The following is a 57,671-nucleotide window of genomic DNA, read 5'->3' on the forward strand; positions in this document are numbered from 1 at the left end:
GCTCTCCCAACTGAGCTAATCGCCCTTTTCAAACTAAATTAGATTATCACAACGGACTTCAAACGTTGAAGTGGTGGGCGATACCGGTCTCGAACCAGTGACCCCCTCCTTGTAAGGGAGGTGCTCTCCCAACTGAGCTAATCGCCCGTTGTTGTGGGGAGGCATTATAGGGAGCAAAAATTTTCAGTCAATCCATTTTTGTGAAATTCAGCCCATTCGTTGTAAAAATCATCAGATTCGTTCATTTTCCACTATGATTCCCTCTCAAGAAGAGTAAAATATTAAGATCTTTTTGTTGATAAAATTCTAAAAAACATAGGCGATAATATGAAGATTGAAACCCTTTTTCCTTTAGATCCGAATGTGAAAGTGCGTACCCGTTTTGCGCCAAGTCCGACAGGCTATTTACACGTCGGCGGTGCGAGAACCGCTCTTTATTCTTGGTTGTATGCAAAACATAACAACGGCGAATTTGTATTACGCATTGAAGATACTGACCTTGAGCGTTCTACCCCGGAAGCAACCGCAGCGATTATTGAAGGCATGGAATGGCTCAATTTAGCGTGGGAACACGGTCCTTATTTCCAAACAAAACGTTTTGATCGTTATAACCAAGTGATCGATCAGATGATTGAAGAAGGCACGGCATACCGTTGCTATTGCTCAAAAGAGCGTTTAGATGAATTACGTGCAAACCAAGAAGCAAACAAAGAAAAACCACGTTATGACCGCCACTGCTTAGGCGATCATTCGCACGATCCGAGCGAACCGCACGTGGTTCGTTTTAAAAACCCAACGGAAGGCTCAGTGGTCTTTGATGATGCGGTGCGCGGGCGCATTGAAATCAGCAATAGCGAACTGGATGACTTAATTATCCGCCGTACCGATGGTGCACCGACCTACAACTTCTGTGTGGTTGTTGATGACTGGGATATGGGCATTACCCACGTTGTTCGTGGTGAAGATCACATCAACAACACGCCGCGCCAAATCAACATCTTAAAAGCGTTAGAGGCAGAAATCCCGACTTACGCTCACGTGTCGATGATCAACGGCGATGACGGTCAGAAACTCTCTAAACGTCACGGAGCAGTCAGCGTAATGCAATATCGTGATGACGGCTATTTACCGGAAGCCTTAATTAACTATCTCGTACGCTTAGGCTGGGGACACGGCGACCAAGAGATCTTTACTCGTGAAGAGATGATCGAATTATTCGACATTCATTCGGTAAGCAAATCGGCAAGTGCCTTTAACACTGAAAAATTACAGTGGCTAAACCAACACTATATGCGTAGTTTGCCTGCGGACTATGTCGCAAAATACCTTGAATGGCATATGAATGATCAAGGAATTGATTTCTCTCAAGGACCTGCATTAGCAGAGATCATTCCAGTCTTAAGTGAACGTGCAAAAACCTTAAAAGAGTTAGCGAGCCAAAGCCGTTATTTCTATCAAGAATTTGATAGCTACGATGAAAAAGCGGTCGCAAAAAACTTCAAAGCGGAAGCAATTGCACCACTTGCAAAATTATCGGAAAAACTGACCGCTTGTGATGATTGGACGGTTGAAAATATCCACGATGCGATGAACCAAACAGCGGCAGAACTTGAAATCGGTATGGGAAAAGTCGGTATGCCGTTCCGTTTAGCGGTCACCGGTTCTGGACAATCACCATCCATGGATATTACGGCGAAGTTAGTCGGCAAAACGAGAACCCTTGCGCGTATTCAAAAAGCGATTGCCTTTATCCAAGCACAAAACTAGTTAGTTTTTAAGCAGTTAATCTGTTTGCCGTATTTTCAGATTGACAGAGAAAAAGCGAGAGCATATTATCTCTTGCGCTTTTGGGGATATAGCTCAGTTGGGAGAGCGCTTGAATGGCATTCAAGAGGTCGTCGGTTCGATCCCGATTATCTCCACCAAATTCATAAAAAGCCTTGGAATAATAGTTCCAAGGCTTTTTTCGTTTAGTCAGACACATGTCCGTAGGTGTAATGGACAAATTTGCTGCTAAAAAACAGCAGGAAGTCTTACAGTACAAGACGTTCCGCTTTCTTTTTTTGAAGTAAGTCGTCTAAGTCAGCATAAACAAAATAAACTCATAGGGCTATTTGTGGCAGGCATCACTGCTCAAACAGCGGCTGAATTGGTAAATGTAAACAAAACGGCAGCAACCTATTACTTCCATCGTCTACGATTGCTTATCTATCAAAACAGTCCGCATCCGGAGATGCTTGAAGGTGAAATTGAAGCCGATGAAAGCTATTTTGGCAGTACCCTTATAAAATGCGTGAAATAGAATTTATGCCAATACCATACTTGTTTTTATCAAGGTCTTACTTTGTTTTCTATTGGTTTTCCGTTGCTATCCACACTGCAACAATCTTTTAAATAAAATCCGTCAATGTATTCGTAATATCCGGAAGAATTCTTTTTAAACAAATCATCATAATGGTTTCTAAACCGCTCAAATGATTCCCCCGAACTCCATTCGCTTCTCTTTATCCATTCGCCATATTTGGTTTTTGCAAAAAATATGTGCAAATTATCATTGTCTTCCCAAATTTCACTGACTACAAACTGTTTCGGATTTTTCCCTTCTTTTATCATTCTTTGTTCTGCCATTTTGACAGCGGCATCGCTATTGATGACATTCGGTACATAATAAAGCGCATACGCCCCTGTTTGATTGTTTGTAACGAATAATTTAAAGTTTTTGTTTCCATATCCGCTTAATTTTTGATAGCCGTCAAGCGGGTATCTGCAATCAAGATTTTGCGTTTGGCAATAGGCTATAAAATTTTCTCTCCCTTTTGACTTTGTTGTTTGGTAGGCAAACCATTTCCCGCTTTGGTCTTTCAGCAGCCCGACAAATGACAACTCATTGGAAAGCCAAACAAATCCACTGGTGGCATCTTTACCGTATTGTCTTTTAAATTCACTTTTGGTCGCACGGTAAACAGCGTCCCCCGTTGTTTTTAACACGCGTTCTTGACGAAGCCATTCTCCCGTATTCTCATGATAAACAAACACATCATAATGCGAACGCGTATCCGTGCGAACAGGCGGGCTTTGATAACCGCCCTGTTGCTGCCGCTCCCGTTTTTGTTTATCTATTTCGGCTTGCATCATTCCGTTCCAGTTATGCCAAGATTGCGAACCGGGCTGGTACGGATTGGCAAAAGCATTTTTGGTCGGAAATAGTAAACATAGCAATGATGCGGTTATAAAAAATTTTTTCATATAACTCTCCTATCATGGTTATCTGTTTTTCAGGCAACCTGAAAAACATTAGGTTTCAAACGGCAAATGCCTCAAGCCTCTTTTTACCAACACTTTTGTCTACCATGCCTTATTTTCGTTTAGTCAGATACATGTCCGTATATGCTCAGATAAAAAGGCATGCCGTTTATTTCTCTTCGTCATATTTCAATCGAAAAAGTCTGATGAGCAAATTTTTCCAATAAATAATCAATAAAGACCCGAATTTTCGGGCTGTTATGACGCGAAGGGAAATACAAGGCATATAAGTGGTGCGTATGAAACACCAGTTGTTCGGTTAATTTCAATGGCTCAATTCGGTGATTTTTAATGTTGTCTTCCAGTAAATAAAGCGGTAAGTAAGCGACGCCTTTATGATTTAAGACCGCTTGCAGTGAAAATAAACTGCAGTTTGATTTGATTGATTTCAACGTTTCGGCATCATCCATTTTTTTTAAGGTCGGGTTCATTTCCGGATACATTAATAATTGATGATGGCGTAGATCCTCAATCGTTTCCGGTCTGCCGCGTCGTGCTAAATATTCAGTTGAAGCACAATAAACCCAGTCTATCGGACATAAATAACGGAGGGAAAAATTATCCGGCGGCATGGAAACAATACGTAAGGCAATATCATAATCTTCTTCGTTTAAATTCACTAAGCTGTCACTTAACTTGATATTCACATTGATATGCTGATAACGTTCGCTAAACTCATAAATAAGCGGCGCAAGTTGTGAGCAACCGAACGCAACCGGGCAAGTAATGGTTAATTCGCCTTTAGCTTCTTTGTTATAAGTGCCCGCATTGCTATATAAATGATCCAAATCAGCTAAAATATTTTGGACATTTTGATAGAAATATCAACCGGCATCCGTCAATAATAAACTTCTTGTCGTCCGTTTGATTAACGTCACCCCTAATTCTTCTTCCAGCAATTTCAAGTTTTGACTCACGGCGGAAGGTGTCAGATTGAGCTCTTTCGCCGCATCATTAAAGTTACCCAAATTAGCAATAGCCACAAAGCAATGAATACGTTTGAGCGACATATGACGGAGGTTTTTCATTGTGAAGATTTTTTGATAACTGATTTAAATTTATATAATTAAAACACCCTTTATTTTACGGGTCAATAGTGTGAACATTAGCCCATCCACCTTTAACACTACTCGATGGGAGTTATCTATGAGAACAAAATCAAAGTCCATTGCGACTCTAGCCGTTCACGCCGGTTACCAAAAAGATGAAGCTTATGATGCGATTGTCACCCCGATTACCACGGCGAGTTCGTTTATCCAACGTGATTTGAACGAGCAACGTAAATTCTGTTATTCCCGCGTATCCAATCCGACTCGTTATGCTTATGAAACCGCATTGGCCGACATCGAAAACGGCATTTATGCTACGGCAACCGCCAGCGGTGTCGCCGCAACCTCGCTCGCCTTAGAATTACTACCGAAAGACAGCCATATTATTGTGATTACCGGAGTATACGGCGGTACATTCCGTTTATTTGAAAGCATTCGTAAAAGCACTTTCGGATTTTCATTCTCCTACATTAACTTAAATGATCAGGCGGAATTAGAGGCAACATTACAAAGCAATACCCGCATGATTTGGATCGAAAGCCCGACGAATCCGCTGTTACGTATTGTGGATATTGAAAAAGTCTGCCGATTTGCTAAAGCGCACAACATCATTACCTGTGTCGATAATACCTTTGCTACAGCGTGGAACCAACAACCACTCAGCCTCGGAGCGGATTTAGTCATGCTTTCCACCAGTAAATATATTAATGGTCATTCCGATATTATCGGCGGAGCGCTCATTACCAACCGTGAAGATTTTGCCGCCGAACTCAATGCGAAAAAAACCGCCTTAGGGGCGATTGCTTCTCCGTTTGATGCGTACCTTGCGCTACGCGGCATGAAAACGCTCGATCTGCGCATGCAACGTCAATGTGACAATGCCTTAAAAGTTGCCGAATATTTAGAAAGTCATCCCGAAATTTTAGAAGTCCATTATCCCGGTTTACCTTCTCATCCCGACTATGAACTGTGTAAAAAGCAAATGCGTAGCGGCGGTGCGGTCGTTACTATTCGTTTAAAAGGCGATTTGGAACGGGTAAACCGCTTTATCAAAGGATTGCAATATTTTGTCTTGGCGGAATCACTAGGAGGAGTCGAAAGTATGGTCAACCATAGCGCGACCATGTCTCACGCCAGTATGGGAGCGGAAGCCAGAGCGGCTATCGGTATCTTTGATACTACATTACGTTTATCGGTCGGGATTGAATCCATAGATGATCTGATTGAAGATTTGACCTATGCATTAGCACAATAGAGTAAGATAAGCTGAAGGGGCATATTATGCAAGATTACGGTATTTGGGCGGTGCTGACACCGCTGTTAACCATCTTATTGGCAGTTTTAACCCGCCAAGTGATTCTCTCCTTACTGACCGGTTCCGTATTCGGATTTATCGTGTTGCATGATTTTCATATTCTCGTCGGGATTAAAGCCACTTTAGACGGTATTATTCACATTTTTGCCGACGGCGGTAATGCCAAAACCATTATTTTTATGGTCTTGATCGGCGGTATCATGCGGTTAGTTGTCGTGACCGGCGGTATGCGGAGTTTGGTTCAAGCGTTGAGTGAAAAATCGCAGCTGATTAAAGGGCGTCGTTCCGTCCAACTGCTGGCGATGATCATTACTTCCCTGATTTTCGTCGAAAGTTCGATTAACCAGTTGGTTGCCGGTGTGTCGACTAAAAAACTGGCTGAAAAATACGCCGTCCCGCCTGAAAAAATGTCTTACATTATCCAAACTTCCTGTGTATCCGTTTGTTCTTCGGCAATGATTAATGGTTGGGGGGCCGCGATGATGGGAGTCATCGGCGTACAAATCAGTAAAGGTTTTCTTTCCGGTGAACCGTTTGAAATTCTTGCCGGTTCCATGGTCTATCACTTTATGGCGTTCTTCTCGTTAGCGACAGTGCTTTTCTACATTTTTACCGGAGCGTCTTGGGGACCTATGCGTAAAGCGGAATTATTAACCAAATATCCCCGTCTCAAACGCAAAAAAATACAAGACCAAAGCCAAGCTGACCAAAACGACTACGTCATCGATCACCCAAACAGTAACAGTATCCTAAACTTCCTTATCCCGATTTTATCTACCGTATTGACCGTACCGGTTATGCTATATATTACGGGGCACGGAGACTTTTCCAAAGGCAGCGGTTCAACCTCGGTATATTATGCGGTAATTTTCGGGCTTTCGGTGTCATTCGTTTGGTTTATGGCGCGCCGTCTTTTTACCATCGACAGTTTCTTCAAAGAAATTTATATCGGCTTTGCAAGTATGGTAAAAATCAGCTCGGTGATGATCTTTGCCTTTTTAATGGGCAGCATTTGCGGGGACTTACACACCGGTGCTTATATTGCCAAAATCTCATCCAGCGTGATTCCACCCAGCTTGACCATCGGTTTTATCTTCTTAATTAGCGCTATCATGTCGCTGGCAACCGGCACATCTTGGGGAACCTTTGCGATTATGATCCCAATCGGCGTGCAACTCGGCGTATCCGTCGGTGTTCCACCGGAATATATGATTGGTGCGGCCATCTCAGGCTCCATCTTCGGTGATATGACCTCGCCGATTTCCTCCGACGCGATCGTCGCGTCAATGGCAACGGATTGCGAACATATCGAACACATCCGAACCCAATTCCCTTATGCGTTAGTTACCGGAATCATTGCCTTATTGGCTTACATTGTGCTTGGTTTAACCCTTTAAACGTTGATATCAGGAGCTTCGACTCCTGATATTGCTTAACTCATCCTTTAGGAAATCGCAATGAAAATAAACACCAAAGTATTACACGGTTATGAAATGACGGATAAAACGACCGGCAGTTCGTCCGTACCGATTTATCAAGCATCGACTTTCCATCAAAGCGATTTGGACAGCCACTCGGGACCGATCTATTCCCGTTTTTCCAACCCTTCCCGCAGCGGGCTGTGCGATGCGATTTGTGCGATAGAAGAAGCCGAACATGCCGAAATTTTTGCCTCCGGCATGGCGGCAATCAGCGCCTCGCTATTACAATTTAAACAAGGCGATCATATTGTTGCCTGTAAAAATATTTACGGCGGGACATTCCAACTGATGACGGAAATGCTGCCCGCTTACGGTATTGAAGTCAGTTTCGTCGATGCCACCGATCCGAATAACTACCTCACGGCAATCAAAGACAATACCCGTGCATTTTATTTAGAAACACCGTCAAATCCGACACTGCAAATTACCGATTTACAAGCGGTCATTTCCATTGCCAAAAAATACAATTTACAAACGATTTGCGACAACACCTTTATGACGCCGTTACTGTCAAACGTTATCGGTTTAGGCGTTGACATTTCGATCAACAGTGCAACCAAATTTATTAACGGACACAGCGATGTCGTTCTCGGCACGCTGGCAACCAATAACGCATCATTAGCGGAGAAAATTCATAAAATTGCCGTCGTCCTCGGCGGTATCGCCGCCCCATTCGATTGTTGGCTGACCATGCGGGGGTTAAAATCGATGGCAATGCGTATCAAACAAGCCAGCGGCAATGCCCAACAAATCGCCGAGTTTTTAGCCGCTCACCCGAAAGTCAAACAGGTTTTCTACCCGGGGCTTGCCGGCCACGCAGGGCATAAAATCCATATGCAACAATCCAAACATGGCGGTATGATCATCTCCTTCGATTTAGGCTCTTACCAAAATGTCACGAAATTCTTACAAGCGGTCAACATTCCGCTTGTCGCGGTCAGCTTGGGCGGAATCGAATCCATCATCTCTTATCCGGCAAAAATGTCACACGCTTGCGTCAGCCCGGAAGAGCGCTTAAAACAAGGCGTAACCGACGGATTATTGCGTTATTCCGTGGGGTGTGAAGATGCGGAAGATTTAATTGAAGATTTGAAACAAGCCTTGGAAACCTTAAGCTAATACCCTAACGTCCTCTAATACTTCTTTATTTAGCCCCTTTCCCGCAAACGCGGCGAGGGGAAAGATATTGATTTCAACAGTATAGTGATCAAACAACCCGCTAAAAAATCATGAGTTACGTTCCGCTTGAATGAGTTGCAATGTTCTGACATCAAACACATCCATTCCGCCGGCTAATGCGGCCTGTACGCCTAAATCGGCGTCTTCAAACACCAAACAGTGTTCCGGCTTCATTCCCAACTTTTCCGCACAACGCAAAAATGTTTCAGGATCGGGCTTATGTTTTGTCACCTCTTCAGAATCAACTACCGCTTGAAAGTAAGGCGTTAATTGAAAATGATCGAATAAGAGTTCTACCAATTTACGATGAGAGCCTGTACCTAATGCCATAGGCTTTTTCCCAAATTGCGTTTTCACGATGTCAAAAGCCGGCAATAACGTCGCATTGTCCAAAATTATTTGTGTCGCAATTTCCCGTTTTATTTGCACAAATTGCTCCAAATAGTGCGCCGGTACCTGATATTGCGCCATAATCGCTTTTGCAATGGTAAACGATGTCGCACCGCTTAATTGATACATCACATCGCCTTTCACCTCATAGCCGATTTTTTTTCCCGCTTTTTCCCAAGCAAGAGCATGGCTTGACATCGTATCAATCAGCGTACTGTCCATATCAAAAATCAGTGCGTGATACTGATCTAAAATATCCTCTTTTAACATTTTTTTCGCCTCATCAAAAAGCCCGCATAGCCAATGTTGCAACAAAGTCATTCGTATAAAATGACGCAAACATTTGCAAAATATCTCAAAAAACAAACCGCTTGCAAACGGCAACCATTAACCGACTACGTGTGGTAATAAGCCTTGTTCAATTAAGAACGGTACAATCACAATAAATACCCCAATGACAAGGGCGATAAGCAATGACGCATTCCCCCCTTTCACACGATAAGCTAAATTCGGCGACTGGCGACGAAGTTTCCAAACCATCGCAATCGGTAACACAATCGCATAGAACGCAAACATTTGCCCTGCATAACCTAATGCGGCAATAAATCCTTTCGGATAGAAGAAGGCAAATAACATTGGCGGAATAAAGGTTAATAAGCCTAATGCTTTACGTCCGGCATGGATTTTCACTCGTTTGAGCAAATCTTCAAGAGCTTCGAATAAGCCTAACGCCACACCTAAGAAAGAGGTAATTAACGCTAATGCCGAGAAAATTTTCACCACGACGCTAATCAGCGTACTGCCGGTAATTTGACGTACCGCTTCCGCCAACCCGTTTAAAGTCGGATCTTTTTCTAAAATTTGGAGAAATTCCGTTTGGCTTAACACTCCGTGCGTTGCCAATTGCCATAAAATATAAGCGATCAACGGAATGGATGTCCCGATTAAAATTGAAATACGTAGAGCGTTTACATTGCCTTCCAAATATTTATTTAAACTTGGAATCGAGCCGTGGAAGCCAAACGCCGTGAAAAATACAGGGCTTGCCGAAATCAATAACGCATTGTTAATCGGCATTTCCAATAAGTTATCAATCGATACTTTCGGCAATAATAAAAAGAGCACCAAGATAAATGCCAAGATTTTCGTGGTAAACAAGATACGATTAATGACATCCACGCTTGTGGTTCCGATGACAATAAACGCACCGAAAAATACCGTAAAAATCACACCGGCAATTTTTGTGGTGGTTTCGGCATCGACAATCGTAGGTAACATACCGGCTAAAATCGAACTACCGCCCGAAACATAAGCGGACAAAATGGCGTATAAGAAAATAATCAATACCGTAGTCGAAATAATACGACCGAACGCTCCATAATATTTTTCGGCTAACGTCCCAATCCCGGCATCACTTTCTACGGTTTGATACACTTCCACAAACAATAACGCACTGAAACACAACAATAACCATAAAGCGACTAACAACACCACCGTAAAACCAAAACCGATACCCGCTGAAGTCAGAGGCATGGCAAGCATCCCTGCACCAATCGTTGTACCCGCAACGATTAAGGTGCTTCCTAATGTTTTATTTTTCATATAAACACCCGTCAATCAAAAATGAACAAGTTGATTTTAATAGAAAAAAGCGTTTTCTCCACAAAAATATGATGACGATGTCAAATATTTTTTCATTTCGTAAACATTTATTTACACCTATTAAGCAACGAGTTCCACTGCTTTTCCTAAAACACCTTTATGTTGTTAATGAAAAGTAAATGCTTTAACTCTCTTTTTACTTTTAAAAAAAACTGAATTCTCATATTAAAAATACTACATAAAACTACCTTGTATCGGTTGGGTCAATATGAGACCTTTGCCTCACTTTTTATCACTAACACATTTTTACTTTTTGATTGAAGTGAGTAATCAATATGGGGGATATTTATGGATAACTCGATATTAAACCCGACATTAAATCGAAGAACCTTTTTAAAAGGCACTTCGGTGGGGGTTGCGGCAATTGCAGCGGATATATCTTTGCCGTTTAACGCGATGGCAAACGAGCAAACTCCGCCAAAAAACACCACGGAAGACAAATGGGTATGGAGTGCCTGTACGGTAAACTGCGGTAGTCGCTGTGCATTACGTTTACATGTTAAAGACGATGAAGTGTATTGGGTCGAAACCGATAATACCGGTAATGATGAATACGGAAACCATCAAGTTCGAGCTTGTCTGCGCGGTCGTTCCATTCGCCGTCGGATGAATCATCCCGACCGTCTAAAATACCCGATGAAACGCATTGGAAAACGCGGTGAAGGGAAATTTAAACGCATTAGTTGGGACGAAGCGTTAGATACGATCGCCGATAATTTAAAACGCATTTTAAAAGATTACGGCAATGAGGCGGTACACGTGCTATACGGCACGGGCGTAGACGGCGGTAATATCACCAACTCTAACGTGCCTTACCGTTTAATGAATGCTTGCGGTGGTTTTTTAAGTCGTTACGGCAGTTACAGTACGGCACAAATCCGTATGGCGATGCAATATCTGTACGGCGAGCGTAGCGGAAACAGCCCTGACGATATCGCCAATTCCAAACTGGTTGTCATGTTCGGGAACAACCCTGCCGAAACCCGTATGAGCGGCGGTGGCGTAACCTATTATGTGGAGCAAGCGCGCGAACGTTCTAATGCGCGAATGATTTTAATCGATCCGCGTTATAACGACACCGGTGTGGGTCGTGAAGACGAATGGATTCCGATTCGCCCGGGAACGGACGGTGCCTTGGCCGCGGCTCTCGCTTATGTATTGATTACCGAAGAAATGGTAGACCATGCCTTTTTAGATAAATATTGTATAGGCTACGATGAGAAAACCTTGCCAGCCAGTGCACCTAAAAACAGCCATTACAAAGCCTATATTTTAGGACAAAGTGAAGACGGCATTGCCAAAACCCCGGAATGGGCGGCAAAAATTACCGGTATTCCAAGCACCCGAATTATCAAGCTTGCACGAGAAATCGGGCAAGCAAAACCGGCGTTTATTTGTCAAGGCTGGGGACCGCAACGCCACTCAAACGGCGAACAAACCGCCCGAGCCATTGCCATGTTGGCGATCTTAACGGGAAATGTGGGAATCAACGGCGGTAATACCGGCGATCGTGAAGGCACGTACGACATGAAGCCGGAGTGGTTTTCCATGTTAAACAACCCGGTGAAAACCAAAATTTCGGTGTTCACTTGGCCGGATGCGATTGATCACGGCACGGAAATGACCGCCCTTCACGACGGCGTACAAGGCAAAGCGAAACTCGATGTCCCGATTAAATTTATGTGGTGCTACGCCAGTAATACGCTGATTAACCAAAACAGTAATATCGGACGCACGCACGATATTTTGCAGGACGACAGCAAATGCGAAATGATCGTCGGTATCGATCACTTTATGACGGCATCGATGAAATACTGCGATATTGTTCTACCGGATTTAATGCCAACCGAGCAGGAAGATTTAATTCCGCACGAGGCGGCGGGCAATATGGCGTATGTGATTTTAGGGCAGCCTGCCACCAGCCGTAAATTCGAACGCCGCCCGATTTATGAGATTCTAGCCGACGTGGCAAAACGTTTGGGCGATGAGGTGTATCAAAAATTCACTGAAGGGCGCACCCAACATGAATGGGTTCGTTACCTTTGCGAACAAACCAAAACCCGCAATCCGGATATGCCAAGCTACGAAGAGATGAAAACGATCGGCGTGTATAAACGTAAATGCCCTGACGAACACGTCGTCGCTTTCAAAGCGTTCCGTCAAGATCCGGAAGCCAATCCGCTTAAAACGCCTTCCGGTAAAATTGAAATTTACTCGGAACAACTGGCGAACATTGCCAATACGTGGGAACTGGCGGAAGACGATGTCATCCATCCGCTGCCGGTTTTTTCCGCCGGATTTAACGGCGTGGAGGATCCGAAAAAGGAAAAATATCCGTTCCAGTTAGTCGGTTTCCATTACAAAGCAAGAACCCACTCGTCTTACGGCAATATTGATGTATTACAAGCGGCAAACCCGCAAGAAGTGTGGATTAACCCGATTGATGCACAACAGAAACAAATTAAAGACGGTGAATGGGTACGTATCTTTAATGAAATCGGCGAAACCCGCCTGCCGGCAAAGATTACCCCGCGAATCATGCCGGGCGTCCTCGCCATGGGGCAAGGCGCATGGCTGCAAGCCAATATGTTCGGTAACCGCGTCGATCACGGCGGTTGTGTCAATGCCGTTACCACTCATCGACCGTCACCGTTGGCAAAAGGTAATCCGCAACATTCCAACTTAGTTCAAATCGAGAAAGCGTAAGGGGTAAATGATGAAACAACATGGATTTTATTTTGACGCCGAGCGTTGTACCGGTTGTAAAACCTGTGAATTAGCCTGCAAAGACTATAAAGATTTAGGCACCGAGGTAAATTTCCGCCGTATTTATGAGTACGCCGGTGGCAATTGGATTCAGCAGGCGGACGGCTGTTGGAACCAAGATGTCTTTGCCTATTATTTGTCGATTTCGTGTAACCACTGCGCCGATCCCGCGTGTACCAAAGTCTGTCCGACCGGAGCAATGCACAAAAACGAAGACAGCTTTGTCATTGTGAACGAAGAAATCTGTATCGGCTGCCGTTACTGCCATATGGCTTGCCCTTATGATGCACCGCAATACGATGCGAAAAAAGGGCACATGACCAAATGCGACGGTTGTTACTCCCGCATCAAAGAAGGGCATAAACCGATTTGTGTTGAAGCTTGTCCGCTGCGTGCGTTAGATTTTGCACCGATTGATGAGTTACGCGAAAAATACGGCAATCAGGCATCTATCGCACCGTTACCGCCGGCGGAAGTGACACAGCCGAATTTAGTCATCAAGCCGAACAAACATTGCCGTCCGAGCGGTGATACCAACGGCTTCTTAGCCAACCCGAGGGAGGTGTAACATGAACGGATTACACGAATTACCACTGATTATTTTTACCGTATTGGCGCAATCGGTTGTGGGCGTGTGGTTGCTGTTTAGCTGGGCGTTATATCAACCGAATACCCTGCAAAGTAAGCAGTACTTACATAAAGCGATGTTTGTGTTACTCGTTTTATTGGGTATTGGCTTTTTCTGCTCGATTTTGCATTTAGGCTCACCGTTTAGGGCTTTCAACTCGCTTAATCGGGTCGGTTCATCGATGTTGAGTAATGAAATTGCCGGCGGTTCCGTTTTCTTTGGTTTTGCCGGATTGTACTGGTTGCTGAGCATACTGGGGAAAATGCCTGAAAAATTAGCAAAAGTATGTCTCATGTTTACTGCGCTGTTAGGCTTGGTCTTCATGTCTATGATGAACAATGTTTATCATATTGACACCGTCCCGACATGGAATACGACGTTAACTACATGGCAATTCTACTTAACCGTGCTCATCGGTGGTTCGGCGTTAGGCTATGCGTTGTTAAATGCCAATCCGCACAAAACATATCACTTAAGCTATGTGCCTTATCTGTATTTGATCGGGCTGTTTTGCGCGGTGATTGTGGTAATTTATCAAGCTTTCGGGCTAGCCCATATCCATAGCTCGATACAACAAGCGGTCAGTTTGGTGCCGGATTTTGCAAATCTGCAAGCCGCCCGTTTTACGCTGCTGGCGTTGGCTGCCGTCGCCTTATGTAAATCATCCAAAATAGGAATATTAAGCGTTGTGGCTCTGATGGTAATATTTGCCGAAATGATAGGACGTACCCTATTTTATGGGCTGCATATGACCGTCGGTACTGCCGTTGCAGGATAACTCCCATCCTCACCGCCCGTTTGCGGGCGGTGATTTTCGTCCTCTTTTCTTTCTCTGTTTGCAAATTATTGAGCGTAACCGACCGCTTGTTTCGTTGAGTCCCTCTGTCGCACAGATTGTCATGCGAACATCGCCACGGCGATGACGACAAATTTTCCTGAAATTCGTTTCTTTTTTCTATATAATGCACGTCCGGGTTACAACAAAGTAACCGGCGACTATCACACCTTAAGAGAGTTGAAAAATGACAACAGAAAATATCAGCACACCGAAGCAAGCCTTCGTCGGGTTACAAATGCTTTTTGTCGCCTTCGGCGCTTTGGTTCTCATGCCGTTAATTACAGGACTTGATCCGAACACGGCACTTCTCACCGCCGGTATCGGCACATTAATCTTCCAAATCTGTACGAAAGGGCAAGTCCCGATTTTCCTCGCCTCATCATTTGCGTTTATTGCACCGATTCAATACGGCGTACAAACGTGGGGGATTCCGGTCACGATGGGGGGAATCGTTTGCAGCGGATTTATCTATTTTGCGTTATCCGCCTTGGTGAAATTCAAAGGCATAGCTGTCTTGGACAAACTGTTTCCGCCGGTGGTTGTCGGACCGGTAATTATCATCATCGGCTTAGGCTTGGCACCGGTCGGCGTGGATATGGCGATCGGTAAAGGTACCGATATTCCTTATTCTACCGCCGTCACCGTTTCCATGATTACCCTTATCACAACGTTGATCGTAGCAGTGTTTGCCAAAGGCTTAATGAAGTTGGTACCGATCATGTTTGCTATTGTAGTCGGCTATATCGTTTCACTGTTTTTCGGTTTGGTTAATTTCCAACCGGTTTATGATGCCGCATGGTTCAGCCTACCGAATATCACTGCGCCGGAATTTAAACTGGAAGCGATTCTCTATTTATTACCGATTGCGTTAGCCCCTGCGGTCGAACACGTTGGCGGTATTATGGCAATCAGCTCCGTCACCGGTAAAAACTTCCTCAACAAACCGGGTTTACACCGTACACTATTAGGTGACGGTTTAGCGACATCCGCAGCGGCGATGGTCGGCGGACCACCGAATACGACTTATGCCGAAGTCACCGGCGCGGTAATGCTCACCAAAAACTTTAACCCGAAAGTCATGACCTGGGCGGCCTGTTGGGCTATCGCCATCTCTTTCTGCGGTAAAGTCGGCGCATTCTTACAAACCATCCCGGGTGTTGTCATGGGCGGAATCATGATGTTGGTGTTCGGTTCTATCGCTGCGGTCGGTATGAGTACGCTGATTCGGGCGAAAGTAGATATGGGCGAAGCGCGCAATCTGTGTATCGTATCCGTCGTCATGACGTTCGGTATCGGCGGCATGCTGATTAACGTGGGCGAATTTTCTCTCAAAGGCATTAGTTTATGTGCCATTGTTGCAATTATCTTAAACTTGGTACTGCCGAAAGAGTCCGCTAAAAAAGACACCCACTAATCCGTTAACGCATTAAAGAAAAAGCACAAAATTCGACACTTTGTGCTTTTTATATGACTAGGGAAAATTGAGTTTGCGCTTTGTTATATAACTTAAAATCTAAGGAGTTATTGTGTTTAAAAATTATATATCTATATTAAAATATTTTTTTAGTTTAAATATTATGCTGTTTTTATCAGCTTGTTCAACGATCATTAAACCAACCGATACGATTTATTGGCATGGTAAAGATGTATATGAATTTTTTGAGCGTAAACGTTTCCCGGATATACACTTAACATGTATTAAAAATGATGAAATAAGCCATATTTTTGGTTATCAATTATCTTTATATGACTTACAAACTTATGAAGTAGGACGTAATGCGACAACTATTTTTATGACTACAGATAAAGTCTATACCGGCGAAACAACTTGGACTTATGTATTTACTGATGCGAATGAAAAAATCACCTCAATTCGTGAAGCGACCGGATTTGGTGATATCGAAAAAGAATATAAATGTGGTGAGTATCGTGAAGAAATATTAGCTTCTGATGATGCTTTATCAAAACGTAAAGTTAAACCTCGAATTTGGTCAGCAATTTATTTTTCAGCGAGCAGCAATCTGATATGGGGAAATGATGATCCTTATAAGAACGTTGAAGATGCAAAAAAAGACGCTCTTGCTCAATGTCAAAAAGAGGGAAAGACTGATTGTCAATTCCTGCTGGCATTTAGTAATTCATGCTTCGGTATAGCTCGCGGTGAAAAAAACGGCACACCTTTTGATACAATGGGATTTCACATTACGTCAAACGATGCAAGTGAAGCCGCAATTAAAGAATGTCAGGATAAAAAGCAAGGCACAAATTGCCAGTCAGTCAATACCGTTTGTACAGTACCTTGTGACATTTTATCCGATAATAGTTGCATGTATGATCCGCCACAAGCCATTTATCCAGCCGTTAAAGGTGGGGAGCCTTTTATTATACCAATAGAAGGTCTTACTATTGAGGCAGAGAAAAAGTAATAACATCTAGCCATAATCACCCCAAACGTTAAATTGAACAACTAACTGATTAAGGTGCTGGTTTTAGCATCGTAGACAAGGTTGGTAAGTCGCCGCTTGTCTACGTCGGTAAACGCTGGCATCTCGGGCAATAGAAACTGTTTCGTTGCCCGATGACTTTAGCTTCAATCGGCGTACCGCAATCATTACACGCTTCGCCTTTTCGTCCGTACACTTGCAAAACCTGCGCAAAATAACCCGGTTTGCCGTCGGGCTGAATAAAGTCCTTTAACGTCGTTCCGCCTTGAATAATGGCATTGGTCAACACTGTTTTAATCACGGCGACCAAACGTTCACACTGTTTCGGCTTCAAATTCTGGGCAGCTAATTCAGGGTGGATGCCCGCCATAAATAAAGACTCGCAGGCATAAATATTACCAACACCGACAACTACCGCATTATTCATAATGAAATTTTTTACCGCGACGGTTTTATGGCGACTTTGTCGGTAAAGGTATTCCGCCGTAAATTCAGCCGAAAGCGGCTCCGGACCTAATTTGGCCAGCAACTCCGATTCATCCGCCCGATGAACCCATAACCACGCGCCGAATTTACGCGGATCGTTATAACGCAAAATCACACCGTTGTCGGTAATCAGATCGACATGATCATGTTTACCGATCGCTTTATCATCGTTGACCGATAAAATTCCCAACGACCCCGACATGCCGAGGTGAATCAAAATATCGCCGTTGTCCGTGCGAATAATCAAATACTTCGCCCGACGATAAATCTCAATGATATTCGCACCTTGCATTGCGGATAATTCATCACTGACCTTCCAGCGCAATTTAGGCTGGCGGATAATGATCTTTTTTATCCGCTGTCCGACAAGATAAGGTGATATTCCTCGGACACTCGTTTCAACTTCCGGTAATTCCGGCATATATCCTCCGTCACAAGCGGTCGGTTTTGACATGCTTTTTGCAAATCAAACGAACAACATCACCGCTTGTATTATTCACTTTGTTTTATCTTCGCCCAAACGTAACCGACGATCCCTCCGATAACGGCAAACGGTACCCACTCCATTGAATAGGATTTCAACGGTAGCTGCACCGTCCATTCCGCTCCACCGATCGAAAAGGCAGCAATCAGACCGACCGATACGATTGCCGCGCCTTGTGCGGCTTTCGGTAACGGCAACAGCAGATTTACCGACAAGGCAAGCAGTGCCGTCATCGCCACCGGATACAACACCAACAATACCGGTATGGCTTTACCAATCACGGCATTCAATCCTTGATTTGCCAAACCAAAGCCGATTAACGTGAAAACCACCGCATAGGTCTTATAGGCAATCCGTGGCAATATGCTATGAAAATACGCCGATGTGGCGACAATCAACCCGATTGCCGTCGTTAAACAAGCCAACGTCACGATCAGCCCCAATACGCTTCGCCCCAATTCACCGAACGCCTGCATTGCCGTTTCGTTCAAAATGTAAGTACCGAGGTTTTGCCCTTTCGCCACAACCGCATTAGCCGTTTCAACCGTCAACGGTATTTTGTAACCAATCCAACCGATGGCGATATAAATGACGGCTAAGGCAAATGCGGCAACCAACGCGGCATAAGCCGTCTGCTTGACTAAATCGTTTCCGTCGTGCCGGCTTTTGGCTTTAATCCCGTTAATCACCAATACGGAAAAAGCGAACGCCGCCAAGGCATCCATCGTTTGATATCCGTCTAAAAAACCGGTAAAGAAAGGTGTATGAAATGCATTGGTTTCACGGATTTCCGTTTCGGAGAACAGCATCACGGCTCTGATGACCAAGACAATAATGGCAATTAACAATGCCGGCGTTAAAATTGCGCCGATCCGATCGATCATTTTGTTCGGATTTAAACTGAGCCACAGCGCCAAACCAAAATAACAAGCGGTAAAAATCAAAAGAGACGTCGCGTCAGGCTTCTCTAAAAACGGCACAATGACCATATCGTAAGCCGTCGCCCCCGTCCGCGGAATAGCAAAAAACGGACCAATGGTTAAATAAATCGCAGAAAGCAATATGAGTGAAATGAGCGGGCTAATATTCTCCAAGGCTTTTTTATACCCACCGTCATAGCAAGCCGCAACGATTGTTGCGACCAACGGTAAGCCGACACCGGTTAAGATAAAGCCGGATATGGCAAACCAAAAATGTTCACCGCTTTCAAATCCCAGCTTAGGCGGAAAGATCAAGTTCCCCGCACCAAAAAAGACGGCAAACAACATGAAGCCGACAATCAGCGTATTTTTGTTCATACAATACCTACAACAATCACTTTAAATAAAGTGCACTATCCAAATAAAAAAGAAAACGGGAAACCCCAAAAAGAAAACCGAATTCTACCTTTGCAAAATTCGGTTTAAAACAGACCGCTTGTTGCGGTTAATTCATGTATAAACCACCGTTGACATGGATGGTTTCACCGTTGATGTAAGCGGCATCATCGGATGCTAAAAACGCAACGGCTTTGGCAATATCCTGTGCAGAACCAAGTTTGCCCGCCGGAATTTGGCTTAAGATCGCATTTTTTTGCTCTTCAGTAAGTTCATCGGTCATATCCGTAGCAATAAAGCCAGGAGCCACCACGTTTACGGTTACACCGCGTGAAGCGACTTCTTTCGCCAACGATTTAGAAAAACCGACAAGACCGGCTTTTGACGCACAGTAGTTGGTTTGTCCCGGATTACCTGATGAACCAACCACAGAGCCGATAGAGATAATACGGCCGCCTTTTTTCATCATCGGACGTAATACAGCTTTAGATAAACGGTAAATTGAGGTTAAGTTGGTTTGAATAATATCGAACCAGTCATCTTCTTTCATACGCATTAATAAACCGTCACGGGTAATCCCTGCGTTATTGACGAGAATATCAATGTCGCCGAATTGTTCTTTGATTTGAGCAAGCACTTGCTCGATAGATTCAGCATCCGCTACGTTTAAGACTAAACCTTTGCCTTTGTCACCTAAGTAAGCTGAGATTGACTCCGCCCCTTTTTCTGACGTTGCCGTGCCGATAACGAATGCACCTTTAGAAACTAATTCTTCAGCGATTGCACGCCCAATTCCACGGGTTGCCCCCGTGACTAATGCGATTTTATTTTGCATATATTAATCCTATTTTATGTGTAATCCCTCCCTGTTTACGCGGGAGGGTTAGGGAGGGGGATTGCAACGAAGTTGCAAGATATTCAATAAATCTTACCACTTGTGTTTGCTCTAGCGAGCAAATCCCCCCTTCTGCCTTCGGCACCTTCCCCCGCAAGCGGGGGAAGGGAATATTTCATATTAAAACACCACCGCTTCAAACGATGCCACATCATTTACCGCTTTTGCCGATAATTCTTTAACAATACGGCCTGCCAAGCCGGTCAGTACTTTATTTGGACCGATTTCATATAAATTTATTACACCGTCTTGAGCCATTTTTTCGACCGTTTCCGTCCAACGCACCGGGCTATAAAGCTGGCGAACCAACGCATCACGGATTTTGTCCGCATCGGTTTCAACGGCAACGTCCACATTGTTAATTACTGGAACAAGCGGTACGTTTAACGAGATATTTTGCAATGCTGCCGCTAATTTTTCTGCCGCAGGTTTCATTAATGCACAGTGTGAAGGCACGCTCACCGCTAATGGTAACGCACGTTTTGCCCCTGCTTCTTTACATAATTCGCCTGCACGCTCTGCCGCTGCTTTCGTGCCGGCAATCACCACTTGACCCGGTGAGTTGAAGTTGACTGCGGAAACTACTTCGCCGATTTCACTTGCCGCTTGTTCGCACGCTTTGATGATCGCTTCGTTATCTAAACCGATAATCGCAAACATCGCCCCTGTACCTGCCGGCACAGCACTTTGCATCGCTTGACCACGCAGCTCGACCAACTTGATCGCATCTTGGAAATCCAATACACCGGCACAAACCAATGCAGAATATTCGCCCAAACTGTGTCCTGCCATTACCGCAGGTTTTTGCTCAGGGAATTTCTCTTGCCAAATACGGTATAACGCAACAGAAGCCGCCAATAACGCAGGTTGAGTACGTTCAGTTTTACCCAAATCTTCCGCAGTGCCGTTTTGGACTAAATCCCATAAATCATAACCAAGCACATCACTGGCTTGTTTGAACGTTTGTTCTACCACAGGGTAAACAGGTGCAAGATCGGCAAGCATACCAACCGCTTGAGAACCTTGTCCCGGGAATACCATTGCAAATTTAGACATTGTTTGTTCCTCTTTTTAAACTATTTGAACTATAAAAAATCTCTACTATATTAATATTATTATTTTTTAATGCTTTAAGATATAAAATTATCGTTGGAATCATATCAACAATCATCCCGCCACCAAAAACATAAGCAATATTATCCAAATTCATTGTAATAACATTTGACTTATAAAGAATAAATACAACCCCATAATATCCAATATTAACAATAATGGATTGCCATAATAGATATTTAGTTAAACCTAAACCAGTCAATGTTGCATCAAACACTCCGTTATTAAGCATAAAAACAAAATAAAATATAGTTTGAATGGTCATTAAATGAATAATGGTATCATTTTCAATCTTTAGTATGCTAGATAGAAACATTTCCCATAAGGGCATGGAAAGTAGCCACAAAATGACAAATAATATTGTCATTAACAAATAGGAAAATGATTTAAGCCTTATGTTATCTATATTACTAGCAACATCTCTTTTTACTACTTCGGCTAAAGCCATTGAGGGAGCAAGTAAAATTCCCCAAATTATACTATTTGCTATCCAAAAAGATCCCTGCTCACCAATTTGATTCATCATGCTCAGAATCATGACAAAAAATACTGTATTTCTTACTAAGGATTCCAAACCTGAAAAAGCCCCAGTTTTAAACCAATGTTTGATCCATTCAACATCAAAGATAATATGATTGGATTTAAAATAGCAAATCAAATTTGTTCTAAATAGTATGTAAATAGTTAAAATCACATTAATAATAATATTAGAAATTGCAATACCATTAACACCTAAATTTAAAGAAAGACTATTTGATGATATAATAAAGGTATCACTTAGCATTAATAGTAATGATTTCATAAGAGAAAACACCACCATTCCTTTAATCTTATTCAGAGTTGCCAAATATACAATCAAATACTCTACTGAAATTGAAAATAAAATAGCAATAGATTCCAACTTGATATAAGTTTCAGCTTGAGGAATCAATTCAGATTTTAAACCAACCCATTCAAGCAAAGTATATGAACTTAAAAAAATGAAAATAGAAAATATGACATGTACTAAAAAAACAACAATAAGACCATTTATAACACTATTAGATAAATCTTTGTCACTTTTTCTATAAGAAATAAATAACATATAAAATAATGGTACTAATAATGCCTCTTTAATAATTTCATAAAGGATATTCAACCACTGAATCTGGCTCGCAATATTGAATCCCCATTCATTTGGCATCTCTCCGATAAAATGTAATCGGATAATATTTTGAACAGATGGAATTATCATTAATAAAAGAAATGCAAACCAAAGTCTTATATCAAAAATTCTGTTCATTATTATTTCCTTAGTTTTTAACCATTCTTGAATACTGCCCAATCACATGCCAACCAAGCGTTTCGTAAAGCGGTTTGCCTTGATCGCTGGCACACAGAAGCCCGACCGTCACACCGTTTTCTACCGCATAGTTGGTCAGTAATTTCATGACTTGGGTAGCGAGCCCTTGGCGGCGATAATTTTCATGGGTTTCAATTAAATCAACCACCGCATAGTCATTTTGATAGGCAACCTGCCCTCTGCTTGCTAATGTTTGTTGATGATAAATTTTTACCACGAAACGGTTTTCAGATTTTTCCGCTTGAATTGCAAATTTTTCCGCCAAACTGACCGCTTGTATCTGAAGGTGTTCGTTTATCATCATAAAGTTAAATAAACGATGAACCCAACCTTTAGGTACAGTAAACCCTTCTTTTAAACCACTGACACAGAAATAATCTTTATCTGATAAATAAGCTTGTGCTTCCACCATACTTTCGGGGCTATACAACAGCAGCTCTTGCTCACGCTTACCGTCATTAACCTCTTCAAACAAATAGCCGTTTTTAATCACTTTTGCAGGCGGAATTTGACGAGAGATTGCCCAAATCGGAACCCAGGTATCCCAAAATGTTTTTGAATCCACATTTTCCCCTTTTGCAAAATATTGATGAAATCTGACCGCTTGTTTATTTAGCTCGCAATCACTTTGATGCCCAATCCCGCCATTACCGCACCTAATACACGATCAATCCAATGCCCGGCTTTTTGAAACTGGCGGTTGACGGACGGAATAGAAAGTAAAAATGCGACCGTGGCAAACCAGGCAAACAATAAAAACATCATCCAAACGCCGTAAATGCTTAATTGCCACAACGGCATATCAGGCGAAAGTACCACGGTGAACACCGACACCAAGTAAACCGGTGCTTTCGGATTTAACACGTTACATAAAAAGCCTTTCCATAGGGTTTTCCAAAGACTTTCAGGGGCAACGGTTTCCTGCTTAATTTCGATAACTTCGTGCTTTGCTTTCGCTTTTAAGCCTTGGTAGCCGAGATAAATCAAGTAAGCCCCTCCGATAATTTTAATCGCAGTGAGTAGCCAAGCTGCATCCGCAATCACCGCAGCCAATCCCAACACGGAATAAAGCAAATGCACCCCGAAACCCAACCCGACGCCCAAGGCACAAGTTAAACCGGCAATACGCCCACGGCTTAATGTTTGTTGGGATACAAAAATAAAATCCGGACCGGGAGAAATTGCGGCTAACAGATGAATTCCTGTGATGACAAAAAAGCCTTGCCAAAAATCCAATGTTTCAATTCCTTGTTAAATTTGCAAAATATTGTCGGAAACAGACCGCTTGTATCACTTTCCTTTTGAATCAAAAGAAAGTGACTTAATCCGGTGAATAATACAGTTTACCGATTTCAATACGTTGTCGCCCTGTTTCTAAACGCCATTTATTTGAATCACGCAACGAATAGACACAGCCACAATATTCTTGTTGGTAGAAACGTTCACGTTTGCTGATTTCGATCATCCGTTGTGAACCGCCGTTTTTACGCCAATTGTAATCCCAATAAACCACATCATCATAAGCAGCTGCCGCACGGTGTCCGCAACCGTTGATTTGGTTCATATCTTTCCAACGGGAAATACCTAAACAGCTGGTAAAAACAGGGTAGCCATTTTCGTGAGCATATTTTGCAGTTTTCTCAAAACGCATATCAAAGCACATTGTGCAACGAATACCACGCTCCGGCTCCCACTCCATTCCTTCCGCTTTCTTAAACCACTCTTTACGGTCGTTTTCATAATCGTCATCGACATCAATAAACGGAATACCGTGTTTTTCAGCAAAACGGATATTTTCCTCTTTGCGTAGCAGGTACTCTTTTAATGGGTGAATGTTTGGGTTGTAGAAGTAGATCGCAAATTCGATCCCTGAAGCGTGAATAGCTTCCATCACTTCACCTGAACAAGGGGCACAGCAAGAGTGTAGTAAAAGTTTGTTGTGTCCGTTCGGCAGTTCAAGTTTCTCACGCACAAAAGGGGCGTTCGGATCTTTGCCTTTGCGGGTTAATTTGCGTTTTTGTTGTAACGCTTCTTTGTGGGCTTGGGGTTGATTGGTTTGTTCTGTCATCTATAAAAATCATCTAATTGGTAAGTTATTACTGGTGTAACATAAACTTGATATTTTGCGACTAATTCGACTAATTTATTACCATCAATTAACGTAATTGCTCGAGTTCCTTCTCTTGAAGCTAGCAATGCACCTTTAGAAAAGGATGTGGTAGTAATGAAAATTCCAAATTCAGCTCGGAATTTATCCATTGCTCCACGGAATTTATCTATTTCAGGAGAACTGATTTTCTGTTCCTGACTCCAACGCTTAGCCTGAATAGCAACTCTCGTTGTTCTAAAATCATCTGCAGTTACATAGCCGAAGCCATCCAATCCACCATCATTTGAAACTGAAATACCGATATTTTCATCAATATCTACTCCCATTTTTCTTACTAAGGCACGACAAAACATCTCAAATTTTTTAGGTTCCATTTTGCAAAGGGCTATTTTTAATTTTTCTTTCCACGTATCAATGGAATCATCTTCAATTTCCATCTCTTCATCATTATCAACATCTAAAACGGAGTTTTTATGATGACTTTGTCTTTTTTCTTGGTTTCTTTTACTTCTGCGTTCCCACTCTAACTCTGCGATAGAACGAATATCTTTTTCAATGTGTAATTTTTTAATATCACACTCTTGCCCTTTATCCGTTAAGGATAGTTCTCCTCTTTTAGGACAAGTTAAAAATCCAGAAAACTCTAAATTAGCAATACTAAAGTTAAAAACAAAATCAAAAGGTTTCCATGGTTTCCCATTTTTCTTAGAAATTCTAACTTCATCTATGGCATCTTCTATATCAAAATTAGAATTCCGTAATTCATCTTTTAATTCTTCCCTTGTTGCCTTACCACCTAGATTCTGTAGTAATTGAATAAGAATAGGCATTAAAAAGTCTTCTTGACCTTTCTTGTTAAGTGACTCATAACGCATAAAAATACCTTAAATAATAAAGAAAAAATATCGACACAATTAGTTTCCCTTCTGAACCGCCTGAGCGTGTTTAAATTTGTAGGAACATTTTTCTCTGAGCCAACGAAGTTGGCGAATTTAAAATGTTCCGTTAAGCAAATTTAAACTAAGCGAAGATAAGCGGTGAAGTAGGGTTGCCTTTCTTTTGGTTACTTTTCTTTGGCGAAGCAAAGAAAAGTAACATTTACTTAATAACTCCGATCCACCGACAAATACGCCAATGAGATCAACGCTTGTTTATATTCGCTTTCCGGCAAAATAGCAATCGCATCAACGGCTTTCTGGGCTTCCTGTTTTGCACGTTCCATGGTGTAATCTAAGGATTTATGTTCTGCCATAATCGCCAAAATCTCGTCTAAGGCTTCACGTTTTCCGCCTTGTTCAATCGCTTCACGGATCAATGCAGCTTGTTGCGGATTACCGCTTCGCATTGCGTGTAACAATGGCAAGGTTGGTTTACCTTCGGCTAAATCATCACCGATATTTTTACCTAATTGTTCAGCATTCGCACTGTAATCTAAAATATCATCAACCAGTTGGAATGCCGTACCAAGATAACGACCATAATCACGCATTGCAATCACAGTCGCTTGATCTGCCCCCGATACAATCGCCGAGCATTGACTTGCCGCTTCAAACAGACGAGCGGTTTTACTGTAAATTACCTGCATATAATTGGCTTCGGTCGTTTCAGGATCATTGACATTCATTAACTGCTGAACTTCGCCTTCGGCAATCACATTAGTGGCATCAGACATCACTTGTAACACATCAAGAGAACGAAGGCTTGCCATCATTTGAAACGCACGGGTATAGATAAAATCGCCCACCAATACACTTGCAGCGTTACCAAAACGGGCATTTGCCGTTTCACGTCCGCGACGCATATCCGATTCATCGACCACATCATCGTGCAACAGCGTTGCAGTGTGGATAAACTCAATAAAGGCTGCACAAGTAATATGCTCACGTCCCTGATAACCGACGGCATTTGCCGCCAACACCGCAATTAACGGGCGAATGCGTTTACCACCGCCGCTAATGATGTAATGTCCGAGCTGATTAATCAGCACGACATCCGAATTGAGTTGAGCAAGGATAGCCTGATCGACCGCTTGCATATCTTTCTTGGCAAGAGCTGAAATTTGTTCAAGTGACAACTGCATTTTCATTAATATTATCTTTCGTTTGCAAAATAAGGCTGGATTTTACCTTAATGTGTAGAGGTCATCAAAATAAGAATGTCAAAAGTCAGCCATTTTAGTGAAAATAAGGGGATATTTTACAATATCCCCCGTAATAAACCTTATGAAGCGGAAACGGCTATCGGCTCGACTTTTGCTAATTTCACCATATTATCGCTGACTTCAAGAATCGTCACGTTCAGATTAAATAACGTGAACTGAGTATCCTCATCGGGAATTTTTTCCAAATGTTCCAAAATTAACCCGTTAAAGGTTCTAGCTTCGTCTAGCGGTAAATTCCAATCGAACAGTTTGTTAATATCCCGTAAATTCGCGGAGCCTTCAATCAATACCGAACCGTCCGATTGCGGTTTAATTTCCTCTTCTAAAGAAGGTGCCGCCGATGTCGTGAATTCACCGACGATTTCTTCAAGAATATCTTCCAATGTCACTAAGCCTTTAATATCGCCGTATTCATCGACAACCAATCCTATGCGTTCTTTATTGGTTTTAAAATTCATCAGTTGGGTGGTAAGCGGCGTGCCTTCCGGAATGAAATACGCCTCATCCACCGCCCGAATCAATTGCTCTTTAGTAAATTCATTTCGTTCTAACATTAAACGGAACGCTTCCCGTACACGTAGCATTCCCAATATGTTTTTATCCATATTGCCTTTATAAATCACCACGCGGGCATGAGCGGCACCGGTTAATTGGCGCATGATGGCTTTCCAATCGTCATCAATATCGATTCCACCGATATCATTACGCGGAACCATAATATCGTCAACAGTGACTTTCTCCATATCCAAAATCGACACCAACATGTCTTGGTGCGAAGTCGGAATAAACCGCCCGGCTTCAAGCACGACACTACGCAATTCTTCGGCACTCAATCCTGACTTTTCGGACTTCCGAATTCGGAATAATTTCATTAATCCGCCGATAATCAGGTTCATGAAGAACACCACCGGCATCAGTATTTTTTGTAACGGCATCAGCAGATAACTTGCCAAAAAACCAATTTTTTCGGGATAAAGCGCCGCGACAGTTTTCGGCAGAATCTCGGAAAAAACCAACATCACGAAAGTGAGAAGCCCCGTTGCAACGGCAACACCGGCTTCGCCCGAAATTTGTAAGCCGATCATGGTCGCAATCGCCGATGCGGCAATATTGACGACGTTATTACAAATTAAAATCAGGCTGAGCAATGTGTCCGTTTTGGATAACAATTTTTCCGCTAATTTTGCTCCCTTGTGTCCTTTTTCGGCAAGGTGGCGCATGCGGTAACGGTTGAGAGACATGAGCCCTGTTTCAGAGCCTGAGAAAAAAGCAGAAAGTAAAAGAAGAATAGCAAGAGTAATAAATAAACTACTCAGGGGGATACTGTCCAAAATGAAAATCCTATGTGAGTGAATCAACAAGCGGTCAGATTTGAATATTTTTTTGCAAATTGTTAAGAAAATCTGACCGCTTCCCAAAGCCGATTATACGGCTCTGCTACCGAAATAGGCGATAGTGAGCAACATCATACCCGAAATCGAGTAAATTAGCACCCGATTTCCTCGCCAATGCAGTTTCCATTGCCCTAATAGCAGGATGTTATACACAATCCAAGCAATAAACGAAAAAATCGCTTTATGGATATGTTCCGGGGCAAAGAAATTGTGTAAGTAGATCATGCCGGTCACAAGCGCTATCGTGAGTAACGCTTGTGCAGCAAGGGTTAACGTAAAAAAATGGCGTTCGACGGTCATCAATGGCGGTAATACAGGCGAAAAAGTAAACTTTTTGCTTTTCAGGTTTCTGTCCAACCATTTCAATTGTGCGGCATAAAGCAATGCAATCAAAAATAAACCGTAGGATGTAATGGCAATACCAAGATGGAACATTAAACCAAGATTTTCCGAAAGTTGCTTGATGAAATTGCCTTCCACAAAAGAAGAGAGAATAATAGTAACAATACCGATAACGTAAATCACCGACAAGGGAAACCAAACCGTTTTCCAACGCATCAGGGCAAACGTGGCTAAGCCGCTCACAATCACGCTGATCAATGATGCGACATTGGCAATGGTATAATTCTGCCCGCCACTGACCACTAAATGCTGAGAAATATTGACGATATGGCAAATCACCGCCACGCTGCCGAGCACAAATACCGCTTTCGTATTCGGTTTTTTCTCCGCATCAACGTGAGCAAGGGTCGGCATAATCCATAACAACGCACCAAGATAAGCCGCAATGCTGAGTAGCGCAAATAACATTTCAATTTCTCTCTAGTTAAGAATAATTTTCAATAGGCGTAAAGTAGCAGTTTTAACGCGGTTTTTCTATGGGAAAAATCAATTTTTTACCCTTTTGCTATAGTCTCAATCTCCACCGGAATCTGCTTAGGTGCCGGCACAAAAATTTGTTTATGTCGTTGTAGCTCGCCTTTTTCCAATACAATGCTGCTTTTCGGTACTTTGAACAGTTTACTTACAAACTTCAGCAAGTGAGCATTCGCTTGTCCGTCCACGGGCGGGGCGGTAATCGCAATTTTAAGCTCATTATCATGTAAGCCAACAATTTGATCTCTGCTTGCTTTCGGTTGTAAAAAAATCCGCAGGCGAATACCCTGCGGATTTTGACAAAATTCGACTGCTTGCATTACGCTATAGCCCATAATTGTCCGAACACTTGGTAAAACAAGCCGTTCAGGAAAATTAAAGCAAAGCCGAGCACCATCACGGAAAAATCCAACATGCCTGTTTTCGGTAATATTTTACGGATAATACCTAACACCGGTTCGGTAATTTGAGCAATCGTATAATCCAACGGATGATTACCTTGCGTTACCCAGCTCATCAATGCACGAATTAAGGTCGTGAAAAAGAGAATCTGCCCGAAGGTTTTCACTACGCTGAGCAATCCGATCAACACTGCTCTCGGTAAATCCAAACCGAGCAACACAAACAGCAATGTTACGATCCCGACTGCAAGCAATAGCGCAGCAAAGTTAATCCCTTTTACTGTCGGAATCAGTTTAGTTAACGGGTTTAAAACCGAGTTGGTTAAACGCATTAAGGTTTGTGAAATCGGCAGATAAGGATCAACGCGGCAAAATTGCAGCCACGTGCGTAGCACTAGCAAAAAGCTAAAGATGCTGACAATAATTTGAATGAAAGGAACTAAGAATTCCATTTTATTCTCCAAAATTACGCTCTCCCACAAGCGGAAAAGACAGATTTGAGCAAAGCATTGTCTTTGCGTAAAGCCGAAAGAGGGTTACAAGCGGTGATTTTTTATAAAAATTTTGCAATACCTTCTCCCGTAAACGGGAGAGGAAAAATGTTTATTCGGAGATCGGTAAATCCCACCAAATATCAAATAAGCCGCTGACCTCGATTTCCACCAAGCCGTTTGCTTCCAGCCATTTTTGCACTAATTGACGGTGAGATTCATCGCATTTGCCTAATTTTTCTAAGCAAATTAAACCTTCCCAATGTAAATAGCCGCTGCCTTCATAAGCTAAGCCATTTGGGCGAATGACTTCATCAATAAAACGATCCACAGTTGCATCAATTTGGTCAATACCTGTACCTTCTGCAAATTGAAATTTCACTAAAAAGCCTAACTCTTGGAACTCTGCTAAGTGCATTTTTTTACGCTGTCTACGATTACGAATCGGTTGAGCCATTTTCTTTCTCCTGGTTGAGTAACATTATTTCTTAATAAAATATAAATCCCACACGCCGTGTCCTAATTTATGTCCGCGTTCTTCAAACTTCGTTAAAGGGCGAAAATCAGGGCGTGGAATAAAATCGTTGGTTTCTGACGTATTTTGCAATAAAGCGTCAAATTGACGTAACACGTCTAACATATGTTCTGCGTAATTTTCCCAATCCGTCGCAAAATGGATAAAACCGTTCGGCGACAGTTTGGTTAATACACGGGTAATAAATTCAGGCTGAACAATACGGCGTTTATGGTGTTTTGCTTTTTGCCACGGATCGGGGAAATAAAGCTGTAATCCGCCTAATGTACCGTTGGCAATGCTGTCACGTAATATTTCGGTGGCATCGTGGCAAATCACCCGCAAATTTTTCACACCTTTTTCTAACGCATAAGCAATACAAGCGCCAACACCGGGTGTGTGAACTTCAATCCCGATATAATTACGATCCGGATTTTGGTCCGCCATGTCGACTAATGAACGCCCCATACCGAAACCGATTTCAAGCACCACAGGATTGCGGTTGCCAAAAATCGCTTCAAAATCAAAAGGTGTACTTTGATAATCCAAACCGAGATTTTCCCAGTTGTTATTCATCATATCCCGCTGATAATCGCTTAAACGCCCGGTACGTAGCACAAAGCTACGCACTTTACGTAAATAACGACCATCGGGCGTAAATTCCGCCCGTTCAACGGTTTTACGTTTTTTATCGGCAAATGTGATCTTTTCTGACATTATCATTGACTATACGCACAACAAATGACGTGCGATTCATTGGTAAAACAATCAAGCGATCCGACCGCTTGTATGATCGAGCGGGAGCGAATCCAACACTCCCGAAAAGGATTAGAACCTGACTAATGCCGAACCCCATGTCCAACCGCCGCCAAAAGCTTCCAACAGCAATAATTGACCGCGTTGAATTCGACCGTCACGGACAGCTTCATCCAGCGCTACCGGAATCGTCGCCGCACTGGTATTGCCGTAGCGATCGACCGTCACCACGACTTGATCCATCGACATTTCAAGTTTCTCCGCCGTCGCACTGATAATGCGTAAATTCGCTTGATGCGGTACCAACCAGTCCAACTCGCTCTTATCCAATTGATTTTCCGCAAGCGTTTCTTCCACTACGTTTGCCAACTCGCGGACAGCAAGTTTAAAGGTTGCGTTGCCTTGCATCGAAATAAATCCCGAGCGGGCATCGCCGCGCTCCGCATGAGGTAACGTGAGTGCATCTTTGGTGTCCGCTGAAGCGTGTAAATGGGTAGAAATAATCCCCTGTTCGTCACTGGTTTCCAAAATTACCGCTCCTGCACCGTCACCAAATAAAACAACCGTACTGCGATCGGTTTCATCTAATTTGCGTGAATTAAGATCCGCACCCACTACCAATGCTTTTTTCACTTTACCAGTACGCACGAATTGATCCGCCACGCTTAATGCATACACAAATCCTGTACATGCCGCCGCCACATCAAACGCAATCGCATCGTCAATACCCAACATTCCTTGAATTTGGCAAGCCGCACTCGGATAAGCGTGAGAGTTACTGGTTGTTCCCACCACAATCAAATCAATTTCTTGAGGATCTAATGCCGCTTGTTCCAAACATTTTTTCGCTGCCTCAAAACCCATGGTGGCAACGGTTTCATCCGATGCGGCAATGCGACGTTCTTTCATTCCCGAACGGGTTACAATCCATTCGTCCGTTGTATCCACCATTTTTTCTAAATCCGCATTAGTGCGGATTTGCGCAGGCATGTAACTGCCCGTGGCTAAGATTTTGCTGTACATATCTTATTCTCTTGTAATCTGTTTAATCCTTCGGAAATTTTAACAGGAATTTCGCCTTCGATCTGCTGAATTGCATATTGAATGGCATAAAAAAATGCATTTATTCCTGCTCCGCCATGACTTTTCACCACAACGGAAGATAACCCGAGTAATGTCGCACCGTTATGCCGATCAGGATTAATTTGTTGTAACTTTCGGTAATAACGGTAAAACACCACCCGTAACAAATAACGCTTTACATTGCGGCAAAGGTGAGAATCTTCCGTCGACTTCTTGAAAAAAGACAAAATATTTTTTGCCGCCCCTTCCAAGGTTTTCAACGCAATATTTCCACTGAAACCATCGCACACAATCACATCGGCAATATGATTCATCAATTTGTCGCCTTCTATAAACCCGATGTAATTTAAGTGATGCGTGTTTTTGAGGCGTTGATGAGCGTCTCGAATTTGCAAGTTGCCTTTATTCTCTTCGGTGCCGATATTGAGTAGTGCCAAGCGGGGATAAACCAGATCCAACATAGCCTCGGCAAAAATATTGCCCATTTCCGCAAATTGCAGCAATAATTGGCTGTCAGCTTCTACGTTTGCACCAAGATCAAGCATCACGCTCGATTTACCGTTCATCGTCGGAATAAGTGAAGTCAATGCCGGACGCTCAATATTCGGCAGCGGTTGAATCAACTGTTTTGCCAATCCCATTAAAATACCGGTATTCCCGCCACTGACACAACCTTGTGCATTCCCTTTCGCCACCGCTTCGATCGCTAAACGCATCGAACTGCCCTTGCTCTGCCGCAAAGCTTGTACAAAAGGCAAATCGGCTCCAATCACTTTGGATGTATGAATTAGCTGAATGCGTTGTTGATACGCTGTCGGAACAGCCTGTAATAGCGGGGAGATTTGAGCTTGATCGCCGAATAGAATAAAAGATAGCCTTGGATGACGCTCCAATGCCAATAATAAAGCCGGGATAGTAATACGGGGACCAAAGTCCCCGCCCATCACATCTAACGCAAGGGTTAGACGACTCAATTTAAACCTCTAAGAGCTCAATTGATTATTTAATTTTACGACCACGGTAGTAACCGTCAGCAGATACATGGTGACGTAAATGTGTTTCACCACGTGCATCTACAGATACTGCAGCGGTTGTTAAAGCATCGTGCGAACGACGCATATCACGGCGTGAACGAGATTTTTTATTTTGTTGAACAGCCATTGGCCATACTCCTAAATTACTTTTTCTTTAAATTAGCTAATACAGCGAACGGGTTCGGTTTTTTCGCCAATTCTTCAGGCAATTCGCCAAAAACCTGTTCCTGCGCGGACACTTCACAGTGTTCAGTTTCATGCATCGGGACTAGAGGTAATGATAGAATAAATTCATCTTCTACCATATCCAGCAAATTTATTTCACCAAACGAATTCACGTCAATCGGTTCATAAATTTCGGGCAATTCGTCCGCCTGATCCATATTAGACACCGGACTGAAACAAAACGTGCAGTCAAGTATTTGCGTAAACGGCTTACCGCAACGTTGACATTCGAGTTCCACCTCAACCTTTGCCGCACCTTTAATGACGGTGAGTTTTTGCGGATCGACATATAACGATAAAGTAACTTGCGCATCGCTCAGCACTTGACCGACGGATTCACCCAAACGACCAAGCAGACTCGCAGAAATGTAGCCTTCATAGTCCATTCGACGCTGAGCGTCTTTATACGGGTCAATCGTTAGGGGTAGTTTTACCTTTTGCATAGGGTGCGCATATTACAGATTGTTGGTGCTCTAGTCAAAGGGAAAGATGAGAATTTGCAAAAAATCAGCCGAAACCGACCGCTTGTTTTTTGCTATAACACTCTTTGATTAAATTTAGTGGAAATCTCGCGTGGTCTATGCTAAAAAGTCCGCCGTTTTTAATTTTATTCACAAGAAGGAAATGCAAATGTCATTACAAGCCATTATCGAAGCGGCGTTCGAACGTCGTGCTGAAATTACCCCAAAAACCGTTGACGCACAAACCCGAGCGGCGGTTGAAGACGTGATTAAAGGGCTAGACAACGGTTCACTGCGCGTAGCGGAAAAAGTTAACGGTGAATGGGTCGTAAACCAATGGGTGAAAAAAGCGGTGTTGCTTTCATTCCGTATCAACGACAACGAAATCATTGATGGTGCAGAAACCAAATACTACGACAAAGTGCCGACCAAATACGGTAAATATAGCGAAGAACAATTCAAAGCGGACGGTATCCGTGCCGTACCGGGTGCTGTTGTGCGTCAAGGTTCACATATTGAGAAAAACGTGGTGTTAATGCCGTCATTCGTCAATATCGGTGCTTATGTCGGCGAAGGTACGATGGTGGATACTTGGGTAACGGTCGGTTCTTGTGCGCAAATCGGTAAAAACGTGCATTTATCGGGCGGTGTAGGTATCGGCGGTGTATTAGAGCCGTTACAAGCGAACCCGACCATTATCGGTGATAACTGCTTTATCGGTGCACGTTCTGAAATTGTAGAAGGTGTGATTGTTGAAGACGGTTGTGTGATTTCAATGGGCGTATTTATCGGTCAATCCACCAAAATTTATGATCGTGAAACAGGCGAAATCCATTACGGTCGTGTACCGGCGGGTTCTGTGGTGGTGTCGGGCAGCCTTCCGTCAAAAGACGGTAAATATAACCTTTACTGTGCGGTCATCGTGAAAAAAGTTGATGAGAAAACCCGTGGTAAAGTCGGCATCAACGATTTATTACGTTCAATCGAAGAATAATGTGCCGGTTAAGGGAGACGCTCGTCTCCCTTTTTGATGACGAAAAGTGAATGAAAAACGTTTTTTTTGATCTCGACGGCACCTTACATCAAGAAGATCTGTTGGCGGCATTAGTCAAATATCTGTTCACCAAAAGAAAATGGAATTTGCTTTTTTTCTTGCCGATCTTACCGCTTGTATTCCTGATTTATCGATGCTTTCCCACCCGAAAATTCAGTCTAAACGGCTTACTCTTTTTCCTTAGCTTCGGTTGTTCAACATCCGAGATGGAACGCTATATCACGGATTTTAAACGGCAGTTCACCCTTACGCCATTGCCACAGGTTCAACAGGCGTTGCAACACCATCTCGCTTCTCAAGATCAAATTTGGATTATTTCAGGTAGCCCCGTTGAGCTGATTTCACATTTCTATGCAGACTTACTACAACAGCCGAATGTACATTTGATTGGCTCAAGTTTGGAACATCGTTATGGGGCAATTTTGTTGAAAGAGCGTTGCCTTACAGAGAATAAAGTGAAAATGCTTGATGAACGTGTTCAACCTCCGATTCAATTTGACATCGGTTATTCGGACAGTATGACGGATTTACCGATGTTTAAGCGGTGTAAACAGGCGATGTGGATTACGACAGAGGGAGAAATCAAGCCTCTGGCTCTTTAACAAGCGGTCAGTTTGACTCCATATTTTGCAAATTTTCATGCAAAACAGACCGCTTGCACGTTTTTGCCCGATCCGTTCGGTTTTGCTATACTTCGCGTCATTTTCAATGCAATACACTCAAATTATGGGATTATTTGAATCTATTTTCATCATTATTTTATTGGTCATTGCCAGCGCCATTATTTCGGCGGGCGAAATTTCACTGGCGTCGGTACGAAAACTGAAATTGCAAAATCTCATCAATGAAGGCAATGAAAAAGCCCAAAAAGTGCTGAAATTGCAAGAAGAACCGGGGCAATTTATCACCGTCGTGCAAATCGCCCAAAACGTCATTGCCGTACTGGGCGGGATGTTCGGTGAAGGCGCGCTCACGCCTTACATTCACCGCTTTTTAGCCCAATACAGCCAAGCGGCTTGGCTGGAAACGGCTGCATCGTGGATCTCGTTCACCCTAGTCACCGTGTCTTTTATCATTTTCTCCGATTTAATTCCGAAACGCTTGGCAATTGCCAATCCCGAAAAAGTCGCGATGAAAATGGTAAACCTGATGTCTTTCAGCATTATTCTGTTTAAGCCGTTCGTGCTACTGCTGGATCCGCTCGCCAACGCCCTGTTCCGCCTGTTCCGTATTCCGACGGTACGTGAAGATACAATGACCTCCGATGATATTGTGGCGATTGTCGATGCCGGTGCGGAAGCGGGGGTATTGAAGGCGCAGGAACATTATTTGATCGAAAATATTTTCGATATGCAGCAACGGACGGTGACGTCCACCATGACGATCCGTGAACATATCGTCTTTTTGGATAAGTCCTTCAATCGTCAGCAAACCATTGAAACACTAAAAGAAAATTCCCATTCCAAGCTGATTATCACCGACGGCAGTTTGGATAAAATTCTCGGTTATGTGGAATCGCACACGTTGTTAACGCTTTATTTGCAGGAAGAAAACGTGAAATTGACCGATAACCGAGTGTTACGCAAGGCATTGTTTATTCCTGATACCCTTTCGTTGTTTGAAGTGTTGGAGTTGTTTAAATCGTCAGGTGAAGATTTTGCGGTGATTATTAATGAATATGCGTTAGTTGTGGGCATTGTGACCTTAAACGACGTGATGAGTATTGTGATGGGCGAGTTGGTCTCTAATGAAGAAGAACAGATTGTTCGCCGTGATGAAGACTCTTGGCTGGTTGATGGTTCAACACCGTTAGAAGATGTAATGCGGGCATTGGATATCGAATCTTTCCCGAATCAAGAAAACTACGAAACCATCAGCGGTTTTATGATGTATATGTTGCGAAAAGTGCCGAAAAAGACCGATTTTGTGCTGTACGATAAATATAAGTTTGAAATTATTGATACGGAAAATTTCAAAATCGATCAACTGATGGTTTCGCTGCGGAAAGACGCAAAATCAGCCCAAGCATAGCGTTGACGGCGGATATCGTCTACCGAATACAACATCTTGCATAAAAAGCGGTCTGTTTCACTGAAAAATTTGCAAATTTCAAGTGAAAACAGACCGCTTGTATTTGTGTTTATAACAACACGCTACCGATAAAGGCGACGATAAAACCGACGACACCGATAGACGTTTCAAGCGCCGTCCACGTTTTCAAGGTGGTTTTTTCGTCCATTTCTAAAAAGCGGCTGACAAGCCAGAAACCCGAATCGTTCACATGAGAAAGGACGGTCGCACCGGAAGCAATCGAAATCACGATAAAGCAGATGTCGAATTGGCTGAGATCCGGCGTTGCCGCCACCATCGGTGCGATTAACGCCGCCGTGGTAGTTAACGCCACCGTCGCGGAACCTTGAGCGACACGGAAGGTCGTTGCGATAATAAAGGCGGCAACAATAATCGGCAAACCGGTATCCGACATCAGTGCGGAAAGCTCGTCACCGATACCGCTTGCCCGTAACACGCCGCCGAACATCCCGCCCGCACCGGTAACTAAAATAATCGAACAAATCGGACCTAGCGCGTTATTACAAATTTTTTCGATTTGATCATACGTCCGATTACCTTTTAACAGCAGAATCGCCACAATTAAGGTAATCAATAATGCAATGGGCGTTTTGCCGATTAAGCGCAGGCTTTGTACCCAAAGATCCGAGCCGTCAACAATCTTGGCAACCGTTAAAGTATTCAAGCCGGTATCAAATAAAATCAGCAAAATAGGAAGTAAGAGAATGATCAAGACGCGTTGGAAACTCGGCGGATTTTGTACAGCCGTTTCATTAACCGCCAACGCGTTTAAAAAGGCTTTCGGTAAATCGACATGAATACGTTTACTGATAAACATACTGAACAGATAAGTGCCGATATACCACGTCGGAATCGCACAAACCAAACCGACAATCACCAACAAGCCCATATTTACGCCGAGTAAATCACCGGACGCAACAGGACCGGGATGCGGCGGAAGAAACGCATGCATGACCGCAAAAGCCCCGGCGGACGGGAAAGCATAACGTAATACGGAGCCGCCGAATTGTTTTGCCACACTGAAAATAATCGGCAGCATAACGACTAAACCGGCGTCAAAGAAAATCGGGAAACCGAACAGCAGCGAGGCAATCCCTAATGCGAGCGGCGCACGTTTTTCACCGAATTTATTAATCAGCGTATCCGCCAGCACTTTGGCACCACCGGTAATTTCCAGTAAGCGTCCGATCATCGCCCCCAACCCGACCAGCAATGCGACGGACGCTAAAGTACCGCCGAATCCGTTCAGCAATGTCGGTAAAATTTTATCCACCGGAATCCCCGTGACCAACGCGGTTAACAAGCTTACGATAATTAACGCCACGAAAGCATGTACTTTAAACTTCATAATCATCACGAGTAGCAAAATAATTGCCATCACCATTGTAAAAATCAGCATATTTCCCCCTGAAGGCATGAATTGTTACTGGTAACATATGCCTTCATACTAAAAATGTAAACATCTCACCTGATTTTATTTTAAATTTGTGATCAAGTTCAAACTTTGAACATATTTTGGATGAACAAATATCTAAATATGCTAAATTCCCAATATATTTTTTGTTATCGGTAACAATTTGTTATGGAGGATGATTATGTCAGAGGGTAAGGCATTTATTTTAATGGGCGTTTCCAGCACGGGCAAAACCTCAATCGGTACCGAAGTTGCCCGCCGTTTGGGAATGAAATTGATTGACGGCGATGATCTTCACCCACGCGCCAACATTATCAAAATGGGAAAAGGTGTTCCGCTGGATGATAACGATCGCGCACCATGGTTGGAAAGAATTAATGACGCGGCGTTTAGCCTAGAACAAAAAAGTGAAAAAGGGATTATCGTTTGCTCCGCGTTAAAGAAAATCTATCGGGATCGTATCCGCCTAGACAATCAAAACGTAACATTTATTTTTTTGAAAGGATCTTTCGAACTCGTTTTAGAACGCATGAAGCAACGCAAAGGGCATTACATGAAAGCGGATATGCTGAAAAGCCAGTTCGCCACGTTGGAAGAGCCTCAAGCTGATGAAAGCGATGTGATCTTTATCGACATTGACGCCCCGTTTGAAACCGTCGTAGCACGTTGTATTGACGCGGTCAAACCGTTGCTTTAAATACTTTCCCCGATATGAATTTGATAGCCTAAATTGATAATACTGCTTTGTTGCGGTATACCGTTTAGGCGATCCAACAGCTCTTGCGCCGCTACCCGACCGATTTCTATACGCGGTGTAATCACCGTAGCTAATTGTGGTGTCAACGATTGCCCGACGTCATGCCCGTGAAAACCGGCAATCGCCATGGCTTTCGGTACCTGAATGCCCAAACGCTGACATTCGAATAACGCCCCGATCGCCAAATCGTCATTGGTACAAAAAATGCCGTCAATATTCGGGTATTGCACCAAGGCTTGCCGTAATTGCTGTGCGCCAAGCGTAAATGAAGAGGGCTCATCGGTAATCAAACTGTGCGGTTCAAGCCGGTGTTTACACATGGCTTGTTCGTAGCCTTGCATTTTTAATTTGGTTCGCTTATCCATCCGAGCGGTGAAATACACAATATGTTGATGTCCGCGGCTGATCATCGTCTCCACCATCGATTGTGCCGCCGAAATATTGTCAAATCCGACCGCTTGTTGAATGCCGATTTCACTGCTGTCCATAATTTCAATCACGGGAATATTCGCCACCTCCAACATTTTTAACGTACGCTCGGAATGATGATTTTCCGACAAAATAATCCCGTCGACATGGTAAGAAAGCAATGATTCAATCCGCTGTTCTTCTTTCTCCTGACTGTAGCCGTAATGCGCCAACATGGTTTGGTAGCCGGCATTATCCGTCACCGACTCAATCCCTTTAATCACATCGGCAAATACTTGATTGGTTAAAGACGGCACCAACACGCCGATCGCACGGCTTTTGGCATTCGATAAAATATCCGGCGCACGGTTAGGAATATAGCCGAATTGCGTGATTGCCTCGGCAATGCGCAAACCGGTTTCGTAAGCCACCGATTGAGGATGACGCAAATAGCGGCTAATCGTCATTTTGGTGATTCCCAAATGATCCGCAATATCTTGAAGTGTCGGACGTTTATGTTTTAAGCTCATTCAGCCGCTCAAATAAGAAAAAGATGGCGTATTTTACTTGAATTTGCGCGATTTTTTCAATTTTACCGACAAATAACGCTCGACAAGAGGTCTGATTAATCGAAAAATTTACCGATTTCTCTCACGCGATTTCTACAATGGCTATTCGCAATTGCAGAAAAAATCATTATGATTGTACCATTGTGTTACTGAAATGAAGCAGGTGTCATGATGTCGTTAACCATCTACCATAACCCCAAATGCAGTAAATCCCGCGAAACCTTAGCCATTATTCGTGAAGCCGGGATCGAACCGACGATTGTCGAATACTTGAAGCAGCCGTTAAGCGTTGAGTTGATTACAAAACTGATTCACGAAAGCGGTTTAGCGGTGAGAGAAGCCGTCCGCACCGATGCCGAAGCCTATCAGCAGATTACCGCTGAAATGCCTGACGCTGAAATTATCGCATTGATCGCGCAGCATCCGAATCTGCTGAACCGCCCGTTTGTCAGCAGTGAAAAAGGCACCAAACTTTGCCGCCCGCCCGAATTAGTGAAAAGCTTACTTTAAGGAGATATGATGAAAAAAATCCTACTGTTAAACGGTCCGAACTTAAATATGCTCGGCAAACGCGAACCGCATATTTATGGTTCACAAACCTTGTCGGATATCGAACAACATTTAAAACGGCAAGCCGAAGCGCAGGGCTTTGCCTTTGATTATTTCCAAGCAAACGGCGAAGAGCCTCTGATTAACCGTATTCATCAAGGTTTTCAACAGGTTGATTTTATTATTATCAACCCCGGAGCGTTCACTCACACCAGTGTGGCGTTGCGCGATGCGTTGTTGTCGGTTGCAATTCCCTTCGTGGAAGTCCATTTATCGAACGTTCACGCCCGCGAACCCTTCCGCCACCATTCTTATTTAAGCGATGTCGCAAAAGGTGTGATTTGCGGATTAGGGGCAAAAGGTTATGACTACGCATTGGACTATGCTGTCACCTATTTAAATGCCGCAAAATAATTCCCGACGGCATTATCTAATGTCAGGGCTGGTAGGATAACTGCTACGATCAGTTATAAAAAAGTAACAATTTCGCCAATTTTGTAAGATTTTCTTCGCAAATTAGCTGAAATTCAGGTAATCTACGCACAGTTTTGCTCTGCGCCTTTCGGGTGCAGAGTTTCACATTTCTTACTAATACATAACGGATCTCACTATGGATATTCGCAAAATTAAAAAACTTATCGAACTCGTTGAAGAATCAGGCATCACCGAATTAGAGGTGTCTGAAGAAGAAGGTACGGTACGTATCAGCCGTGCCGCACCGGCGGCGGCACAACCTGCCTTACAATATGTTGCGGCACCGCAAGCGGCTCCGGCTCCGGTTGCAGCCCCTGCCCCGGTTGCTCAAGCGGCTCCGGCACCAACGGCAGCAGCGACCGGCGGCGCAGATATTTCAGGTCACGCGGTACTTTCACCGATGGTCGGTACGTTCTACCGTAGCCCAAGCCCTGAAGCCAAACCATTCGTTGAAGTAGGACAAACCGTTAAAGTCGGTGATTCCCTCTGTATCGTTGAAGCCATGAAAATGATGAACCGCATCGAATCGGACAAAGCCGGTGTGGTCAAAGCGATTTTGGTCAACGACGGCGAAGCGGTAGAATTCGACCAAAAACTGTTCATCATCGAATAATTCTTTTCTTGCAAGCGGTCGATTATTTGCAAATTTTTGCAAAAAACGTACCGCTTGATCACTTAAGGGCAAACACTCATGTTAGAAAAAGTTGTTATTGCAAACCGTGGTGAAATTGCTTTACGTATTTTACGCGCGTGTAAAGAGCTCGGCATTAAAACCGTGGCCGTCCATTCTACTGCCGACCGTGAATTAAAACACGTTCTCCTTGCCGATGAAACCATTTGTATCGGACCGGCACCGTCAACCAAAAGTTATTTAAACATCCCGGCAATTATTGCCGCCGCCGAAGTAACCGGCGCAGAAGCCATCCATCCGGGATACGGTTTCTTATCCGAAAATGCCAATTTTGCCGAACAAGTGGAAATGTCAGGGTTCACGTTTATCGGACCGACCGCCGATGTTATCCGTTTAATGGGCGATAAAGTGTCTGCCATCAACGCCATGAAAAAAGCCGGCGTACCTTGCGTACCGGGTTCCGACGGTCCTGTCGGCAACGATGCGGCAAAAAATAAAGAAATTGCCAAACGTATCGGCTATCCGGTGATCATCAAAGCATCCGGCGGCGGTGGCGGTCGCGGTATGCGTGTCGTACACCGTGAAGAAGATTTGGAAGAATCCATCGCCATGACAAAAGCGGAAGCGAAAGCTGCGTTTAATAATGATATGGTATATATGGAAAAATACCTTGAAAATCCGCGCCATATCGAAATTCAAGTGCTTGCCGACACACACGGCAATGCGGTTTACCTTGCGGAACGTGACTGCTCCATGCAACGTCGCCACCAAAAAGTGGTGGAAGAAGCGCCGGCACCGGGTATTACCGATGAGCTTCGTAAATTTATCGGTGAACGCTGTGCGAATGCTTGTATCGAAATCGGTTATCGTGGTGCGGGTACGTTCGAATTCTTATATGAAAACGGCGAATTCTATTTCATTGAAATGAACACGCGTTTACAAGTAGAACACCCCGTCACCGAAATGATTACCGGCGTAGACTTGGTGAAAGAGCAACTCCGTGTTGCCGCCGGTTTACCGATTTCGATTAAACAAGAAGACATCAAGGTGCGCGGTCATGCGATTGAATGCCGTATTAATGCGGAAGATCCGAACACCTTCCTACCGTCACCGGGCAAAATTACCCGTTTGCACGTACCGGGCGGCTTGGGGGTACGTTGGGATTCGCATATTTATGCGGGTTATTCCGTACCGCCGCATTACGATTCCATGATTGGGAAATTAATCACCTATGCGGAAAGCCGTGAAATTGCAATTCGCCGTATGGAAAATGCATTGTCGGAAACCATCATCGAAGGGATCAAAACGAATATTCCGTTGCATAAACAGATTTTGGCTGATGCCAACTTCCGTAAAGGCGGAACCAATATTCACTACCTTGAGAAGAAATTGGGTCTTAAATAATGAAAAATGCCTGTGAATCATCACAGGCATTTTCACTTGTACACACTCCTAATAAGCGCCTTCTCTTTTTACAACCACGTTGACGGTTTTAAAGAGAATGGCAATATCATTCCAAAGCGACCAATTTTTCACATACCACGCATCAAAATAAACCCGAGTATCGTAGTCGACATCGTTACGTCCGCTCACCTGCCACAAGCCGGTCATGCCCGGTTTCGCCATCAAATAATAATCCACATCATCTTTATAATAAGACAATTCGTCGGCAATAATCGGTCTTGGCCCGACCAAGCTCATTTGTCCGACCAAAACATTAAACAATTGAGGTAATTCATCAATACTCGTTCGACGTAAAAACTGACCAAGCGGTGTGATCCTCGGATCATTTTTCAATTTAAAATCTTTTTCCCACTCCGTCTTTGCTTTCGCATCGCGCTCTAACAATTCATCCAATACTTCTTGAGAGTTCAGTACCATTGAACGGAATTTTAAACAACTAAACGGCTTACCGTTTTGCCCGATTCGCTTATGCCCGAATACGGCGCTTCCGCCATCCCGCTTAATCAGAAAGTAGCATGTCAATAATAACGGAGACAATAAAATAATCAGCAGACTGGCACCGACAATATCCATTGTTCGTTTGATGATGCGGGAAGAACGTTTTGCCAAGTTATTATTCACACGAAGCAACATCACTTCATAACTGAAGATAAACGACATATCTGTACTGTACAACGGCAATCCCCGTAGCGTCGGAATAACGGATACGGAACGATAGTGTTTTTTAGAAAAATAACGAAGCCATTGGTCGCGTTGTTCAATTTCATCTTCTTCAAGGGCAATAATAAATTGATCGGATGATTTCGTGACTAACCGCCAAATACCCTGACGGGTTTCATTAATGATTGGAATGCCTAAACCGTCTAATTCATCGATCTTATCTACAGCAATAAAATATTTTACTTTAAGCCCGAGATAGGGTTCGCTGATCAACGCTTTATAGGCATCTACCGCATTTTTACCACCGCCGATAATCACTGTATTCTTTAAATATAGACCGCTTTTGATCAATAATTTTTTAATCAGAACTCTACTGAGCGGCACGATAACAAGGGTTAAACTCCAACTTAATAACCACAAATAGCGGGAAAAATAGAGTTTGGAAAAGGCGATACTGGCTAATTCAATAATCGCCAATATGATTAAGGTACGAACAACTTCTTTTAATTCAAACCAAAACGGTTTTCGGTAAGTATAATGACGAAGGTTAATCCAAAACCAAATAACACAACCACAGGCTAGTCCTAAATGAATCAGTATCGCTTCTCGAAACTGCTCGGAAGGTAAAAAACGCTCTAAATCATTTGTAAAAAGGTTCAGTAAATAGATGCTTAAAAAATAGGAAAGCAGTAACGAAACAAAATCCGTTACCGCCAACACACCTTTACAAATTACCGATTTATCCATCATGCTCATTTTTTCTTTAAATATTTCCGTTTCAACAAACCAATTGCTTTTTTCAATATATGTTCGCCTTCTAATGAAACTACTCTACGCTCTTTCAGTTTTAATTGATTTTTTACCAACCAAACATTAAAAAGACGTTCTGCGATAAAACCAAAAACCCGCTTTTGATAATTATCGTAATCCGTAATATCAATCTGCTTTTCCAGCTTAAACAAAATATCAAACAACCATTGGCAATATTTCTCGACATCTTGTCTTTTTAAAACAAACATATTAAAAAGATGCAGTGTTTTACCCGACATGACTTGCTCAAATGGCTGAATGTAATCAACATAATCGTTACGAATAATCTCTTTTACCAAGTCTAAATCTTTAGCGTAATGTGCATTTTTATAATGCTGGTAAACACTTTCAATATAATAATTTCGTTTCTTTGCAACGATACCGTCATAATTAACAAAATCGGACAATAATTCTGTTTTCGATGCAATTCGCTTATTCAGCAAGCTCAGCTGCTTTCCTGAAAAATAACGACGATAATGTACTAATCCGACATAATCCGCCTCATCAAAAAAATGATTCTTCCACGCCCAATATAATGCTGTCAGCTCACAGAATGAATTATTTCTAATTGAAATATTTTCACCGGAATTATCCGACAAAATATTCAGTTCTAAAGAACTATTCGATTTTCCGACATGAATCGGAATATAGTAATCCGCAGCTGGAAAAATATATTTTTTATGCGTTGCGATGAGAATTTTCATGAGCAAAATCGATTATAAATACTCTTGATGGTGAGAAAAATCACCTTTAAAACCATGCCACATTGCCCGCCAAGTAAAGAGCAAACGCGAAAGACTTGGCTGAGTAAACATAAAAAACCAAGTCGTTTTTCCCCAAAATGCCAGCACATGAGCCAAACCGTTGTGACGTTTAAACGTTGCAATGGAATTACGACAAAAACAGTATAATTTTAGTTCTGAATTAGCATTATTAAATCGTAACTTATTAAAAAACATGGGGGTAGAAGCCGAACTGTCAGACGGGTGATAAAAAATCGCATCAATAACAGTGAGAATTTTTGCCTTAAACTTACTTGCGCGAAGCGTATACTCTTTTTCATCTCCCCAAATAAAATAGTCTTTAAGCAATAATCCCATTTTTTTTACCAAGTCATTGGCAATTAACGTTCCATTAAAAGGTAATACGACACCATTGATGATATTACTCTGCCTTAACTCTTTCGGAATCTCCGTATAAAAATCAAAGACGTTAATTGTATTCGGCACACGTAATGCAAAGCTCAATTTATTCGTGACCTTAGGATCAAGCACCATTGGTCCGATGTAGCAATTGTTTGAACAATAAGGGATCAATTTTTCTAAGCAGCTCTCTGAAGGATAGCCGTCATCATCCATCAACCAAATGTAGTCAAAGTTCTGTTGATTGGCAAACTCAATCCCCGCATAAAATCCACCTGCTCCGCCTTGATTATTTGGTAGAGTAATTAAGGTAAATTGATCGTTATCTTGCCATCCGTTTTCACGCAGATACTCTACCGTTCCATCTTGGCTTGCATTGTTAATGACAACAATGTGATCCAACGGATAGGTTTGCTTTTGTAACGCATTTAAGCAATTTAAGAGTAATTCTTTGCGGTTATAAGTAACCACAACAGCACAAATGGATTTATTCATATTCAATTAAATTATTCTCAAAACGCATTTTGGCTTCTATTAAAGCATTATGTAATTTTTGTTCTAGTTCTGCTTTTGGTGGTAATTCTGTCCAATATTCAGCTACCATAATTCCATCTTTATGCATTTTTAGTAATTCTACTTGTTCTTTACTATTTTCTGCACAAAGAATTAAACCGATTGGAGCTTCCTCAAATTCTTGACGTTCATATTTATTAAGCCAATTTAAATAAAGTTCCATTTGCCCCTTATCTTGAGCTTTAAATTTGCCTAGTTTTAATTCAACAGCAACTAAACGGCGAAGTTTTCGATGAAAGAAAAGTAGATCTAAATAGAAATCCTCACCGTCAATGATCATTCGTTTCTGACGCTCAACAAAAGAAAATCCCTTACCCATTTCAAGGATAAACATCTCTAATTCTCTTAAAACAGCAAATTCAAGATCTTTTTCTAAATAGTCATTTTTTAATCCTAAGAAATCAAAAATATAGGGATCTTTAAATGTATTTATTGGCAATAATTCCGATTTGTTAACTTGTATATTTGCTATTTTTACACGTTCAAAAGTTTTTGTTTCAATCTGCTTACGAAGTTCTCTTACACTTAAATGCTCACTTTCAATAAGTTGAGCATAAAATAAACGAGCATCATCACTTTTAAGGGGAAGTAGCACAAGAATATGAGACCAAGTCAATTGTCGTGACAGTGAAACGACAATTTCAGAAGAAGGATATACTTGAGCAAATTGTATCATTCTCCTTAGATTTTTTTCTTCAAAATTACGTCCAAAGCGTGCTACCAATTGTATCGATACCGTCGATATAATCTGTTTTCCATACTCAGCCCGATCATTGTTTAGAATTTCGTCATTAATTCGCTTACCTACTTGCCAAAAAAGGAAAGTCAGAGAACTATTTGCATATGAAACCACTTTATTTTGAGCTTGCTCAATCAGAATAGAAAGCTCTTTAATCAAAGATATATCGACCTTCAGTAAATCTTTCATAAATTATTCACAAAATCTCGTTTATATTTCATATGGCTTTGAATATTTTTTTCTGCATCTTTTTTATCCCAAATCTGTAATTCCCAAGGATAATAAAAATTGCTGGCATTTTTAAAATAAACGTGAATACCGATATATTCATCTTTATCCCTCAAATACCAATTTTTCAACCCATATTTCTTTTGCCAAGTATCCAAAGATTCCATCACTCTTGCGATATCTTCACTGGAAACAATAATTCTCGCACCAAAAATATCATTTAAAATACTATTAACAGGATAGCCTTCGCTACGTTGTTTAAACCGTTCAATTTTAGCAAGAATAGATTCTGATGTTTTCACCCGATAAAAATAAGGCACATCATAAAGATCTGCACGATACAAATAATCATTAATTGATTCGTGTAAATTCAAACGATATGCCAAAATATGCTCAGTAGGCACTTTTGCCAAAGTATGCTTTAAATTAACCTTTTCAAGTTTACCTGTTTCAAAATAATCCTGTGAAAAAGCAAGATGAAGTTTATTGATTTCAGTAATTAAACGTTCAATTTTTTCTAACATATTCTTACCATAGTCAAACCGCTTGTAATCGAAATTAACAAGCGGTGAAATTTTCAGAATTTTTTACACATCCATATTAACGTAAAACGGCTTTAACATCTTACCGCTTGCAAGAGCTTCCTTAATATCGTCCGCAGCCTCCAACGCTTCTTTAATCGTTACGTCCATATCCAAATAACGATAAGTGCCTAAACGTCCAACGAAAGTGACTTGTGTTTCCTTATTCGCTTTTTCGACATATTGCTGCAACAACGCTTTGTCTTTTACTAAGCGAATCGGATAATACGGAATATCTTTTTCTTCGCATAAACGGCTAAATTCACGGTAGCAAATCGTCTTTTCATGATTTTCCCACGGTGCAAAATGTTTATGTTCGGAAATACGGGTGAATGGCACATTTTCATCGCCATAGTTGATTACCGCATTACCTTGATAATCCCCTTCCCCGCGGAAAGCTTCAAAGTCTAACGTGCGGTAACCAAGACGACCTAATTCAAAACCAAAGTAAGCATCTAACGGACCAGACCAGAAAATATGGTCAAATTCCGCTTTCATTGATTCTGCAAATGGCGTATTTAAACGCACTTCAATATTATCGTGTTTTAAAATATTTTCTACGATAACCGTATAACCGTCTTTCGGCATACCTTGGAATTTATGGGCAAAGTAGTTATCGTCATAATTAAAACGTACTGGCAAACGTTTTAAAATACTTGCAGGCAGCTCTTTAGGCTCAACCCCCCATTGCTTTTTGGTATAACCATAGAAAAACGCTTTATATAAATCCTTACCGACAAAACGCATCGCTTGTTCTTCAAAGGTCTGCGGATCGGTAATTGACATATCCGCTTGACTTTCAATCAATGCTTTAGCTTCTGTTGGTGAACAAGTTTTACCAAAGAATTGATTGATGGTGTGCAAGTTAATCGGCAAAGAGTACACCGCGCCTTGGCTAATGGTTTTCACACGATTCACAAACGGCATCCATTCGCCAAACTGGTTAATATAATTCCACACACGTTCGTTATCGGTATGGAAAATATGCGGTCCATAAATATGTACCATAACATTTGTTTCTGCATCACGCTCAGAGTGACAGTTACCTGCCACATGATTACGTTGATCGATAACAATGACTTTGTAACCTTGCTCTGCCAATTCACGGGCAATTACAGCGTTTGAAAAGCCCGCACCGACTAAAAGAAATTTTTTCATTATACAAATCCCTATATTCATTCTGATTTAAAATATTTTACTCTTAATTCCATAAATGGTTTTTCTATTGAATGGTATGAAAGCATTGAAAATAAAATAATAAAAGGAATTTTTATTAATGTATATATAATGCTTTGTGTTAAGGTCACAGGCTCCCCAATATCCCATAGATTATTTACCACATAACCAATAGGCAAATGAAACAAATATATTGAAAAACTTAAGCCACCCAAATATGAAAATAACTTATCCAAACTATTAGAAAATGGAAATATAATATTCATCTTTAGATAAGATATAATTACCCCCCCCCAACAAACTGCCTCTATCGGGAATGATAGAACGGATGTTACAATAGGGCTATGCAATTTATTTTCTAATATAAAAAATAAAGTTAAAATACTCAAACTAGAGAAAAATATCAATAAAGAAATTGAGTTGGATAATTTATCAAAACTACCGTTAATATAAAAGAAAGCCAAAACAATCCCTATTAAAAATTGATCTAATCTACCTATAATAGAATGATATAAGTTATAGTAAACATTATAGTCATTTAATAATGCAATACCTAACCTTATAGTTAAAACAAACAGAATTAACGATCCAAAATATTTATAACCATATTTAGATAAAAATATCATCAATATAGGAAACAGCAGATAAAATTGGAATTCAACTGCAATCGTCCAAATAGGACCTGAAGGAAATATACTATGCCCCCATCCTGTCATTGGATTACCAGTATTTAGTTGCAATGTAAATATTCTAAATATATCTAGTGGTGTTGAATTTGCTCTATCTAAAGTAATAATAATAAATACTAAGATAACCATCAAAGGAAATATTCTCAATATTCTGTTATAGATAAATTTATGATAAATAATCTTTTTTGTACCTCCATTAGCAATAAGAGTAAATAAAAAAGCACTTAATACTAAGAAGAGGCTTACACCACTAGCCCCCTCAATGAGCCATAATTGCAGACTTTTCTTTACCAAAGATAAACCATCAAACGTATCTATGTGTAAGGTATTTATAGCCTGCCCTCTAAAATGATGAAAACAAACCAATAAACAAGCAAAAAAACGTAGATGATCTAATCGACTAAGATAATTAAAATTTAGTGATCTCATTTATTCCTCAGAAAAACTTTTTAAAAATCAATTTAGCTATCTTATGTATAGGCTTAGCAAATTTCTTACTAAGAGTGAAAGATTTCGTCACATCTTTAAAGGAAATAAAAATTTCAACTTTGTCACCCTTAAGATCATAAGTAATAAAATCAGAAACAGCTATATTTCTAATCTGCTCTTTCCATCCGTCATCTAATAATCCCTGATAATACATATACAAAGATTTTAACAAATGTCGACTAACTGGTTGCCAAGGTTTTTCTCTATCTGAATAGTGGATTATTCCTGGATTTAATGCAGCTTCATTTAATTCACTATCTGAATATGCATACTCTAATTCATTTTGTTTATAGAATCTAGATTGAACATTCCAGCGACAGTGCAATCTTTTGATTTTATTAACAAATGCAATATTCAATATATCTTGATCTTGCAAAGTAATAAGATCATAATATCTGTATAATGTTTCTGCATATAAATGCTCCAAATTAATTCCTCTCATTTTTTCTATATTCATCACACATATACCAGCATTAATATAATTATGTGACAAAGGAAGTCCTAATCTTCTAATTTGTAAAATTCCACCTTCATCTGGTGAACCAGCCAAATAATTATCTTCAAAATCTATATTCCATAACTTAACAATATTATCAACTACAACTAAATCAGAATCTAGGTAAATAACTTTTGATACATTTTCCGGTAAGATCTTGTGTAATGCTAATCTGTAATAAGTAGCTATGGATATATGCTCCCTATTTAAAGGATAAAATGAGAAGTCTTTAGCTTTTACGGACAAGAACTCCACATTTATATATATATTTTCATAATTTTTCAGCAAAGCTTTATTTATTTCTGAGAAATCTTTATCACATACAATAAAAAACTTAAATTTTTGTTCTTTATTTGCATTATATAAAATTGACTTTATTGCTCCAGCACAATGAATGGCATAATTATTATCAATTGCAAACACAATATTAATTGTGTCAATTGATATAAGATTTTGGGATGTTTCTCTATTTGCTAAAATATTTTTTTCAATATCTTCTTTAGAGAATTTTTTATCATTAAAAATCCCGAAAACCATTCCCAAAGATGTGTATCTTAAATTTTCATCTTTAGAACGCACATACTCTAAGTAACAATTTGACAATCGCTCAGCAATAAATCCCCAAATTCTTTTTTGATATGGATCATAGCTACTAATATCAATTAACTTTTCTGCTTCAAATAAAATATCAAATATCCAATTACAATAGTTATGAAAATACTCTTTCTTCATAATTAGCATATTTGCAAAAAAGCACTCCTTACTATATAAGGATTTCAGTGCATAAGGATAAATATCTGGAGTCTTTTCTTTGATCAAATTTATTACTATATCAAGATCTTCAGAAAAATGCTCTTTAGCATAAAAATCATAATTTGTCATTACATAATTTGGTAGACCTACAGGATGAATATTCCAAATAGGAGAGCTTATAATATCAAACTTCTCACAAACGGAGCGAATTTTATTATCATCCCAACCAAACTCTTTAACAGTATCCAAATCAAAACCATTAAATATATTATAGCCACCACCCAAACTATTAAAATTTAAAAATCTACGATAATGGAACAAACCATAATAATCAGCATCAATATTTTTCCACATCCAATAAATAACTGTCAGTTCACACCATGAGGTATTTTTTCTTGATATATTTTCTCCAGTATCATCACCAATAATACCCAAATCAATTTTTGAATTAGCTTTTCCTGCATGAATTGGGATAATGCATTCGGATCTATAAGTTGGTACATTTTTATGATGACAGGTATAAATCTTAATATTTTTTGACATAAAATATTCCTAATGTTTCATTAAAGTAAAATGATATTATTTAATATAAAAATTTATATTATTAAACTATTTATTCATATATAGTGGAACAACATCTGCTATCCCACCTTTTGCTCTAACTATACCTTTGTCAATCCAAACCGCATGTTGACAAAGTTCCTTCACTTGATTGATTGAATGGGAAACAAACAATAACGTTGCCCCTTCCGCAATCATTTTTTCCATCTTACGTTGCGATTTGGCTTGGAAGGCGGCATCACCAACAGATAACGCCTCATCCACAATTAAAATATCCGGCTTAACAATCGTCGCAATTGAAAATCCCAAACGGGCAGACATCCCTGATGAAAAGTTTTTAACCGGCACATCCACAAAATCATGTAATTCTGCAAAATCAATGATTTCATCAAAGTGCTTTTCCATAAACGCTTTTTTATGCCCGAGAAGCGCACCGTTAAGAAAAATATTTTCCCTTGCCGTCAATTGCCCATCAAGCCCCGCACCGAGTTCAATAAGAGGAGCTATACTACCGGCAACTTCAACCGTCCCTTTATAGGGTTTTAATATGCCGCAAATGAGCTTCAATAGCGTGGATTTCCCTGATCCGTTCGTACCGATTAATGCCCAAGACTCACCGCGTTTAACCTCAAGATTGACATCTTTTAATGCTAAAAACTCTTGAAACATCAGTTCGCCTTTCAGCATTTTAATCACGTATTCTTTCAAGCCGTTATGATTTTCGGTTGCTTTATTAAAACGAACCGTCGCATTGATGACTTCGATAATATTTTCAGGATTTCTCATATATATAAAATAAATTCATCTTGTTTTTTATTAAAATACCAAGAGCCGATAAACAGAACTAAAAAGGCTAACCCAAATCCCATCAATGTAGAAGAGATATCCGGTAATCTCGCATATAAGACAATATCTCTGAATTGCTCAAGATACCAATACATTGGATTCAACCCTTTATATAAAGACTGATATTCTTCCGGAATAATATTTACGGGATAGAAAATAGGTGTTAGATATAACCACATGGAGACAAATACGCCCCACAAATATTGGATATCCCTAAAAAATACGGCCGCCGCAGAAAGAAACATCCCTAAACCCAGGCTAAAAATAAAAACCTGTAACAGTACAAACGGAACCAATAATAAATTCCACGAAAAATCCGCTTGAGTAATAACCATTACAATTAATAATGCACCAAGTGAAAATAACGTATTAACCAATGAACTACCGACTTTAGAAACGGTAAAAATATATTTCGGAACGTAGGTTTTTTTAATAAGATTGGCATTTCCTATAATTGAACCGACAGACATATTCGTTGCTTCCGTCATTAATCCGAACATAATCTGACCTGAAATAATATATAACGGATAATTTGGAATATCAAAACGCCCGAACAAATTAGAAAATACCGTAACCAAAACCATCATCATCACTAACGGGTTGAGAATGCTCCATAAATACCCAAGATAGCTTCTTCGGTATTTTAATTTAATATCTCTAACAATCAGTTGTTTTAACAATTCGTCAAAGGCATAAAATCGGTTTAATTTTCCAATAAATTTACTAATCATTTTATCTACAAGTTCTTGGTCGTGGTTTGTTAAGTCTTATTGCATCATGCACATCATAAAAGAGATGTTCATATAAATAATCATGTTGTTCTTTTCTAGCCGGTAATATATTCGGAATATGCTCTTTTAATTTTTTATACACAATATTTTGTGCAGCGACAAAGTTAATATGATGATCAGGATAATCACGCACATATTTCGGCGCACAGATCGGATTTTCTACGGATTCCGCAATATCCGACAAACAATTGATGACCGGCATTGCTGAAGATAAAGACAAAGCAAAATCCCAAAGCATTTTGGCTCTCATTTTACTTGATAATTGAGGTGTCTCACCCAAATGCCGAATCCAATAAGTTGATTCTAAGTGAACTGCCGGAGCTGTAAATATTGCATAGACATGTTTGAAGCCTAATTCCCGCATTAAATAGTGTCTAAAAGCTAAAATGCCGCAAGCCATTTCATGAAGAAAATCCGTGGTTTTATAAAACCCCGTCGCTCCCATTTTAAACGCCAAATTAAAATCTATATCCACCGAACCAAAGTGTAATAAAATTATGCTATCTCTTGAAAGACTATTTAATATTTTCAAATAAGGGGAAATATTCTTGTCCACCTTTCTGAGCCCTCTTGCAGACCAGCTAGACGCCCAAAGCGGAATATAATTCTGATTATCGCCAAAAATATAATCAAAAATTTCTGTAGAAGAAGAGCCGAATGCAACAACCTTTGTTTTCCAACTATATTTAGGAACCGCATTTTCTTTTACAGGAATATCCGCTTCAGCCAATAAATCAAACGCTGACTTCAATCCCTCTTTCTCGCAACGTTCAAATTCAATAATGTTGAACAATCCGTCAATATCTGTAATACAAAATGATGTTAATCCTTCATTTGAACAAAATAATCTAACCCGATTTTCTACTTTATGTGCAATAAACGAAGAATCATAAAGAAAAAGCGCTTCATTGCTATATTCACTATTCATTATCATGCCGTTACAATGCCGTGCATAACTATTGGTCAACACATTCTGTAATGATACGGTGTTATTGCCGATATTACCTTTTACGATTTTATATAAATGGCATCCGAAAAATACCTGCTTTCCAATCAAATAATCCATATCTCACCCCATGTAACGTTACTGTTTATCCCTGTAGCTTCGTGGAAAAATTTTCCAAGGAGTTATACCGAATTGTGTAATATCCAAAGTGCATCGCATTGTGTCTGCATAGTTTTCTCACCTTACAGCCGAACAACGTCTCATCATCTTAGCCGAAGGATTATACCGACATATGAGGCGCTTTTCTATCACAAACTCCCACTCCCGCCGACTTTTCCCCATTGCCCTCCCCATTGAATTGTTAGATAATACGCCACTTTCGAGAAATTTTGATGTAGGACAAAAAATGAGTGACATAAACGTTCCTCTTATCTTTACCGATGCGGCTGCGCGTAAGGTAAAGAGTTTAATTGAAGGGGAAGAAAATCCGAATCTTCGCTTGCGGGTCTACATTACGGGCGGTGGCTGTAGCGGGTTTCAGTATGGCTTTACCTTTGATGATCAAATCAATGACGGGGATTTAACCATTGAGAACCAAAACGTCGGTTTGGTCGTCGATCCAATGAGCTTGCAATACTTGATTGGTGGCACCGTCGATTATGTAGAAGGGTTGGAAGGCTCACGCTTTGTGGTGCAAAACCCAAATGCGAGTTCGACCTGCGGCTGTGGTTCTTCTTTCAGCATTTGAAAATTTTTCCTAAAAAAAGACCGCTTGTATTGGTTTACAAGCGGTCTTTTTCTTTCTCTTTTTTACAAAATCACGCTTAAGCCAAACAGAATATTTGTCACGAGTGCAATCCCTGCCATTTGCCCTAAAATCGGGCGAAGTTCTGTGGGGTTTTGATGACGATAAACGAATAAGCCGTGTTTGACTAACAGCGGTGTAGCCAGTAAAAACAGGAAGTTGTACCAATGGCTAAAATTCGCCAACGCAAAAAGTAGGTATGAAAGTAAGGCTAAACTGAGCAAGGCAACATGATAAATCCGTCCGTTTTGACTACCGATACGGACAATCAGCGTATTTTTTCCGGCATGCTTATCTTGCTCAATATCACGTAAGTTGTTGATATTTAATACCGCGACGGACAGTAATCCGCAACCGAAAGCGGGTAAGAGTAAACTGAGTGTTAATGCGTGAGCCTGTAAATAAAACGTACCCAATACGGCTAAAAAACCGAAGAAAATTAATACGGAAATATCACCGAGTCCCAAATAGCCGTAAGGTTTTTTGCCGACGGTATAGGTTATAGCGGCGATAATCGCCAACATACCGAGCGCCGTAAACACGAGCAAATCCCGCCAACCTTGATACGCATAACCGATCAGCAAACTGCCGGATAAAAAGGACAATATCGCTACCACAATCAAGGCTTTTTTCAATTGTGTTCTTGTAATCGCGCCGTGTTGAATGGCACGCAGCGGACCGATACGCTCGGCGGTATCCGAGCCTTTGACGTGATCACCGTAGTCATTGGCAAAATTGGATAAAATCTGCAATAAAACCGTAGTAATCAACGCAAGTAAGGTGGTAATCACGTTAAATTGACCTTGCCACGCCGCTAATGCCGAGCCGACTAAAATTGACGCTAACGCCAAAGGCAATGTTCTAGGACGCGCCGTCGTAAACCAAATTGAAAATGGAGAATCTTTATTCATGTATCGATTAAGTGAAAAATGGAGCTTTCAAAAGGATGCATATTATTACAAAATAGCGTCCACGTTTTTGATTTTTACACAAAATTAGTCATTTTTATGCAAAATACGTCACCAAATCTGACGTTACAGCCGATTGGCATCATTCAAAGTCCTTATGATGAAAAATTTGCCGTGCCTCGCCAGCCGAATTTGGTCACCGAAGGAAACGGTATTTTGCGTTTACTTCCGCCGTACAATACGGCGGATGCCGTGCGCGGTTTGGAGCAGTTCAGCCATCTCTGGTTAATTTTTCAGTTTCATCACATTCCCGACAGAACTTGGCACGCCACCGTTCGCCCGCCCCGTTTGGGCGGAAATCAGCGGGTCGGCGTGTTTGCCAGTCGGGCGACGCACCGACCGAATCCGCTGGGTCTATCCAAGGTTGCATTGCATAAAATAGAGGTCAACAACGGCGATGTGATGTTGCATTTAGGTAGTCTCGATTTGGTTGACGGTACGCCGATTTTCGATATTAAACCGTACATTACCTATGCCGACAGCGAGCCGAATGCCGTGTCGGGATTCGCTCAAACGAAACCGCAAGCAAAACTCAATGTTGAACTGACGGAAACGGCGTTACAAGCGGTCGGTTCTTGCCAAAATTTTGCAAAATTCAATATTCGGGATCCCGTTCGGTTTATTTGCGAAGTTATCGCGCAAGATCCCCGCCCGGCTTATCAACAAGGGAAAAAAAGCGACCGAATTTATGGTATGCTTATCGCCGGTTATAACATCACCTGGCGGGTAGATGAAGAGATACTCGACAAAGCTTATGTTTTGGACATTCATCCGCCGAACTAATTACATAATATATTTTCTCATTCACCA

Annotated in this window: 58 protein-coding genes, 2 tRNA genes and 1 pseudogene; 21 read left to right on the forward strand and 40 right to left on the reverse strand. The window is 41.5% G+C overall.

Annotated features, from left to right (window positions below; all coding sequences use genetic code 11):
* Positions 1 to 71: 71 nt before the first annotated feature.
* Positions 72 to 147, reverse strand: a tRNA-Val gene (locus ACEYKX_RS02170).
* 180 nt (positions 148 to 327) lie between these two features.
* Here ACEYKX_RS02170 and gltX point away from each other — a divergent pair.
* From gltX to ACEYKX_RS02185, 3 genes and pseudogenes are all read left to right on the forward strand, one after another.
* A complete protein-coding gene (gene gltX, locus ACEYKX_RS02175; protein WP_373766865.1) occupies positions 328 to 1,767 on the forward strand; it encodes a glutamate--tRNA ligase in 1,440 nt (479 codons plus the stop codon).
* A gap of 82 nt (positions 1,768 to 1,849) precedes the next feature.
* Positions 1,850 to 1,925: transfer RNA gene (locus tag ACEYKX_RS02180), tRNA-Ala, on the forward strand.
* Between the two features lie 179 nt (positions 1,926 to 2,104).
* Positions 2,105 to 2,275, forward strand: a pseudogene (locus tag ACEYKX_RS02185) (IS1595 family transposase); the annotation flags it as partial.
* A gap of 56 nt (positions 2,276 to 2,331) precedes the next feature.
* On the opposite strand, the gene ACEYKX_RS02190 reads toward ACEYKX_RS02185, so the two are convergent.
* The 3 genes from ACEYKX_RS02190 to ACEYKX_RS02200 all read right to left on the reverse strand — a co-directional run bounded on the left by ACEYKX_RS02190 (position 2,332) and on the right by ACEYKX_RS02200 (position 4,331).
* On the reverse strand, positions 2,332 to 3,246 hold the full coding sequence (locus ACEYKX_RS02190; protein ID WP_373780391.1) for a hypothetical protein: 915 nt from the start codon (positions 3,244 to 3,246) through the stop codon (positions 2,332 to 2,334).
* 179 nt (positions 3,247 to 3,425) lie between these two features.
* A complete protein-coding gene (locus tag ACEYKX_RS02195) occupies positions 3,426 to 4,091 on the reverse strand; it encodes a substrate binding domain-containing protein (protein WP_373766863.1) in 666 nt (221 codons plus the stop codon).
* Positions 4,092 to 4,127: 36 nt separating this feature from the next.
* Positions 4,128 to 4,331 carry a LysR family transcriptional regulator gene (locus ACEYKX_RS02200; RefSeq protein WP_373766862.1) on the reverse strand — a complete coding sequence of 68 codons (204 nt, stop codon included), beginning with the start codon at positions 4,329 to 4,331 and terminating at the stop codon, positions 4,128 to 4,130.
* A 118-nt stretch (positions 4,332 to 4,449) separates the two neighbouring features.
* Here ACEYKX_RS02200 and ACEYKX_RS02205 point away from each other — a divergent pair, with 118 nt between their 5' ends.
* From ACEYKX_RS02205 to ACEYKX_RS02215, 3 genes are read left to right on the forward strand one after another with little or no spacing between them, the layout of a single operon-like run.
* Complete coding sequence (locus ACEYKX_RS02205; RefSeq protein WP_373766861.1) at positions 4,450 to 5,607, forward strand: PLP-dependent aspartate aminotransferase family protein; 1,158 nt, start codon at positions 4,450 to 4,452, stop codon at positions 5,605 to 5,607.
* Between the two features lie 26 nt (positions 5,608 to 5,633).
* Positions 5,634 to 7,064 (forward strand): Na+/H+ antiporter NhaC family protein, encoded by a 1,431-nt coding sequence (locus tag ACEYKX_RS02210; protein WP_373766860.1) that lies wholly within the window; start codon positions 5,634 to 5,636, stop codon positions 7,062 to 7,064.
* Between the two features lie 60 nt (positions 7,065 to 7,124).
* Positions 7,125 to 8,267 carry a PLP-dependent aspartate aminotransferase family protein gene (locus ACEYKX_RS02215; protein WP_373766859.1) on the forward strand — a complete coding sequence of 381 codons (1,143 nt, stop codon included), beginning with the start codon at positions 7,125 to 7,127 and terminating at the stop codon, positions 8,265 to 8,267.
* Positions 8,268 to 8,375: 108 nt separating this feature from the next.
* Here ACEYKX_RS02215 and ACEYKX_RS02220 read toward each other — a convergent pair whose 3' ends face one another.
* Both ACEYKX_RS02220 and ACEYKX_RS02225 read right to left on the reverse strand, forming a co-directional pair.
* The gene (locus ACEYKX_RS02220) at positions 8,376 to 8,987 is read right to left on the reverse strand and encodes a beta-phosphoglucomutase family hydrolase (protein WP_373766967.1); all 612 of its coding nucleotides are present in this window, start codon (positions 8,985 to 8,987) and stop codon (positions 8,376 to 8,378) included.
* Positions 8,988 to 9,104: 117 nt separating this feature from the next.
* Complete coding sequence (locus ACEYKX_RS02225) at positions 9,105 to 10,319, reverse strand: aromatic amino acid transport family protein (protein ID WP_373766858.1); 1,215 nt, start codon at positions 10,317 to 10,319, stop codon at positions 9,105 to 9,107.
* Between the two features lie 348 nt (positions 10,320 to 10,667).
* Here ACEYKX_RS02225 and ynfF point away from each other — a divergent pair, with 348 nt between their 5' ends.
* From ynfF to ACEYKX_RS02250, 5 genes are all read left to right on the forward strand, one after another.
* Positions 10,668 to 13,085, forward strand: a complete 2,418-nt coding sequence (gene ynfF, locus ACEYKX_RS02230; RefSeq protein ID WP_373766857.1) for a selenate/tellurate reductase subunit YnfF — start codon at positions 10,668 to 10,670, stop codon at positions 13,083 to 13,085.
* Positions 13,086 to 13,095: 10 nt separating this feature from the next.
* Positions 13,096 to 13,713 (forward strand): DMSO/selenate family reductase complex B subunit, encoded by a 618-nt coding sequence (locus tag ACEYKX_RS02235; protein ID WP_373766966.1) that lies wholly within the window; start codon positions 13,096 to 13,098, stop codon positions 13,711 to 13,713.
* A gap of 1 nt (position 13,714) precedes the next feature.
* Positions 13,715 to 14,551: a DmsC/YnfH family molybdoenzyme membrane anchor subunit gene (locus ACEYKX_RS02240; RefSeq protein ID WP_373766856.1), complete on the forward strand. Its 837-nt coding sequence runs from the start codon at positions 13,715 to 13,717 to the stop codon at positions 14,549 to 14,551.
* A gap of 244 nt (positions 14,552 to 14,795) precedes the next feature.
* Complete coding sequence (locus ACEYKX_RS02245; protein WP_373766855.1) at positions 14,796 to 16,025, forward strand: uracil-xanthine permease family protein; 1,230 nt, start codon at positions 14,796 to 14,798, stop codon at positions 16,023 to 16,025.
* Positions 16,026 to 16,137: 112 nt separating this feature from the next.
* Positions 16,138 to 17,037, forward strand: coding sequence for a DUF4189 domain-containing protein (locus ACEYKX_RS02250; protein ID WP_373766854.1), 900 nt, complete (start codon positions 16,138 to 16,140; stop codon positions 17,035 to 17,037).
* Between the two features lie 100 nt (positions 17,038 to 17,137).
* Here the strand turns inward: ACEYKX_RS02250 and mutM are convergent, their stop codons facing one another.
* The 20 genes from mutM to yceD form a co-directional block, all read right to left on the reverse strand.
* On the reverse strand, positions 17,138 to 17,962 hold the full coding sequence (gene mutM / locus ACEYKX_RS02255; RefSeq protein WP_373766965.1) for a bifunctional DNA-formamidopyrimidine glycosylase/DNA-(apurinic or apyrimidinic site) lyase: 825 nt from the start codon (positions 17,960 to 17,962) through the stop codon (positions 17,138 to 17,140).
* Positions 17,963 to 18,033: 71 nt separating this feature from the next.
* Complete coding sequence (brnQ, locus tag ACEYKX_RS02260; protein ID WP_373766853.1) at positions 18,034 to 19,323, reverse strand: branched-chain amino acid transport system II carrier protein; 1,290 nt, start codon at positions 19,321 to 19,323, stop codon at positions 18,034 to 18,036.
* Positions 19,324 to 19,450: 127 nt separating this feature from the next.
* Positions 19,451 to 20,176, reverse strand: a complete 726-nt coding sequence (gene fabG / locus ACEYKX_RS02265) for a 3-oxoacyl-ACP reductase FabG (protein ID WP_373766852.1) — start codon at positions 20,174 to 20,176, stop codon at positions 19,451 to 19,453.
* Positions 20,177 to 20,356: 180 nt separating this feature from the next.
* Entirely contained in the window at positions 20,357 to 21,292 is a 936-nt protein-coding gene (gene fabD / locus ACEYKX_RS02270; RefSeq protein ID WP_373766851.1) for an ACP S-malonyltransferase, read from the reverse strand.
* Positions 21,285 to 22,631 carry an MATE family Na+-driven efflux transporter gene (locus ACEYKX_RS02275; protein ID WP_373766850.1) on the reverse strand — a complete coding sequence of 449 codons (1,347 nt, stop codon included), beginning with the start codon at positions 22,629 to 22,631 and terminating at the stop codon, positions 21,285 to 21,287. The genes fabD and ACEYKX_RS02275 overlap by 8 nt, the downstream gene beginning before the upstream one ends.
* 10 nt (positions 22,632 to 22,641) lie before the next feature.
* Complete coding sequence (locus tag ACEYKX_RS02280) at positions 22,642 to 23,256, reverse strand: GNAT family N-acetyltransferase (protein WP_373766849.1); 615 nt, start codon at positions 23,254 to 23,256, stop codon at positions 22,642 to 22,644.
* A 47-nt stretch (positions 23,257 to 23,303) separates the two neighbouring features.
* The gene (locus ACEYKX_RS02285) at positions 23,304 to 23,927 is read right to left on the reverse strand and encodes a LysE family translocator (RefSeq protein WP_373766848.1); all 624 of its coding nucleotides are present in this window, start codon (positions 23,925 to 23,927) and stop codon (positions 23,304 to 23,306) included.
* Between the two features lie 85 nt (positions 23,928 to 24,012).
* The gene (locus ACEYKX_RS02290) at positions 24,013 to 24,759 is read right to left on the reverse strand and encodes an epoxyqueuosine reductase QueH (protein ID WP_162856795.1); all 747 of its coding nucleotides are present in this window, start codon (positions 24,757 to 24,759) and stop codon (positions 24,013 to 24,015) included.
* Positions 24,756 to 25,676 carry a restriction endonuclease gene (locus ACEYKX_RS02295; RefSeq protein WP_373766847.1) on the reverse strand — a complete coding sequence of 307 codons (921 nt, stop codon included), beginning with the start codon at positions 25,674 to 25,676 and terminating at the stop codon, positions 24,756 to 24,758. Before ACEYKX_RS02295 ends, ACEYKX_RS02290 begins: the two co-directional genes overlap by 4 nt.
* A gap of 227 nt (positions 25,677 to 25,903) precedes the next feature.
* On the reverse strand, positions 25,904 to 26,887 hold the full coding sequence (gene ispB, locus ACEYKX_RS02300; protein WP_373766846.1) for an octaprenyl diphosphate synthase: 984 nt from the start codon (positions 26,885 to 26,887) through the stop codon (positions 25,904 to 25,906).
* Positions 26,888 to 27,021: 134 nt separating this feature from the next.
* The gene (locus tag ACEYKX_RS02305; protein WP_373766845.1) at positions 27,022 to 28,293 is read right to left on the reverse strand and encodes an HlyC/CorC family transporter; all 1,272 of its coding nucleotides are present in this window, start codon (positions 28,291 to 28,293) and stop codon (positions 27,022 to 27,024) included.
* A gap of 93 nt (positions 28,294 to 28,386) precedes the next feature.
* Positions 28,387 to 29,166 (reverse strand): inner membrane protein YpjD, encoded by a 780-nt coding sequence (locus ACEYKX_RS02310; RefSeq protein WP_373780398.1) that lies wholly within the window; start codon positions 29,164 to 29,166, stop codon positions 28,387 to 28,389.
* Between the two features lie 86 nt (positions 29,167 to 29,252).
* Positions 29,253 to 29,552, reverse strand: a complete 300-nt coding sequence (gene yggU / locus ACEYKX_RS02315) for a DUF167 family protein YggU (protein ID WP_373766964.1) — start codon at positions 29,550 to 29,552, stop codon at positions 29,253 to 29,255.
* Positions 29,552 to 30,085 (reverse strand): YggT family protein, encoded by a 534-nt coding sequence (locus ACEYKX_RS02320; protein WP_373766843.1) that lies wholly within the window; start codon positions 30,083 to 30,085, stop codon positions 29,552 to 29,554. The genes yggU and ACEYKX_RS02320 overlap by 1 nt, the downstream gene beginning before the upstream one ends.
* Before the next feature lie 151 nt (positions 30,086 to 30,236).
* Positions 30,237 to 30,581: a YggL family protein gene (locus ACEYKX_RS02325; RefSeq protein ID WP_373766842.1), complete on the reverse strand. Its 345-nt coding sequence runs from the start codon at positions 30,579 to 30,581 to the stop codon at positions 30,237 to 30,239.
* A gap of 24 nt (positions 30,582 to 30,605) precedes the next feature.
* On the reverse strand, positions 30,606 to 31,355 hold the full coding sequence (gene trmB / locus ACEYKX_RS02330) for a tRNA (guanosine(46)-N7)-methyltransferase TrmB (protein WP_373766841.1): 750 nt from the start codon (positions 31,353 to 31,355) through the stop codon (positions 30,606 to 30,608).
* A 111-nt stretch (positions 31,356 to 31,466) separates the two neighbouring features.
* On the reverse strand, positions 31,467 to 32,417 hold the full coding sequence (locus ACEYKX_RS02335) for a beta-ketoacyl-ACP synthase III (protein WP_373766840.1): 951 nt from the start codon (positions 32,415 to 32,417) through the stop codon (positions 31,467 to 31,469).
* On the reverse strand, positions 32,399 to 33,451 hold the full coding sequence (gene plsX / locus ACEYKX_RS02340; protein WP_373766839.1) for a phosphate acyltransferase PlsX: 1,053 nt from the start codon (positions 33,449 to 33,451) through the stop codon (positions 32,399 to 32,401). The genes ACEYKX_RS02335 and plsX overlap by 19 nt, the downstream gene beginning before the upstream one ends.
* A 25-nt stretch (positions 33,452 to 33,476) precedes the next feature.
* The gene (gene rpmF / locus ACEYKX_RS02345; RefSeq protein ID WP_015431862.1) at positions 33,477 to 33,638 is read right to left on the reverse strand and encodes a 50S ribosomal protein L32; all 162 of its coding nucleotides are present in this window, start codon (positions 33,636 to 33,638) and stop codon (positions 33,477 to 33,479) included.
* A 16-nt stretch (positions 33,639 to 33,654) separates the two neighbouring features.
* Entirely contained in the window at positions 33,655 to 34,179 is a 525-nt protein-coding gene (yceD, locus tag ACEYKX_RS02350; RefSeq protein WP_373766838.1) for a 23S rRNA accumulation protein YceD, read from the reverse strand.
* Positions 34,180 to 34,366: 187 nt separating this feature from the next.
* Here yceD and dapD point away from each other — a divergent pair, with 187 nt between their 5' ends.
* From dapD to ACEYKX_RS02365, 3 genes are all read left to right on the forward strand, one after another.
* A complete protein-coding gene (gene dapD / locus ACEYKX_RS02355; RefSeq protein ID WP_373766837.1) occupies positions 34,367 to 35,191 on the forward strand; it encodes a 2,3,4,5-tetrahydropyridine-2,6-dicarboxylate N-succinyltransferase in 825 nt (274 codons plus the stop codon).
* A gap of 50 nt (positions 35,192 to 35,241) precedes the next feature.
* Positions 35,242 to 35,853: an HAD-IB family phosphatase gene (locus tag ACEYKX_RS02360; RefSeq protein WP_373766836.1), complete on the forward strand. Its 612-nt coding sequence runs from the start codon at positions 35,242 to 35,244 to the stop codon at positions 35,851 to 35,853.
* A gap of 124 nt (positions 35,854 to 35,977) precedes the next feature.
* Positions 35,978 to 37,282: a hemolysin family protein gene (locus ACEYKX_RS02365; RefSeq protein WP_373766963.1), complete on the forward strand. Its 1,305-nt coding sequence runs from the start codon at positions 35,978 to 35,980 to the stop codon at positions 37,280 to 37,282.
* Between the two features lie 109 nt (positions 37,283 to 37,391).
* Here the strand turns inward: ACEYKX_RS02365 and ACEYKX_RS02370 are convergent, their stop codons facing one another.
* Complete coding sequence (locus tag ACEYKX_RS02370; protein ID WP_373766835.1) at positions 37,392 to 38,741, reverse strand: GntP family permease; 1,350 nt, start codon at positions 38,739 to 38,741, stop codon at positions 37,392 to 37,394.
* A 196-nt stretch (positions 38,742 to 38,937) separates the two neighbouring features.
* Here ACEYKX_RS02370 and ACEYKX_RS02375 point away from each other — a divergent pair, with 196 nt between their 5' ends.
* Positions 38,938 to 39,453 carry a gluconokinase gene (locus ACEYKX_RS02375; RefSeq protein WP_373766834.1) on the forward strand — a complete coding sequence of 172 codons (516 nt, stop codon included), beginning with the start codon at positions 38,938 to 38,940 and terminating at the stop codon, positions 39,451 to 39,453.
* Here the strand turns inward: ACEYKX_RS02375 and gntR are convergent.
* On the reverse strand, positions 39,450 to 40,451 hold the full coding sequence (gene gntR, locus ACEYKX_RS02380) for a gluconate operon transcriptional repressor GntR (protein WP_373766833.1): 1,002 nt from the start codon (positions 40,449 to 40,451) through the stop codon (positions 39,450 to 39,452). The genes ACEYKX_RS02375 and gntR overlap by 4 nt on opposite strands.
* 207 nt (positions 40,452 to 40,658) lie before the next feature.
* Here gntR and arsC point away from each other — a divergent pair, with 207 nt between their 5' ends.
* The 4 genes from arsC to accC all read left to right on the forward strand — a co-directional run bounded on the left by arsC (position 40,659) and on the right by accC (position 43,548).
* Entirely contained in the window at positions 40,659 to 41,000 is a 342-nt protein-coding gene (gene arsC, locus ACEYKX_RS02385) for an arsenate reductase (glutaredoxin) (RefSeq protein ID WP_373766832.1), read from the forward strand.
* Between the two features lie 9 nt (positions 41,001 to 41,009).
* Positions 41,010 to 41,453 (forward strand): type II 3-dehydroquinate dehydratase, encoded by a 444-nt coding sequence (gene aroQ / locus ACEYKX_RS02390; protein WP_373766962.1) that lies wholly within the window; start codon positions 41,010 to 41,012, stop codon positions 41,451 to 41,453.
* Between the two features lie 196 nt (positions 41,454 to 41,649).
* On the forward strand, positions 41,650 to 42,126 hold the full coding sequence (accB, locus tag ACEYKX_RS02395) for an acetyl-CoA carboxylase biotin carboxyl carrier protein (protein WP_373766831.1): 477 nt from the start codon (positions 41,650 to 41,652) through the stop codon (positions 42,124 to 42,126).
* Between the two features lie 78 nt (positions 42,127 to 42,204).
* The gene (gene accC, locus ACEYKX_RS02400) at positions 42,205 to 43,548 is read left to right on the forward strand and encodes an acetyl-CoA carboxylase biotin carboxylase subunit (RefSeq protein WP_373766830.1); all 1,344 of its coding nucleotides are present in this window, start codon (positions 42,205 to 42,207) and stop codon (positions 43,546 to 43,548) included.
* Positions 43,549 to 43,596: 48 nt separating this feature from the next.
* On the opposite strand, the gene wbaP is transcribed toward accC, so the two are convergent.
* From wbaP to ACEYKX_RS02455, 11 genes are all read right to left on the reverse strand, one after another.
* The gene (gene wbaP, locus ACEYKX_RS02405) at positions 43,597 to 45,015 is read right to left on the reverse strand and encodes an undecaprenyl-phosphate galactose phosphotransferase WbaP (RefSeq protein ID WP_373766961.1); all 1,419 of its coding nucleotides are present in this window, start codon (positions 45,013 to 45,015) and stop codon (positions 43,597 to 43,599) included.
* Between the two features lie 5 nt (positions 45,016 to 45,020).
* A complete protein-coding gene (locus tag ACEYKX_RS02410; RefSeq protein WP_373766960.1) occupies positions 45,021 to 45,791 on the reverse strand; it encodes a DUF4422 domain-containing protein in 771 nt (256 codons plus the stop codon).
* 3 nt (positions 45,792 to 45,794) lie between these two features.
* A complete protein-coding gene (locus tag ACEYKX_RS02415; RefSeq protein ID WP_373766829.1) occupies positions 45,795 to 46,715 on the reverse strand; it encodes a glycosyltransferase family 2 protein in 921 nt (306 codons plus the stop codon).
* On the reverse strand, positions 46,708 to 47,721 hold the full coding sequence (locus ACEYKX_RS02420) for a YhcG family protein (protein ID WP_373766828.1): 1,014 nt from the start codon (positions 47,719 to 47,721) through the stop codon (positions 46,708 to 46,710). Before ACEYKX_RS02420 ends, ACEYKX_RS02415 begins: the two co-directional genes overlap by 8 nt.
* Complete coding sequence (locus ACEYKX_RS02425; protein ID WP_373766827.1) at positions 47,718 to 48,284, reverse strand: GTP pyrophosphokinase; 567 nt, start codon at positions 48,282 to 48,284, stop codon at positions 47,718 to 47,720. Before ACEYKX_RS02425 ends, ACEYKX_RS02420 begins: the two co-directional genes overlap by 4 nt.
* Before the next feature lie 63 nt (positions 48,285 to 48,347).
* Positions 48,348 to 49,499, reverse strand: coding sequence for a UDP-galactopyranose mutase (gene glf, locus ACEYKX_RS02430; protein ID WP_373766826.1), 1,152 nt, complete (start codon positions 49,497 to 49,499; stop codon positions 48,348 to 48,350).
* Between the two features lie 17 nt (positions 49,500 to 49,516).
* Positions 49,517 to 50,635, reverse strand: a complete 1,119-nt coding sequence (locus tag ACEYKX_RS02435) for an acyltransferase family protein (protein WP_373766825.1) — start codon at positions 50,633 to 50,635, stop codon at positions 49,517 to 49,519.
* A gap of 7 nt (positions 50,636 to 50,642) precedes the next feature.
* Positions 50,643 to 52,487, reverse strand: coding sequence for a DUF4422 domain-containing protein (locus tag ACEYKX_RS02440; RefSeq protein WP_373766824.1), 1,845 nt, complete (start codon positions 52,485 to 52,487; stop codon positions 50,643 to 50,645).
* A 66-nt stretch (positions 52,488 to 52,553) separates the two neighbouring features.
* The gene (locus tag ACEYKX_RS02445) at positions 52,554 to 53,291 is read right to left on the reverse strand and encodes an ABC transporter ATP-binding protein (protein WP_373766823.1); all 738 of its coding nucleotides are present in this window, start codon (positions 53,289 to 53,291) and stop codon (positions 52,554 to 52,556) included.
* Entirely contained in the window at positions 53,288 to 54,082 is a 795-nt protein-coding gene (locus tag ACEYKX_RS02450) for an ABC transporter permease (RefSeq protein WP_373766822.1), read from the reverse strand. The genes ACEYKX_RS02445 and ACEYKX_RS02450 overlap by 4 nt, the downstream gene beginning before the upstream one ends.
* A 1-nt stretch (position 54,083) precedes the next feature.
* The gene (locus ACEYKX_RS02455) at positions 54,084 to 55,208 is read right to left on the reverse strand and encodes a hypothetical protein (RefSeq protein WP_373766821.1); all 1,125 of its coding nucleotides are present in this window, start codon (positions 55,206 to 55,208) and stop codon (positions 54,084 to 54,086) included.
* A 286-nt stretch (positions 55,209 to 55,494) separates the two neighbouring features.
* On the opposite strand from ACEYKX_RS02455, the gene erpA reads away from it, so the two are divergent.
* The gene (erpA, locus tag ACEYKX_RS02460) at positions 55,495 to 55,836 is read left to right on the forward strand and encodes an iron-sulfur cluster insertion protein ErpA (RefSeq protein ID WP_373766820.1); all 342 of its coding nucleotides are present in this window, start codon (positions 55,495 to 55,497) and stop codon (positions 55,834 to 55,836) included.
* Positions 55,837 to 55,898: 62 nt separating this feature from the next.
* On the opposite strand, the gene ACEYKX_RS02465 is transcribed toward erpA, so the two are convergent.
* Positions 55,899 to 56,804: a 1,4-dihydroxy-2-naphthoate polyprenyltransferase gene (locus tag ACEYKX_RS02465; protein ID WP_373766819.1), complete on the reverse strand. Its 906-nt coding sequence runs from the start codon at positions 56,802 to 56,804 to the stop codon at positions 55,899 to 55,901.
* Positions 56,805 to 56,900: 96 nt separating this feature from the next.
* On the opposite strand from ACEYKX_RS02465, the gene tsaA reads away from it, so the two are divergent.
* Positions 56,901 to 57,644 carry a tRNA (N6-threonylcarbamoyladenosine(37)-N6)-methyltransferase TrmO gene (gene tsaA / locus ACEYKX_RS02470; protein WP_373766818.1) on the forward strand — a complete coding sequence of 248 codons (744 nt, stop codon included), beginning with the start codon at positions 56,901 to 56,903 and terminating at the stop codon, positions 57,642 to 57,644.
* Positions 57,645 to 57,671 lie beyond the last annotated feature (27 nt).

The organism is Glaesserella sp. (assembly GCF_041817755.1).
Lineage (GTDB): Bacteria > Pseudomonadota > Gammaproteobacteria > Enterobacterales > Pasteurellaceae > Glaesserella.

What these genes read in the sequence shown, in the direction of transcription:
- gltX (WP_373766865.1), top strand. Translation starts at nt 328, where the DNA reads ATGAAGATTGAAACCCTTTTTCCTTTAGATCCGAATGTGAAAGTGCGT.
- ACEYKX_RS02190 (WP_373780391.1), bottom strand. Translation starts at nt 3,246, where the DNA reads ATGAAAAAATTTTTTATAACCGCATCATTGCTATGTTTACTATTTCCG.
- ACEYKX_RS02200 (WP_373766862.1), bottom strand. Translation starts at nt 4,331, where the DNA reads ATGAAAAACCTCCGTCATATGTCGCTCAAACGTATTCATTGCTTTGTG.
- ACEYKX_RS02205 (WP_373766861.1), top strand. Translation starts at nt 4,450, where the DNA reads ATGAGAACAAAATCAAAGTCCATTGCGACTCTAGCCGTTCACGCCGGT.
- ACEYKX_RS02210 (WP_373766860.1), top strand. Translation starts at nt 5,634, where the DNA reads ATGCAAGATTACGGTATTTGGGCGGTGCTGACACCGCTGTTAACCATC.
- ACEYKX_RS02215 (WP_373766859.1), top strand. Translation starts at nt 7,125, where the DNA reads ATGAAAATAAACACCAAAGTATTACACGGTTATGAAATGACGGATAAA.
- ACEYKX_RS02220 (WP_373766967.1), bottom strand. Translation starts at nt 8,987, where the DNA reads ATGTTAAAAGAGGATATTTTAGATCAGTATCACGCACTGATTTTTGAT.
- ACEYKX_RS02225 (WP_373766858.1), bottom strand. Translation starts at nt 10,319, where the DNA reads ATGAAAAATAAAACATTAGGAAGCACCTTAATCGTTGCGGGTACAACG.
- ynfF (WP_373766857.1), top strand. Translation starts at nt 10,668, where the DNA reads ATGGATAACTCGATATTAAACCCGACATTAAATCGAAGAACCTTTTTA.
- ACEYKX_RS02235 (WP_373766966.1), top strand. Translation starts at nt 13,096, where the DNA reads ATGAAACAACATGGATTTTATTTTGACGCCGAGCGTTGTACCGGTTGT.
- ACEYKX_RS02240 (WP_373766856.1), top strand. Translation starts at nt 13,715, where the DNA reads ATGAACGGATTACACGAATTACCACTGATTATTTTTACCGTATTGGCG.
- ACEYKX_RS02245 (WP_373766855.1), top strand. Translation starts at nt 14,796, where the DNA reads ATGACAACAGAAAATATCAGCACACCGAAGCAAGCCTTCGTCGGGTTA.
- mutM (WP_373766965.1), bottom strand. Translation starts at nt 17,962, where the DNA reads ATGCCGGAATTACCGGAAGTTGAAACGAGTGTCCGAGGAATATCACCT.
- brnQ (WP_373766853.1), bottom strand. Translation starts at nt 19,323, where the DNA reads ATGAACAAAAATACGCTGATTGTCGGCTTCATGTTGTTTGCCGTCTTT.
- fabG (WP_373766852.1), bottom strand. Translation starts at nt 20,176, where the DNA reads ATGCAAAATAAAATCGCATTAGTCACGGGGGCAACCCGTGGAATTGGG.
- fabD (WP_373766851.1), bottom strand. Translation starts at nt 21,292, where the DNA reads ATGTCTAAATTTGCAATGGTATTCCCGGGACAAGGTTCTCAAGCGGTT.
- ACEYKX_RS02275 (WP_373766850.1), bottom strand. Translation starts at nt 22,631, where the DNA reads ATGAACAGAATTTTTGATATAAGACTTTGGTTTGCATTTCTTTTATTA.
- ACEYKX_RS02290 (WP_162856795.1), bottom strand. Translation starts at nt 24,759, where the DNA reads ATGACAGAACAAACCAATCAACCCCAAGCCCACAAAGAAGCGTTACAA.
- ACEYKX_RS02295 (WP_373766847.1), bottom strand. Translation starts at nt 25,676, where the DNA reads ATGCGTTATGAGTCACTTAACAAGAAAGGTCAAGAAGACTTTTTAATG.
- ispB (WP_373766846.1), bottom strand. Translation starts at nt 26,887, where the DNA reads ATGAAAATGCAGTTGTCACTTGAACAAATTTCAGCTCTTGCCAAGAAA.
- ACEYKX_RS02310 (WP_373780398.1), bottom strand. Translation starts at nt 29,166, where the DNA reads ATGTTATTTGCGCTACTCAGCATTGCGGCTTATCTTGGTGCGTTGTTA.
- yggU (WP_373766964.1), bottom strand. Translation starts at nt 29,552, where the DNA reads ATGCAAGCAGTCGAATTTTGTCAAAATCCGCAGGGTATTCGCCTGCGG.
- ACEYKX_RS02320 (WP_373766843.1), bottom strand. Translation starts at nt 30,085, where the DNA reads ATGGAATTCTTAGTTCCTTTCATTCAAATTATTGTCAGCATCTTTAGC.
- ACEYKX_RS02325 (WP_373766842.1), bottom strand. Translation starts at nt 30,581, where the DNA reads ATGGCTCAACCGATTCGTAATCGTAGACAGCGTAAAAAAATGCACTTA.
- trmB (WP_373766841.1), bottom strand. Translation starts at nt 31,355, where the DNA reads ATGTCAGAAAAGATCACATTTGCCGATAAAAAACGTAAAACCGTTGAA.
- ACEYKX_RS02335 (WP_373766840.1), bottom strand. Translation starts at nt 32,417, where the DNA reads ATGTACAGCAAAATCTTAGCCACGGGCAGTTACATGCCTGCGCAAATC.
- rpmF (WP_015431862.1), bottom strand. Translation starts at nt 33,638, where the DNA reads ATGGCTGTTCAACAAAATAAAAAATCTCGTTCACGCCGTGATATGCGT.
- yceD (WP_373766838.1), bottom strand. Translation starts at nt 34,179, where the DNA reads ATGCAAAAGGTAAAACTACCCCTAACGATTGACCCGTATAAAGACGCT.
- dapD (WP_373766837.1), top strand. Translation starts at nt 34,367, where the DNA reads ATGTCATTACAAGCCATTATCGAAGCGGCGTTCGAACGTCGTGCTGAA.
- ACEYKX_RS02360 (WP_373766836.1), top strand. Translation starts at nt 35,242, where the DNA reads ATGAAAAACGTTTTTTTTGATCTCGACGGCACCTTACATCAAGAAGAT.
- ACEYKX_RS02365 (WP_373766963.1), top strand. Translation starts at nt 35,978, where the DNA reads ATGGGATTATTTGAATCTATTTTCATCATTATTTTATTGGTCATTGCC.
- ACEYKX_RS02370 (WP_373766835.1), bottom strand. Translation starts at nt 38,741, where the DNA reads ATGCTGATTTTTACAATGGTGATGGCAATTATTTTGCTACTCGTGATG.
- ACEYKX_RS02375 (WP_373766834.1), top strand. Translation starts at nt 38,938, where the DNA reads ATGTCAGAGGGTAAGGCATTTATTTTAATGGGCGTTTCCAGCACGGGC.
- gntR (WP_373766833.1), bottom strand. Translation starts at nt 40,451, where the DNA reads ATGAGCTTAAAACATAAACGTCCGACACTTCAAGATATTGCGGATCAT.
- arsC (WP_373766832.1), top strand. Translation starts at nt 40,659, where the DNA reads ATGATGTCGTTAACCATCTACCATAACCCCAAATGCAGTAAATCCCGC.
- aroQ (WP_373766962.1), top strand. Translation starts at nt 41,010, where the DNA reads ATGAAAAAAATCCTACTGTTAAACGGTCCGAACTTAAATATGCTCGGC.
- accB (WP_373766831.1), top strand. Translation starts at nt 41,650, where the DNA reads ATGGATATTCGCAAAATTAAAAAACTTATCGAACTCGTTGAAGAATCA.
- accC (WP_373766830.1), top strand. Translation starts at nt 42,205, where the DNA reads ATGTTAGAAAAAGTTGTTATTGCAAACCGTGGTGAAATTGCTTTACGT.
- wbaP (WP_373766961.1), bottom strand. Translation starts at nt 45,015, where the DNA reads ATGGATAAATCGGTAATTTGTAAAGGTGTGTTGGCGGTAACGGATTTT.
- ACEYKX_RS02415 (WP_373766829.1), bottom strand. Translation starts at nt 46,715, where the DNA reads ATGAATAAATCCATTTGTGCTGTTGTGGTTACTTATAACCGCAAAGAA.
- ACEYKX_RS02420 (WP_373766828.1), bottom strand. Translation starts at nt 47,721, where the DNA reads ATGAAAGATTTACTGAAGGTCGATATATCTTTGATTAAAGAGCTTTCT.
- ACEYKX_RS02425 (WP_373766827.1), bottom strand. Translation starts at nt 48,284, where the DNA reads ATGTTAGAAAAAATTGAACGTTTAATTACTGAAATCAATAAACTTCAT.
- glf (WP_373766826.1), bottom strand. Translation starts at nt 49,499, where the DNA reads ATGAAAAAATTTCTTTTAGTCGGTGCGGGCTTTTCAAACGCTGTAATT.
- ACEYKX_RS02435 (WP_373766825.1), bottom strand. Translation starts at nt 50,635, where the DNA reads ATGAGATCACTAAATTTTAATTATCTTAGTCGATTAGATCATCTACGT.
- ACEYKX_RS02440 (WP_373766824.1), bottom strand. Translation starts at nt 52,487, where the DNA reads ATGTCAAAAAATATTAAGATTTATACCTGTCATCATAAAAATGTACCA.
- ACEYKX_RS02445 (WP_373766823.1), bottom strand. Translation starts at nt 53,291, where the DNA reads ATGAGAAATCCTGAAAATATTATCGAAGTCATCAATGCGACGGTTCGT.
- ACEYKX_RS02450 (WP_373766822.1), bottom strand. Translation starts at nt 54,082, where the DNA reads ATGATTAGTAAATTTATTGGAAAATTAAACCGATTTTATGCCTTTGAC.
- ACEYKX_RS02455 (WP_373766821.1), bottom strand. Translation starts at nt 55,208, where the DNA reads ATGGATTATTTGATTGGAAAGCAGGTATTTTTCGGATGCCATTTATAT.
- erpA (WP_373766820.1), top strand. Translation starts at nt 55,495, where the DNA reads ATGAGTGACATAAACGTTCCTCTTATCTTTACCGATGCGGCTGCGCGT.
- ACEYKX_RS02465 (WP_373766819.1), bottom strand. Translation starts at nt 56,804, where the DNA reads ATGAATAAAGATTCTCCATTTTCAATTTGGTTTACGACGGCGCGTCCT.
- tsaA (WP_373766818.1), top strand. Translation starts at nt 56,901, where the DNA reads ATGCAAAATACGTCACCAAATCTGACGTTACAGCCGATTGGCATCATT.